The organism is Vibrio superstes (genome assembly GCF_003569005.1).
In the GTDB taxonomy this organism is placed as follows: Bacteria; Pseudomonadota; Gammaproteobacteria; order Enterobacterales; family Vibrionaceae; genus Vibrio; species Vibrio superstes.
On the sequence record NZ_BCUR01000004.1, the window covers coordinates 2736975 to 2794645 of the forward strand.

At 45.2% G+C, this 57671-nt stretch carries 60 protein-coding genes (2 of these 60 cut by a window edge); 22 read left to right on the forward strand and 38 right to left on the reverse strand.

The annotated features are described in order from the left end of the window. A protein-coding gene (lptG, locus tag D5I41_RS20440) for an LPS export ABC transporter permease LptG (protein ID WP_119011379.1) crosses the window boundary here: on the reverse strand, nt 1-587 show its 5' portion. Its footprint begins 484 nt before the window's first position; 587 of the gene's 1071 nt are visible here — the first part of the coding sequence; it begins with the start codon at nt 585-587; its stop codon lies off the left edge, out of view. Beyond that, nucleotides 588-1688: an LPS export ABC transporter permease LptF gene (lptF, locus tag D5I41_RS20445; protein ID WP_119011380.1), complete on the reverse strand. Its 1101-nt coding sequence runs from the start codon at nt 1686-1688 to the stop codon at nt 588-590. A gap of 219 nt (nt 1689-1907) precedes the next feature. Here lptF and pepA point away from each other — a divergent pair, with 219 nt between their 5' ends. From pepA to D5I41_RS20465, 4 genes are all read left to right on the forward strand, one after another. Further along, nucleotides 1908-3416 (forward strand): leucyl aminopeptidase, encoded by a 1509-nt coding sequence (gene pepA / locus D5I41_RS20450; protein ID WP_119011381.1) that lies wholly within the window; start codon nt 1908-1910, stop codon nt 3414-3416. 73 nt (nt 3417-3489) lie between these two features. Continuing rightward, the gene (locus tag D5I41_RS20455) at nt 3490-3945 is read left to right on the forward strand and encodes a DNA polymerase III subunit chi (RefSeq protein WP_119011382.1); all 456 of its coding nucleotides are present in this window, start codon (nt 3490-3492) and stop codon (nt 3943-3945) included. A 95-nt stretch (nt 3946-4040) separates the two neighbouring features. Continuing rightward, nucleotides 4041-6902 carry a valine--tRNA ligase gene (locus D5I41_RS20460; protein ID WP_119011383.1) on the forward strand — a complete coding sequence of 954 codons (2862 nt, stop codon included), beginning with the start codon at nt 4041-4043 and terminating at the stop codon, nt 6900-6902. 265 nt (nt 6903-7167) lie between these two features. Next, nucleotides 7168-7551, forward strand: coding sequence for a DUF2061 domain-containing protein (locus tag D5I41_RS20465; RefSeq protein ID WP_119011384.1), 384 nt, complete (start codon nt 7168-7170; stop codon nt 7549-7551). Between the two features lie 80 nt (nt 7552-7631). Here D5I41_RS20465 and rraB read toward each other — a convergent pair whose 3' ends face one another. Continuing rightward, the gene (rraB, locus tag D5I41_RS20470; RefSeq protein ID WP_017032856.1) at nt 7632-8048 is read right to left on the reverse strand and encodes a ribonuclease E inhibitor RraB; all 417 of its coding nucleotides are present in this window, start codon (nt 8046-8048) and stop codon (nt 7632-7634) included. Nucleotides 8049-8241: 193 nt separating this feature from the next. Between rraB and arcA the strand changes: the two genes are divergently transcribed. From arcA to D5I41_RS20495, 5 genes are all read left to right on the forward strand, one after another. After that, nucleotides 8242-9462 carry an arginine deiminase gene (gene arcA, locus D5I41_RS20475; RefSeq protein ID WP_119011385.1) on the forward strand — a complete coding sequence of 407 codons (1221 nt, stop codon included), beginning with the start codon at nt 8242-8244 and terminating at the stop codon, nt 9460-9462. A 71-nt stretch (nt 9463-9533) separates the two neighbouring features. Further along, nucleotides 9534-10538 carry an ornithine carbamoyltransferase gene (locus D5I41_RS20480; protein ID WP_119011386.1) on the forward strand — a complete coding sequence of 335 codons (1005 nt, stop codon included), beginning with the start codon at nt 9534-9536 and terminating at the stop codon, nt 10536-10538. 204 nt (nt 10539-10742) lie between these two features. Beyond that, nucleotides 10743-11672: an aspartate carbamoyltransferase gene (gene pyrB / locus D5I41_RS20485; RefSeq protein ID WP_119011557.1), complete on the forward strand. Its 930-nt coding sequence runs from the start codon at nt 10743-10745 to the stop codon at nt 11670-11672. 16 nt (nt 11673-11688) lie between these two features. Further along, nucleotides 11689-12150: an aspartate carbamoyltransferase regulatory subunit gene (pyrI, locus tag D5I41_RS20490; protein ID WP_119011387.1), complete on the forward strand. Its 462-nt coding sequence runs from the start codon at nt 11689-11691 to the stop codon at nt 12148-12150. Nucleotides 12151-12187: 37 nt separating this feature from the next. After that, nucleotides 12188-12577: a RidA family protein gene (locus D5I41_RS20495; RefSeq protein ID WP_119011388.1), complete on the forward strand. Its 390-nt coding sequence runs from the start codon at nt 12188-12190 to the stop codon at nt 12575-12577. 171 nt (nt 12578-12748) lie between these two features. On the opposite strand, the gene D5I41_RS20500 is transcribed toward D5I41_RS20495, so the two are convergent. The 8 genes from D5I41_RS20500 to mlaF all read right to left on the reverse strand — a co-directional run bounded on the left by D5I41_RS20500 (nt 12749) and on the right by mlaF (nt 18291). Continuing rightward, on the reverse strand, nt 12749-13492 hold the full coding sequence (locus D5I41_RS20500) for a 1-acylglycerol-3-phosphate O-acyltransferase (protein ID WP_119011389.1): 744 nt from the start codon (nt 13490-13492) through the stop codon (nt 12749-12751). A gap of 224 nt (nt 13493-13716) precedes the next feature. Beyond that, nucleotides 13717-14985 (reverse strand): UDP-N-acetylglucosamine 1-carboxyvinyltransferase, encoded by a 1269-nt coding sequence (gene murA / locus D5I41_RS20505; protein ID WP_119011390.1) that lies wholly within the window; start codon nt 14983-14985, stop codon nt 13717-13719. A gap of 9 nt (nt 14986-14994) precedes the next feature. Continuing rightward, the gene (ibaG, locus tag D5I41_RS20510; protein WP_119011391.1) at nt 14995-15249 is read right to left on the reverse strand and encodes a BolA family iron metabolism protein IbaG; all 255 of its coding nucleotides are present in this window, start codon (nt 15247-15249) and stop codon (nt 14995-14997) included. Beyond that, nucleotides 15230-15574, reverse strand: coding sequence for an STAS domain-containing protein (locus tag D5I41_RS20515; RefSeq protein WP_119011392.1), 345 nt, complete (start codon nt 15572-15574; stop codon nt 15230-15232). Before D5I41_RS20515 ends, ibaG begins: the two co-directional genes overlap by 20 nt. Next, entirely contained in the window at nt 15574-16215 is a 642-nt protein-coding gene (mlaC, locus tag D5I41_RS20520; protein ID WP_119011393.1) for a phospholipid-binding protein MlaC, read from the reverse strand. Before mlaC ends, D5I41_RS20515 begins: the two co-directional genes overlap by 1 nt. A gap of 2 nt (nt 16216-16217) precedes the next feature. Next, nucleotides 16218-16697 carry an outer membrane lipid asymmetry maintenance protein MlaD gene (mlaD, locus tag D5I41_RS20525; RefSeq protein ID WP_119011394.1) on the reverse strand — a complete coding sequence of 160 codons (480 nt, stop codon included), beginning with the start codon at nt 16695-16697 and terminating at the stop codon, nt 16218-16220. 2 nt (nt 16698-16699) lie between these two features. Continuing rightward, a complete protein-coding gene (gene mlaE, locus D5I41_RS20530; protein WP_235868984.1) occupies nt 16700-17488 on the reverse strand; it encodes a lipid asymmetry maintenance ABC transporter permease subunit MlaE in 789 nt (262 codons plus the stop codon). Next, complete coding sequence (gene mlaF / locus D5I41_RS20535) at nt 17488-18291, reverse strand: phospholipid ABC transporter ATP-binding protein MlaF (RefSeq protein WP_102334413.1); 804 nt, start codon at nt 18289-18291, stop codon at nt 17488-17490. Before mlaF ends, mlaE begins: the two co-directional genes overlap by 1 nt. A gap of 189 nt (nt 18292-18480) precedes the next feature. Between mlaF and D5I41_RS20540 the strand changes: the two genes are divergently transcribed. From D5I41_RS20540 to mgtE, 12 genes are all read left to right on the forward strand, one after another. Next, nucleotides 18481-19440, forward strand: a complete 960-nt coding sequence (locus tag D5I41_RS20540) for a calcium/sodium antiporter (RefSeq protein ID WP_017243819.1) — start codon at nt 18481-18483, stop codon at nt 19438-19440. A 24-nt stretch (nt 19441-19464) separates the two neighbouring features. Then, nucleotides 19465-20439: an arabinose-5-phosphate isomerase KdsD gene (kdsD, locus tag D5I41_RS20545; RefSeq protein ID WP_119011396.1), complete on the forward strand. Its 975-nt coding sequence runs from the start codon at nt 19465-19467 to the stop codon at nt 20437-20439. Nucleotides 20440-20442: 3 nt separating this feature from the next. Next, nucleotides 20443-21000 (forward strand): 3-deoxy-manno-octulosonate-8-phosphatase KdsC, encoded by a 558-nt coding sequence (gene kdsC / locus D5I41_RS20550; protein ID WP_119011397.1) that lies wholly within the window; start codon nt 20443-20445, stop codon nt 20998-21000. Beyond that, entirely contained in the window at nt 20997-21560 is a 564-nt protein-coding gene (lptC, locus tag D5I41_RS20555; protein WP_119011398.1) for an LPS export ABC transporter periplasmic protein LptC, read from the forward strand. Before kdsC ends, lptC begins: the two co-directional genes overlap by 4 nt. Next, a complete protein-coding gene (gene lptA, locus D5I41_RS20560; protein ID WP_119011399.1) occupies nt 21541-22047 on the forward strand; it encodes a lipopolysaccharide transport periplasmic protein LptA in 507 nt (168 codons plus the stop codon). The genes lptC and lptA overlap by 20 nt, the downstream gene beginning before the upstream one ends. A 7-nt stretch (nt 22048-22054) precedes the next feature. After that, nucleotides 22055-22780 carry an LPS export ABC transporter ATP-binding protein gene (lptB, locus tag D5I41_RS20565; protein ID WP_017028826.1) on the forward strand — a complete coding sequence of 242 codons (726 nt, stop codon included), beginning with the start codon at nt 22055-22057 and terminating at the stop codon, nt 22778-22780. 27 nt (nt 22781-22807) lie between these two features. Next, the gene (locus D5I41_RS20570) at nt 22808-24259 is read left to right on the forward strand and encodes an RNA polymerase factor sigma-54 (protein WP_119011400.1); all 1452 of its coding nucleotides are present in this window, start codon (nt 22808-22810) and stop codon (nt 24257-24259) included. A 21-nt stretch (nt 24260-24280) separates the two neighbouring features. Beyond that, nucleotides 24281-24568: a ribosome hibernation promoting factor gene (gene hpf, locus D5I41_RS20575; RefSeq protein ID WP_017028828.1), complete on the forward strand. Its 288-nt coding sequence runs from the start codon at nt 24281-24283 to the stop codon at nt 24566-24568. A gap of 2 nt (nt 24569-24570) precedes the next feature. Beyond that, nucleotides 24571-25038 carry a PTS IIA-like nitrogen regulatory protein PtsN gene (gene ptsN, locus D5I41_RS20580; protein WP_017032861.1) on the forward strand — a complete coding sequence of 156 codons (468 nt, stop codon included), beginning with the start codon at nt 24571-24573 and terminating at the stop codon, nt 25036-25038. A 4-nt stretch (nt 25039-25042) separates the two neighbouring features. Next, a complete protein-coding gene (gene rapZ / locus D5I41_RS20585; protein WP_119011401.1) occupies nt 25043-25912 on the forward strand; it encodes an RNase adapter RapZ in 870 nt (289 codons plus the stop codon). Beyond that, nucleotides 25909-26181, forward strand: coding sequence for an HPr family phosphocarrier protein (locus D5I41_RS20590; RefSeq protein ID WP_119011402.1), 273 nt, complete (start codon nt 25909-25911; stop codon nt 26179-26181). The genes rapZ and D5I41_RS20590 overlap by 4 nt, the downstream gene beginning before the upstream one ends. A gap of 122 nt (nt 26182-26303) precedes the next feature. Continuing rightward, nucleotides 26304-27662 carry a magnesium transporter gene (mgtE, locus tag D5I41_RS20595; RefSeq protein WP_119011403.1) on the forward strand — a complete coding sequence of 453 codons (1359 nt, stop codon included), beginning with the start codon at nt 26304-26306 and terminating at the stop codon, nt 27660-27662. Between the two features lie 192 nt (nt 27663-27854). On the opposite strand, the gene pmbA is transcribed toward mgtE, so the two are convergent. Further along, nucleotides 27855-29198: a metalloprotease PmbA gene (gene pmbA, locus D5I41_RS20600; protein ID WP_119011404.1), complete on the reverse strand. Its 1344-nt coding sequence runs from the start codon at nt 29196-29198 to the stop codon at nt 27855-27857. A 130-nt stretch (nt 29199-29328) separates the two neighbouring features. On the opposite strand from pmbA, the gene yjgA reads away from it, so the two are divergent. Next, nucleotides 29329-29853: a ribosome biogenesis factor YjgA gene (yjgA, locus tag D5I41_RS20605; RefSeq protein WP_119011405.1), complete on the forward strand. Its 525-nt coding sequence runs from the start codon at nt 29329-29331 to the stop codon at nt 29851-29853. A 191-nt stretch (nt 29854-30044) separates the two neighbouring features. On the opposite strand, the gene tldD is transcribed toward yjgA, so the two are convergent. The 26 genes from tldD to csrD form a co-directional block, all read right to left on the reverse strand. After that, nucleotides 30045-31490: a metalloprotease TldD gene (tldD, locus tag D5I41_RS20610; protein WP_119011406.1), complete on the reverse strand. Its 1446-nt coding sequence runs from the start codon at nt 31488-31490 to the stop codon at nt 30045-30047. Nucleotides 31491-31493: 3 nt separating this feature from the next. Continuing rightward, nucleotides 31494-32336 (reverse strand): carbon-nitrogen hydrolase family protein, encoded by an 843-nt coding sequence (locus tag D5I41_RS20615; RefSeq protein WP_371860113.1) that lies wholly within the window; start codon nt 32334-32336, stop codon nt 31494-31496. 3 nt (nt 32337-32339) lie between these two features. Next, nucleotides 32340-36227 (reverse strand): YhdP family protein, encoded by a 3888-nt coding sequence (locus tag D5I41_RS20620; RefSeq protein WP_119011407.1) that lies wholly within the window; start codon nt 36225-36227, stop codon nt 32340-32342. Nucleotides 36228-36239: 12 nt separating this feature from the next. After that, nucleotides 36240-37709, reverse strand: coding sequence for a ribonuclease G (gene rng, locus D5I41_RS20625; RefSeq protein WP_119011408.1), 1470 nt, complete (start codon nt 37707-37709; stop codon nt 36240-36242). Between the two features lie 16 nt (nt 37710-37725). Next, the gene (locus D5I41_RS20630; RefSeq protein WP_119011409.1) at nt 37726-38301 is read right to left on the reverse strand and encodes a Maf family protein; all 576 of its coding nucleotides are present in this window, start codon (nt 38299-38301) and stop codon (nt 37726-37728) included. A 3-nt stretch (nt 38302-38304) separates the two neighbouring features. Next, entirely contained in the window at nt 38305-38793 is a 489-nt protein-coding gene (mreD, locus tag D5I41_RS20635) for a rod shape-determining protein MreD (RefSeq protein WP_119011410.1), read from the reverse strand. Beyond that, a complete protein-coding gene (gene mreC / locus D5I41_RS20640) occupies nt 38783-39679 on the reverse strand; it encodes a rod shape-determining protein MreC (RefSeq protein WP_119011411.1) in 897 nt (298 codons plus the stop codon). The genes mreD and mreC overlap by 11 nt, the downstream gene beginning before the upstream one ends. A gap of 48 nt (nt 39680-39727) precedes the next feature. Next, nucleotides 39728-40771 carry a rod shape-determining protein gene (locus tag D5I41_RS20645; protein ID WP_017028842.1) on the reverse strand — a complete coding sequence of 348 codons (1044 nt, stop codon included), beginning with the start codon at nt 40769-40771 and terminating at the stop codon, nt 39728-39730. Nucleotides 40772-40921: 150 nt separating this feature from the next. Beyond that, complete coding sequence (locus D5I41_RS20650) at nt 40922-43762, reverse strand: DUF6701 domain-containing protein (protein WP_119011412.1); 2841 nt, start codon at nt 43760-43762, stop codon at nt 40922-40924. Next, nucleotides 43755-44237 (reverse strand): hypothetical protein, encoded by a 483-nt coding sequence (locus tag D5I41_RS20655; RefSeq protein ID WP_119011413.1) that lies wholly within the window; start codon nt 44235-44237, stop codon nt 43755-43757. Before D5I41_RS20655 ends, D5I41_RS20650 begins: the two co-directional genes overlap by 8 nt. Beyond that, the gene (locus D5I41_RS20660; RefSeq protein WP_119011414.1) at nt 44227-44994 is read right to left on the reverse strand and encodes a PilW family protein; all 768 of its coding nucleotides are present in this window, start codon (nt 44992-44994) and stop codon (nt 44227-44229) included. Before D5I41_RS20660 ends, D5I41_RS20655 begins: the two co-directional genes overlap by 11 nt. Beyond that, nucleotides 44994-45593, reverse strand: a complete 600-nt coding sequence (locus tag D5I41_RS20665) for a type II secretion system protein (protein WP_119011415.1) — start codon at nt 45591-45593, stop codon at nt 44994-44996. Before D5I41_RS20665 ends, D5I41_RS20660 begins: the two co-directional genes overlap by 1 nt. Next, entirely contained in the window at nt 45583-46065 is a 483-nt protein-coding gene (locus tag D5I41_RS20670) for a prepilin-type N-terminal cleavage/methylation domain-containing protein (RefSeq protein WP_119011416.1), read from the reverse strand. The genes D5I41_RS20665 and D5I41_RS20670 overlap by 11 nt, the downstream gene beginning before the upstream one ends. Before the next feature lie 132 nt (nt 46066-46197). Beyond that, nucleotides 46198-46662, reverse strand: a complete 465-nt coding sequence (locus tag D5I41_RS20675) for a type II secretion system protein (protein ID WP_119011417.1) — start codon at nt 46660-46662, stop codon at nt 46198-46200. A gap of 123 nt (nt 46663-46785) precedes the next feature. Continuing rightward, entirely contained in the window at nt 46786-47256 is a 471-nt protein-coding gene (locus tag D5I41_RS20680; RefSeq protein WP_119011418.1) for a type II secretion system protein, read from the reverse strand. Nucleotides 47257-47283: 27 nt separating this feature from the next. Then, a complete protein-coding gene (locus D5I41_RS20685) occupies nt 47284-47847 on the reverse strand; it encodes a prepilin-type N-terminal cleavage/methylation domain-containing protein (protein WP_119011419.1) in 564 nt (187 codons plus the stop codon). 90 nt (nt 47848-47937) lie between these two features. Beyond that, nucleotides 47938-48396, reverse strand: coding sequence for a hypothetical protein (locus tag D5I41_RS20690; protein ID WP_119011420.1), 459 nt, complete (start codon nt 48394-48396; stop codon nt 47938-47940). 2 nt (nt 48397-48398) lie between these two features. Then, a complete protein-coding gene (locus D5I41_RS20695) occupies nt 48399-49619 on the reverse strand; it encodes a type II secretion system F family protein (protein ID WP_119011421.1) in 1221 nt (406 codons plus the stop codon). 6 nt (nt 49620-49625) lie between these two features. Next, complete coding sequence (locus D5I41_RS20700; protein ID WP_119011422.1) at nt 49626-51353, reverse strand: GspE/PulE family protein; 1728 nt, start codon at nt 51351-51353, stop codon at nt 49626-49628. Beyond that, nucleotides 51343-52563 carry a tetratricopeptide repeat protein gene (locus D5I41_RS20705; protein ID WP_119011423.1) on the reverse strand — a complete coding sequence of 407 codons (1221 nt, stop codon included), beginning with the start codon at nt 52561-52563 and terminating at the stop codon, nt 51343-51345. Before D5I41_RS20705 ends, D5I41_RS20700 begins: the two co-directional genes overlap by 11 nt. After that, a complete protein-coding gene (locus tag D5I41_RS20710; RefSeq protein WP_119011424.1) occupies nt 52560-53405 on the reverse strand; it encodes an ExeA family protein in 846 nt (281 codons plus the stop codon). The genes D5I41_RS20705 and D5I41_RS20710 overlap by 4 nt, the downstream gene beginning before the upstream one ends. Next, nucleotides 53405-55039 carry a pilus (MSHA type) biogenesis protein MshL gene (gene mshL, locus D5I41_RS20715; protein ID WP_162892873.1) on the reverse strand — a complete coding sequence of 545 codons (1635 nt, stop codon included), beginning with the start codon at nt 55037-55039 and terminating at the stop codon, nt 53405-53407. The genes D5I41_RS20710 and mshL overlap by 1 nt, the downstream gene beginning before the upstream one ends. A gap of 15 nt (nt 55040-55054) precedes the next feature. Beyond that, nucleotides 55055-55375 (reverse strand): MSHA biogenesis protein MshK, encoded by a 321-nt coding sequence (locus D5I41_RS20720; RefSeq protein ID WP_119011425.1) that lies wholly within the window; start codon nt 55373-55375, stop codon nt 55055-55057. After that, nucleotides 55368-56009 (reverse strand): type 4a pilus biogenesis protein PilO, encoded by a 642-nt coding sequence (locus D5I41_RS20725; RefSeq protein ID WP_119011426.1) that lies wholly within the window; start codon nt 56007-56009, stop codon nt 55368-55370. The genes D5I41_RS20720 and D5I41_RS20725 overlap by 8 nt, the downstream gene beginning before the upstream one ends. After that, the gene (locus D5I41_RS20730; RefSeq protein ID WP_119011427.1) at nt 56009-57448 is read right to left on the reverse strand and encodes a hypothetical protein; all 1440 of its coding nucleotides are present in this window, start codon (nt 57446-57448) and stop codon (nt 56009-56011) included. The genes D5I41_RS20725 and D5I41_RS20730 overlap by 1 nt, the downstream gene beginning before the upstream one ends. Before the next feature lie 50 nt (nt 57449-57498). Then, nucleotides 57499-57671 carry the end of an RNase E specificity factor CsrD gene (gene csrD, locus D5I41_RS20735; RefSeq protein WP_119011428.1) on the reverse strand. It continues 1837 nt past the right edge of the window, so the window shows 173 of its 2010 coding nt (coding positions 1838-2010); its start codon lies off the right edge, out of view — the gene reads right to left on this strand; its stop codon occupies nt 57499-57501.

A 57671-nucleotide genomic window follows, 5' to 3' on the forward strand; every position in this document is an offset into this window, starting at 1 on the left:
CCCTTGTAGTCCGCACTTTTCGCAAACAGACTGCGCATCAGGTCTTTATTTTCGTCATACTCCCAAATGTTTATGGCCGTTAACTCTTCACCATTCACTCGGCCAATATAGATAAAGTCGTTGGCATCTTTTGCCCAAACACCTGCTCGAGTTGATACCATTTGCCCACCAGAAACTGAGATGGTTCTTAGGTCACGCGCCATTTTCTGCGCCTGCGGAGCACCCCACTCACCTAACAGCATGACCATCATCATTAGCGGCAGTGCTGTTTTCAGTACCGACATGCCGATGTTCACTTTGGAGTAGCCCGAAGCCTGCATTACTGTTAACTCTGAGCTTGTCGCCAAGGTTCCCAATGCAATCAATGCACCTAGTAAGGCTGCCATAGGGAAGAACAGTTCGATATCGCGAGGCACACTCAACAATACAAAGTAGAGTGCATGCAACAAGTCATAAGTACCACGTCCAACTTTACGCAGCTGCTCAACATATTTGATGATGCCAGACAAGCCCACCAAGGTAACTAAACAGATAGTGGTGGTACCGATAATGGTTCTGCCAATGTATAAATCTAGAATCTTAAACATCTAGGCAGCCCTCTTTTGGCGAATCTTATCTTTCCAGCGACGTACCGGTAAACTATCCATTGAATTAAGCACTAACCCCACTACCAATAAACCAATATTCATCGGCCACATCCCTACTACTTCGGATATCTTGCCATCTTCAATCGCCGACTTTGCAGCACTGATAGACATAAAGTACGCCAAATAAAACAGAATAGCGGGTCCCATTTTAGCAAAGCGACCTTGTCGAGGGTTTACCGCAGAAAGCGGGATAACCACAAGGGTGAGCAGCGGAATACAAATAATCAAACTGAAACGCCAGTGGAGCTCAGCCTTTGCTCGCTTATCCGGATTGTTCCACAGTTGAATCGTAGGTAGCGCCTCAAAGTCTCGCCCTTTAGGCTTGACCTCACGCAGACCAATTAACGCGTCGTACTCATCAAAGTCCGTTCTCATATAGTCCAGCTGAGTGGGTATCCCCTCCCATCGCGTACCATTAAACAAAGTTAAGATCTGACGACCGTCAGACAACTCTTGTGCTAGCCCAGAATCTGCAAATGCAACGCTTGGGCGAATCGAACCTTCACCAACAGTTTGTGCAATAAAGACGTTAGTCAGTCGTTTATCTTTCAACTCATCGATAAAGACTACTGCAGTACCATCGGGCGTTCGCTGGAACTGACCTTTCTGCAATAGCTCAACGCTAGTGTCAGCCGCCAAATCCTCCATTATCTGCGCTTCTTTATCTTGCGCCCAAGGCGAGAAGTACAAAGAGTTAAACGCAGCAACACCAGAAGTAATAAGTGCCAGATACAAAGCAGCCTGAATCAGGAACTTGTTCCCGATCCCTGTTGCATTCATAACGGTTATCTCACTTTCAGCGTACAAGCGGCCAAAAGTAAGCAAAATACCAATGTATAAACTCAGCGGTAGCATTAACAAGCCCATAGCGGGCATGTTCAAACCAACCACTGTCATGATAAGTCTGGCGGGAATATCGCCATTTGAGGCTTCGGCCAACACACTGATAAATCTTTGGCTTAAAAAGATTAAAAACAGTACGAAAAAGATGGCCAGCTGACTCTTGATTGTCTCGCGGATCAAATATCTAACAATAATCACGCTAAAGTCCCTATAAGCTCGGATGCAAAACTTGTATTTTTACAGGAATCGCTATAATTTCTGATTGAACCTTTTATTTTTCAATTTTTCTGACTAATCGATAATCAATTAACTTGCTTACGCTCATTGAGTAAACATAGCTCTTGACCAAGATTCAACAAGTTAAGCAGTTATTATCTAACATTTATTGTGGTTTGTCTTCAGGATGTAGGAGTAGGCATGGAGTTCAGTGTAAAAAGTGGTAGCCCAGAGAAACAACGTAGCGCATGCATCGTTGTTGGGGTGTTCGAACCACGACGCCTTTCACCAGTTGCAGAACAACTGGATAAAATCAGTGATGGATACCTAAGTTCACTGCTACGCAGAGGCGATCTAGAGGGTAAACCCGGTCAAATGCTGTTATTGCATCAAGTACCAGGCGTGTTATCCGAACGTGTTCTGTTAGTTGGTTGTGGTAAAGAGCGTGAGCTTGGCGAGCGCCAGTACAAAGAAATTATTCAAAAAACCATCAGCACGCTAAACGAAACAGGTTCAATGGAAGCAGTTTGCTTCCTGACAGAGCTTCACGTTAAGGGACGCGATACCTACTGGAAGGTGCGCCAAGCAGTAGAAGCAACACATGATGGTCTTTACACTTTCGATCAGTTTAAAAGCAACAAACCAGAGACACGCCGTCCACTGCGCAAGCTGGTGTTCAACGTGCCAACACGCCGTGAACTCAATATCGGCGAGCGCGCGATTAACCACGGTCTAGCAATAGCATCGGGTGTTGCCGCTTCTAAAGACCTAGGCAATATGCCACCAAACGTGGCCAACCCAGCTTACCTAGCCTCACAAGCACGCCGTCTAGCGGATGACTATGAAACGGTCACCACTAAGATTATTGGCGAGCAAGAAATGGAAAAACTGGGCATGACCTCTTACCTAGCGGTAGGTCGTGGCTCGCACAACGAATCTATGATGTCGGTCATGGAGTACAAGGGTAACCCTGAGTCAACCGCTAAGCCTATCGTGCTGATCGGTAAAGGTTTAACCTTTGACTCAGGCGGTATCTCTCTTAAGCCGGGTGACGGCATGGATGAGATGAAGTATGACATGTGTGGTGCAGCGAGTGTCTTCGGCACAATGAAGGCCCTTGCTCAACTGAACCTACCTATCAATGTGGTTGCCATCCTTGCAGGTTGTGAAAACATGCCAGGCAGCAACGCATACCGTCCAGGTGATATTTTAACGACCATGTCAGGTCAGACAGTTGAAGTATTAAACACGGATGCAGAGGGTCGATTAGTTCTGTGTGACGCGCTAACTTATGTCGAGCGTTTTGAACCAGACTGCGTTGTTGATGTTGCCACCCTAACGGGTGCGTGTGTCATTGCCCTTGGACATCACATTAGTGGCGTTATCTCAAACCACAACCCATTGTCTCATGAGCTAGTGAATGCTTCTGAGCAATCAGGTGACCGAGCTTGGCGTTTGCCGATGGCAGATGAGTATCAAGAGCAGATTGCTAGTCCATTTGCGGATATGGCAAACATCGGTGGCCGCCCAGCCGGCACTATCACTGCGGGTTGCTTCCTTTCTCGCTTCACCAAGAAGTACAACTGGGCTCACCTAGATATCGCTGGTACCGCTTGGAAGTCAGGCGCAGCAAAAGGCTCAACAGGTCGCCCTGTTTCGCTATTGGTTCAGTTCTTACTAAACCGTAGCGGACAAGAAACCGAAGAGTAATAGCCTCAATACTGTGTGCTAACCTAAATTAAGTAACGCCTCCTTCGGGAGGCGCTTTTTATTGAGAAAGAGCATGTCTATAGCCACCTTCTACTTGATTGAACCCAACAGTGTTGCCGACTCAGAGCAAGGCTTTCGTGATTATGTCTGCTACCTAGTTAGACATTTCACCAAGCAAGGCGCACGCATCTATCTGAATACCAAAGATAAACAGCATTCAGACATCTGGGATGACTATCTATTTCAGCTTGATGGTGCAGACTTTATTGCCCACAACTTAACGGGCGAAGGTCCCAGGCAAGGCACTTCAGTCGAGATTGGCAGTGGTTCAACTCAACTTAATCGCAGTCGTAATATTGTCATTAATCTGGCTGAAGATAATACAAACTTTGCGGGAATAGTGTCTCAAGTGGTAGACTTCGTGCCTTGTGATGAAAAAGCGAAGCATGTCGCCCGAGAAAGGTATAAAATTTACCGTCAGGCAGGCTATCAAATGCAGACAATATCCATTGCAGAACTGAACAAATAAACCAAACTTCATAGCTAAAGCATTTATCAACTGGCGGTTGATAAACCCTTAATTTATGCAGTTTGCCATCAACCAACTATCCATGTAAGAGCATTATGGAAAAGACATATAACCCACAATCTATCGAACAAGATCTTTATAAGACTTGGGAAGAAAAAGGCTACTTTAAGCCACACGGCGATACCACCAAAGAATCATACTCAATCATGATCCCACCGCCGAATGTCACGGGTAGCTTGCACATGGGGCATGCATTCCAAGATACCATCATGGATACGCTTATCCGCGCTGAGCGAATGAAGGGCAAAAACACCCTTTGGCAAGTGGGTACCGACCATGCAGGTATTGCTACTCAAATGGTTGTTGAGCGCAAGATTGCGGCAGAAGAAAACAAGACCAAGCACGACTACGGCCGTGAAGCTTTCATTGACAAGATCTGGGAATGGAAAGCTGAGTCTGGCGGCACTATCACCAAGCAGCTTCGTCGCCTTGGGGCTTCTGTAGACTGGGATCGTGAGCGATTCACTATGGATGACGGCCTATCAGCGGCAACTCAAGAAGTCTTCGTTCGTCTATACGAAGAAGATCTTATCTACCGTGGTAAGCGCCTAGTTAACTGGGATCCAAAACTACACACTGCAATTTCAGATCTTGAAGTTGAGAACAAAGACAAAAAAGGCTTCATGTGGCACTTCCGCTACCCGCTAGCAAATGGTGCTACGACGGCAGACGGTAAAGACTACATCGTTGTTGCGACCACTCGTCCAGAAACAATGCTGGGTGATACTGGTGTTGCTGTAAACCCAGAAGATCCTCGTTATAAAGACCTTATTGGTCAACACATTGAACTGCCAATCGTAGGTCGTCTAATTCCAATCGTAGGCGATGAGCATGCGGACATGGAAAAAGGCACAGGTTGTGTGAAGATCACTCCTGCTCACGACTTTAACGATTATGAAGTTGGCAAGCGCAACAGCCTTCCAATGATCAACATCCTAACGTTCAACGCTGATATTCGTGATGCTGCTGAAGTATTCAATACCAACGGTGAAGAAAGTGATGAATACAGCACTGAACTTCCAGCTAAATACCACGGCATGGAGCGTTTTGCAGCTCGTAAGGCTATCGTTGCTGAATTTGAAGAACTTGGCCTTCTTGAGGAGATCAAAGATCACGACCTAACCGTTCCTTACGGTGACCGTGGTGGTGTAGTTATTGAACCAATGCTAACGGACCAATGGTACGTGCGCACTGCTCCTCTAGCTGAACCAGCTGTAAAAGCGGTTGAAGACGGTCAGATTCAATTTGTACCTAAACAGTATGAAAACATGTACTTTGCGTGGATGCGTGATGTGCAAGACTGGTGTATCTCTCGTCAGCTTTGGTGGGGCCATAGAATCCCAGCATGGTACGACAACGATGGTAAGGTTTACGTAGGTCGCACTGAAGAAGAAGTTCGCGAGAAGAACAACCTAGCGCCAGTTGTAGTACTGCGTCAAGACGACGACGTTCTAGATACCTGGTTCTCTTCTGCACTGTGGACTTTCGGCACGCAAGGCTGGCCTGAAGATACTGATGCACTGAAAACATTCCACCCATCTGAAGTTCTAGTATCAGGCTTTGATATTATTTTCTTCTGGGTTGCTCGTATGATCATGATGACCATGCACTTCGTGAAAGACGAAGACGGCAAGCCTCAAGTACCATTCAAAACCGTATACATGACCGGCCTTATCCGTGATGAAAACGGCGACAAGATGTCTAAATCGAAGGGTAACGTACTTGACCCAATCGATATGATTGATGGTATTGGTCTTGAAGAGCTCGTTGAAAAGCGTTGTGGCAACATGATGCAGCCTCAACTAGCGAAGAAGATCGAAAAGAACACTCGCAAGACCTTCGAAGATGGTATTGAACCTTACGGTACTGATGCTCTGCGCTTTACTCTAGCAGCAATGGCCTCAACAGGCCGTGACATCAACTGGGACATGAAGCGCCTAGAGGGTTACCGTAACTTCTGCAACAAACTGTGGAACGCAAGTCGCTATGTTCTGATGAACACAGAAGACCAAGACTGCGGTTTTGCACAAGATGCAGAACTAGAGTACTCAATCGCTGACAAGTGGATTGAATCTCAGTTTGAACTTACTGCGAAAGAGTTTAACGCTCACCTAGACAACTACCGTCTAGACATGGCAGCGAACACGCTTTACGAGTTCATCTGGAACCAATTCTGTGACTGGTACCTAGAGCTTACTAAACCTGTTCTTTGGAAGGGTACAGAAACTCAGCAGCGCGCAACACGTCGCACGCTAATCACGGTTCTTGAGAAGACTCTGCGTCTTGCTCACCCTGTTCTTCCTTACATCACAGAAACAATCTGGCAGAGCGTGAAGCCGCTTGTTGACGGTGTAGAGGGCGATACCATTATGACTCAAGCTCTGCCTCAGTATGACGCAGCTAACTTCAACCAAGAAGCGCTTGATGATATTGAATGGGTTAAAGCCTTCATTACTAGCATCCGTAACCTGCGTGCAGAATACGACATTGCTCCAAGCAAGCCACTAGACGTAATGCTTAAAGCCTCTGATTCAAGCGACGTAGTTCGCCTAGAAGCAAATAAGGCCGTGCTTATGTCTCTAGCCAAGCTTGAGAACATCACTGTTCTAGAAGATGGCGCAGAGACTCCAGCATGTGCAACGTCTCTGGTTGGTAAGTCTGAGCTTATGATCCCAATGGCTGGCTTGATTGACAAAGACGCTGAACTTAACCGTCTAGCGGGCGAAATCAAGAAGACTGAAGGTGAGATCAAGCGTATCGAAGGCAAGCTAAACAACCAAGGCTTTGTTGCGAAAGCACCGGAAGCGGTTGTTGCTAAAGAGCGTGAAAAGCTTGATGGTTACAAAGAAACACTGACTAAACTCGCTGAGCAGCAAGCGACCATCGCTGCGCTGTAATTGCAAGTAGTTGAATAGAAAGGGTTGACGAGAGTCAGCCCTTTTTTTGTGTCTGCTGTGCCTTGCTGGTTGACTGTATCGAGTGTGTAGTGAGTCATTGGTCTAGAGAGGCTTCGTAGTTTCTAAGGTTCTGGATCAAGTCCAGAATGATGGGCTAAATACCTTCATCGTTTTTCCCTATCAAACTAATCAGAAAATAACCATTGACCAAATGAGAATAATTATCAATACTATTCTCAATAAGAAAAACACTATAGGTTCAATCATGAAAAAGACACTTAGCTTTGCAGTATTACACTTCTCAATAGCCTTCACCGTAGCTTACGTTCTTACTGGTGATGTGATTCTAGGTAGTCTAATTGCAATGATTGAGCCTAGCGTTAACACAGTGGCATTTTACTTTCATGAAAAAGTTTGGAACTCAGTGCCTTATCTAAAAGCAAAGCAAGCGTTCTCACAGATTAAAACCACCAGTTTCGCCATTGTTCATTTTAGTGTTGCGTTTACTGTAGTGTACCTAATCTCTGGAGATGCTTTGGCGGGTGGCTTGCTGGCTTTAGTCGAACCCACCATTAACACGGGTGCTTACTACTTTCATGAACGCGTATGGCGCAAATACTTCGCTCAACCAACACTTAGCCACGCTTAATACCAATCGTAGTACTTCTCAATAGACACAAAAAAGCTCGCTAAATAGCGAGCTTTTTCAGTTAGATAAACAAATAACGATTACTCGTCTTCGTCATCTTCTTCGTCATAAACAAGTGCGTCTTCGCCCTCGTAGTATGTACCCCAGCCGTCATAAATAATGTCGTATTTTTCAGCTAGGTTAATCAGCTTCTCAACTTGCTGATCGATCAGCTCAGGATCTAAAGTACAAGTCATTGTAGCATCACAGCACAACAGCTTTTTGCCATCTTCGTCTTCAGTTTCTTCTGCTTCTAGAACCTCAAAACCCATCTTGAAGGCTTCAACAACCGCTTTTTCTAAAGTCTCAAAGTCTTCAGCAAAAAGGTGATGTTCAATTTCATACAAAGCATCAGGTTCACTACCGTCTTCAAGTAAAGCGGCGATAATGTCGCGCGTCTCTTCTTTCTGAAATTCGATAAGTTCTTCGACTGATAGATACTCTTCCACTTGTGACATGGGTGTGCTCCCGAACAGGTAAAAATAATAGGTTTATATACCGACGAAATATGGCACGGTTCGACACGAAATACCATATCTAGGCTCAATCTAGGGGGAGATTTCTCAATTCTATCCCTTGCTTACCTCTGTAACTTGCAACTTCACTCCATCCTTGTCATAAAGGGTGGGTCATAATGAGAAAGGATGCATAATGAGTAAGCTGTACGTCGGTTCAGAAGTGGGACAACTGCGCCGTGTTTTACTTAATCGCCCAGAAAGGGCACTCACCCACTTAACACCTTCAAACTGCCAGGATTTACTGTTCGACGATGTACTAGCGGTCGAAGCTGCTGGTGAAGAACATGATATTTTTGCCCAGGCTTTACGAGACCAAGATGTTGATGTACTCCTGCTACACAATCTTCTAGCCGAAACACTCGCTATTCCCGAAGCCAAGCAATGGCTACTACAAAATCAAATCTCAGATTATCGATACGGCCCCACTTTTGCCAACGAGCTCCGCGAGCACCTAGCAGAAATGGATAATGATCATCTCGCTACGGTACTTACTGGTGGTCTTGCCTATTCAGAGCTATCCATAACCTCTACGTCAATACTGCCGAAGATGCACAAGGCTCTGGACTTTGTTATTGACCCACTGCCAAACCATTTATTCACCCGCGATACCTCGTGCTGGATCTATGGCGGTGTCTCGCTAAACCCAATGATGAAGAAGGCCAGAAAGAGAGAAACCAACCATCTTCGAGCTATTTATCGTTGGCACCCGACTTTCGCTGAGCAAAGCTTTGAGAACTATCTCGGAAATGAGAATGAGCATTACGACAACACCAATATCGAAGGTGGTGATGTATTAGTGATTGGCCGAGGTAGTGTGTTGATCGGTATGTCTGAGCGCACGACCCCACAGGGTGTCGAAAACTTAGCCCATCGACTCTTTGAGACAGGACAAGCAACACAGGTCGTCGCATTGAGGCTACCTAAGACACGTTCATGCATGCACCTAGATACGGTAATGACCCAGCTCAATGTGGATACCTTTTCTATCTACCCAGAAGTCATTAACTCCTCTTTAGAGACTTGGGTTCTAACCCCATCAGAAAAAGGCCGTGTGCACGCAGTTCAAGCTGACTCATACGCTAGCGCCATAAAAGATGCCCTAGGTTTACAAGAGCTTAAGATAGTCACCACAGGAGGCAACAGCTATGAAGCAGAGCGCGAGCAATGGAATGATGCCAACAACGTTTTAACCGTTAAGCCTGGCGTAGTGATTGGTTATGAGCGCAATGTCTATACCAATGAAAAATACGAACAAGCCGGCATCAAAGTGATATCGATTCCTGGAAACGAACTCGGTAGAGGACGTGGTGGCGCTCGTTGTATGAGTTGCCCTATTGAAAGGGATGCCATTTAAGTGAATTTATATTTGATTTAAAAGAATTTATATGCAATAAATCATAAATAACACCGAATGAGAGAACCCGTATGGCCTACAACCTAAGAAACCGTAACTTTCTAAAACTTTTAGATTTTACTCAAAAAGAGATTCAGTTCCTATTAGACCTATCTGCTGATCTGAAAAAAGCTAAGTATGCAGGTACAGAGCAAAAGCGCTTACAGGGAAAAAACATCGCTCTCATTTTTGAGAAGTCTTCTACAAGAACACGCTGTGCGTTTGAGGTAGCGGCCTTTGATCAGGGCGCTCAGGTTTCTTATTTAGGTCCATCAGGCTCTCAAATTGGCCATAAAGAGTCGATGAAAGATACCGCTCGCGTCCTTGGACGCATGTATGACGGCATTGAGTATCGCGGATTCGGTCAAGCTATTGTCGAAGAGTTGGGCGAGTACGCAGGCGTACCTGTTTGGAACGGTCTAACGGACGAGTTCCATCCAACGCAAATCTTGGCGGACTTCTTAACCATGCAAGAGCATGCACGCGGTAAGCAGCTTCATCAAATTAGCTTTGCTTACCTTGGTGATGCGCGCAACAACATGGGTAATTCATTACTGGTGGGCGCAGCCAAAATGGGTATGGATATTCGCTTAGTTGCGCCAAAAGCCTATTGGCCAGAAGAAGAGCTCGTCGCGCAATGTAAGGAAATCGCTCAAAGTAGCGGCGCGACCATCACCCTCACCGAGGATGTTGCCTCTGGAGTAGAAGGCTGTGATTTCTTATACACTGACGTTTGGGTCTCGATGGGTGAGCCTGCTGAAGCTTGGGAAGAGCGCATTGCTGTAATGAAGCCTTATCAAGTGAATATGGATGCCATTAAGGCAACCGGCAATCCACAAGTTAAGTTCATGCACTGCTTACCTGCTTTCCACGATGACCAAACCACTGTGGGTAAAGAAATAGCGGCTAAATATGGCATGCAGGGTCTTGAGGTTACCGATGAAGTCTTTGAGTCTGAGCACTCCATTGTCTTTGATGAAGCGGAAAATCGCATGCACACCATCAAGGCAGTAATGGTTGCTACCTTAGGTCAATAATTCTGACGCAAACGCTTGCGATCGCATACTTAGCGCGTATAATCCCAGACGATAAATAGGAGGGTTGTATGCTACACCGTGGCAATCAAAACGTGACTAAGAAACACTGCCAACGCCGTGTTCCGCTCCTATTCATTCAGAATTGATTCTAGCCTCCCTTTTTAGGGGGGCTTTTTTATGTGCGTACTATCAGGGGAAGAAACCATGCAAAACACGCTTTTCAATAAGCACATCATCTCCATTCCAGAGCTAAACCGCGAAGAGCTTGAGCTTATTGTGCAAACGGCAGGAAAACTCAAATCAGAGCCAATGCCTACACTACTAAAGAACAAGGTTGTCGCTAGTTGCTTTTTTGAGCCTTCTACACGCACACGCCTATCATTTGAAACCGCAATTCAACGTGTTGGCGGCAGTGTCATTGGTTTCGACAACGGCGGAAATACCTCACTGGCGAAGAAAGGCGAGACCCTAGCGGACTCAGTACAGGTAATCTCGACCTACGTTGACGCATTTGTGATGCGCCATCCTCAAGAAGGTGCAGCGCGACTAGCATCTGAATTTTCCAACGGCGTTCCAGTGATCAATGCTGGTGATGGTTCAAACCAACACCCTACGCAAACCTTACTAGACCTGTTCTCAATCTACGAAACTCAAGGTCGCTTGGACAACCTTAACGTTGCTTTCGTTGGAGACCTAAAATACGGCCGCACAGTACACTCTCTTACCCAGGCTCTAGCTAAGTTCAGCAATGTTCGCTTTTACTTTATCGCGCCAGAAGCGCTTGCTATGCCTGACTATATCTGTGAAGAGCTAGATGAATCTGGCATTGAATACAGCCTACATACTGATATGGAAAGCGTCATTCCTGAGTTAGATATTTTGTATATGACTCGAGTTCAAAAAGAACGTTTTGACGAATCTGAATATGCACATATCAAGTCGGCTTATATTTTGAATGCTGCTTTGCTGACAGAGGCACGTGAAAATCTAAAGGTTCTACACCCTCTACCTCGGGTTGATGAAATCACCGTTGATGTCGATAAAACACCGCATGCCTACTACTTTACGCAGGCTGAAAATGGTGTGTATGCACGTGAAGCCCTGTTAGCGCTTGTTCTTAACCAAACCCTGTAATAGAGGAGATTTAACCATGACTAAACCAACTCAATTACAAGTTGAAGCCATTAAAGACGGTACTGTAATCGACCATATTCCTGCACATGTGGGTATCAAGGTACTAAAGCTCTTCTCAATGCAAAAATCGAACGAGCGTGTCACCGTTGGCTTAAATCTGCCTTCATCTGCACTGGGTGCGAAGGATATCCTTAAGATTGAAAATGTCTTCATCAACGAGGAGCAAGCGAGCAAGCTAGCCCTTTACGCTCCTTATGCGACAGTCAATCAGATTGAAGGCTACAAGGTAGTAAGGAAGCTTGAGCTTGAACTGCCAAGCCAAGTTCGTGGTGTGTTTGCTTGCCCGAACAGCAACTGTATTACCCACGGCGAACCAGTAGAAAGCCAGTTCAATGTGGTGGAAAAGAAAGACAGCATTCGTTTGAAATGCAAATACTGTGAAAAAGTGTATTCACGTGAAGTGGTCACTGAGTTATAACTAGTATTCGCTAAAACAAAACAGAAATGGAATGAAAATGACGAAAGTACTGCATACTGACAATGCTCCAGCAGCAATTGGCCCTTACGTTCAAGGTGTTGACCTAGGCGGCATGGTAATGACTTCAGGCCAGATCCCTGTAAACCCAGAAACAGGCGAAGTGTCTTCTGATATTGCAGAGCAAGCGAGACAGTCTCTAGAGAACGTTAAAGCTGTAGTTGAATCATCAGGTCTAACTGTTACTGACATCGTTAAGATGACGGTATTCGTTAAAGACCTAAATGACTTCGGTACAGTCAACGAGGTATACGGTAAGTTCTTCGATGAGCACAAGGTAGCAAACTACCCTGCACGCTCTTGTGTAGAGGTAGCGCGTCTTCCTAAAGATGTAGGTATCGAGATCGAAGCTATTGCGGTTCGCAAATAACCTTATATCTTGATAGACAAGGGAGCTTAGGCTCCCTTTTTTTATTTGTAAAAAATGGGACTACTAAAACTCGTACCGTATAAAAGAGGAGCAGATAAAATAAAACCTCAGGCAGAATTGTATCCACCTGAGGCTATCTCGATATAATTGAACGACTATCCAATCGCTGTCTTAGTTTTTTACACCATCAGCGGAATTTCTCGCATCAACTTCATCATCTAAATCTTTCAGCTTCTCTTTCATTTGATCACGGCAGAGTTCAGCCAATTTTCTTACTTCCGTCTTGCTGTATTCAGAGGTATCAACGCTTGGAAGCATTTCAATAATCACGTGACCATTATTCCAACGGTTAAGCTTAATCTTATCCTGAGTCGTACTACAAACGATTGGAATAATTGGAGTTTCTGCACCTATTGCTGCGTGAAATGCGCCAGTTTTAAACGGCATTAAACCACGACCACGTGAACGGGTTCCCTCTGGAAACATCCATACAGAAAGGTGGCTCTCTTTCATTTTATCGATAACTTGGTCGATAGTGCCCATCGCTTTAGAGCGGTTAGCTCTATCGATAAGAATATTACCCGTCAGCCAATAGATTTGACCAAACAACGGCAACCACAACAGGCTTTTCTTACCCACAGTAACCACTCTAGGGGTCACTGCTGAAGATACAGTAAATAGATCCCAAGAGTTCTGATGGTTTGCGATGTATATCGCCTGGCTACGCTTGTACGCATCCTCAGGTAGTCTTAGTTCCAACTTGATACCAAATACACGGTGCATCGCGCCGAACATGCGTCCAAAGTTAAATACGTGTTTTGGGTTTCTTGGGCTAAATAGGCAGTAACCGCACCCAAACACAAACATCAATACAGCAAAAATTGCGACTAAAATTATGCGCACTAAAGCAATCATCGTTTAATTCCTAGCGATATCCTTCGCTGTTTATTGTTATGCCCGACATATCCAGATCTCGGGAACACTTTTAATGGAGGTCTTTGTAGCCCTATGCATTGTATAGGGCTCAAACTAAGTGCATAAACTTACCGACAGTGGCGTATTTAGCTGCTTACAAGTCTACCAAATAAAAAAGCCGAAACCACACGGTTTCGGCTCTAAATGTCATCTAAATAACGTAATCAGTCGTTAAATCTTTGTATATCTGCACCTAACAAGCTGAGTTTGTGCTCAATACGGTCGTAGCCGCGATCGATGTGGTAGATGCGGTCAACAATGGTTTCACCTTTAGCAATACATCCCGCAATCACAAGACTCGCTGATGCTCGTAAGTCTGTTGCCATAACCTGTGTACCACTAAGGCCTTCGCTATCGCCACAGATAACCGTGTGACCCTCAATCTCTGCTTTTGCACCCATACGTTGCAGTTCAGGGACGTGCATGAAACGGTTTTCAAAGATGGTTTCAGTGATCACACCGCCACCTTTGGCCATCATATTCAACAAGGTAAATTGAGCTTGCATATCGGTTGGAAAACCTGGGTGTGGTGCCGTGCGTATTGTGATTGCCTTTAGCTCACCGCTGGTCATATCCGCAGAGATCCAATCTTCGCCTGTCTCAACCTTAACGCCAGCTTCTTCTAACTTAGCGAGTACCGATTCAAGCAGATTTGCACGAGTATTGCGACAAATCACCTTACCACCAGAAACCGCTGCGGCTACTAGGAAGGTACCTGTTTCGATGCGATCAGGCACAACAGTATGCTCACCACCACCGAGGCGCTCTACACCCTCGATAGTAATAGTATCCGTGCCTGCGCCTGAGATTTTTGCACCTAAGGTATTTAAGAACTCAGCAGTATCGACGATCTCTGGCTCACGAGCAGCGTTGTCTAAAACCGTAGTGCCTTCTGCTAGTGTTGCTGCGCTCATAATGGTGATAGTAGCGCCTACGCTCACTTTATCCATTACGATGTGTGAGCCCTTTAAGCGCCCATCAACCTTAGCTTTAACATAACCATCTTCTAGAGTGATTTCTGCGCCAAGATGCTCAAGACCCTGAATGTGCAAATCCACAGGACGTGCGCCGATAGCACAGCCACCAGGCAGACTCACTTGGCCTTCACCAAATCTTGCCACTAGTGGACCCAATGCCCAAATAGACGCTCGCATGGTTTTTACTAGCTCATAAGGAGCACAGAATTGGTTGATGCCCGATGAGTCTACTTGCAAAGTGGTAGTATCGCCATCGCGTGATGCTTTTGCACCCAACTGCTGCAGTAGTGCCATGCTTGTATCGATGTCACGCAGTTTAGGTACGTTGTGCAACGCTACAGGCTCTTCTGCTAAAATCGCAGAGAATAAAATAGGTAAGGCCGCATTTTTAGCGCCAGAAATCGAAACCTCACCACTGAGTGGTGCCGACGATCCAGTTACTCGAAATTTTTCCATTACTTATCCTTAAAGCGACATTAGTTTTTTATCGCGCTGCCACTCTTCGGGAGTAAAAGCCTTGATAGATACTGCATGAATATCATTTCTTTGGATGTATTCCATCAAAGGTGCATAGATAAGCTGTTGCTTCTTAACACGACTCATACCTTCAAAAGATGCATCAACTGCAACTACTTCGTAGTGGCTACCTTCGCCTTTCACATGAATCTCTTCAAGCTGCAACGCGTCGTCGAGCAACTTCTTAACTTGTGTAATATCCACTTTTACCCTCAATCTCGATTTCTATATGCCCCGCCAGTAATGGCATTGCATTGCTCACTTCAAATAGTGTAAGCAGTTTATTTGGTACAGATCGCAACATTATATGGCAGTTACAATTTTTTGCATGTTCAATTAAGTGCAGAATGAGTGCCATTGCCGCAGAATCGGAATTTAGCACCTCATTTAGGTCGATTTCTAGCCGCCCTACACTTGGGGACCATTGCAAAATCTGCTGCCAAAGCTGCGGAACACTGTTTCTATTCAACACACCTCTAATCTCGGCATGCTGTTCATCAATTACTATCCAAGACGCTGCAGTGTTCATTATTTTGCAGGCTCATAGCGAATTGGGGTCTTAGCAAGCCTTGCTAACTCTTCTGTTACCGCAGGAAGGCCATCACTACGGATCTTTCCGCCCCACTCGGATTGCTTGCTGGATATCAGACTGACACCTTCAGCAACCATATCAAAGGCTTGCCACTCGCCGGTTTTCTTATCTTTGCGCCACTTAAATTCAATCTTAATCGGCGGGCGATCACCCTGCACAATTTCAACCGGAATAGACACGATACGTTGGTCATCTCTTATGGGCTTAGGCTTTGAGTAATTTATCTGTTGGTCTTTGTATTGGGTAAGCACCTGTGCGTATGAGGTTACCAAATACTCACGAAAGACCACCAAGAAGTCAGCCACTTCGGCTTTGTCGGCTTTTTTCAGGTAACTCCCTAATACCTTTAAGCCTGCATAACGGTCATTGACGTACGGCATTAGCTCTTCTTCTACGACAACTTTAAGTTGGTCTGGAGACTCCCTTAATTGCGCCTGTTCATTTTTGAGCCTGTCAAACGTATTGCTCCCTACCTGCTCCATCATCTGATATGGCTGAGTTTTATCAACGTTTGCTCCCCAGACAATCGGTGAACAAAGCATTAAAATCAATGAGATAAATCTAAGAATGCATTTCATACTTATTCTCCTGAGCCATCACCAACGCTATAGAGAAACTGCCCAATCAAATCCTCTAGTACCAGTGCTGATTTTGTATCCTCAATCAGGTCTCCATCTTCGAGTAAATCTACATCCTCATCAATAAAGCCAGGAATCAAGCTAATGTACTGCTCCCCTATTAGACCAGAGGTCAAGATATGTGCACTTGAGGTATCAGGGAAGTGACCATAACTTTCACCAATCGAAAGGGTCACTATGGGAGTATAGTACTCGGTATCCAAGCTAATATCTGATACTCGCCCTACGACTACCCCACCGACCTTGACTGGAGAGCGCACCTTAAGGCTACCTATATTGTCGAAATAAGCTCTTAACTTATAGCTATCTTGACTCCCTATTGACTTTACATCAGCAACCTTAAGCACCATGAATAGCACCGCTATGATGCCAAGGATCATAAAACCGCCGACCCAAAACTCTAACTTCCTTGATTGACTCATACTTAACTTCCAAACATTAATGCGGTAAGCACAAAATCTAGCCCCAATACGGCTAGAGAGGAATGCACTACTGTGCGAGTAGTTGCTTGACTGATGCCCTCTGAAGTAGGCACTGCGTCATAGCCATTGAACAAAGCAATCCACACCACGGTAATAGCAAATACCAAAGACTTAATAAGGCTGTTGCCAATATCTCGGCCTAATTCCACTGAAGACTGCATTGCTGACCAAAAACTTCCGTGGTCAATACCCTTCCAATCAACACCCACAAACTGCCCACCTAAGATGCCAATGGCAATAAAAATCATAGTGAGTAGTGGCATCGAAATCACACCGGCCCAAAATCTTGGATTAATGATGCGCTTTAACGGATCGACGGCCATCATCTCTAGGCTTGATAACTGCTCTGTTGCCTTCATCAAGCCTATCTCAGCGGTCAATGCAGAGCCTGCACGCCCAGCAAACAGTAAAGCGGTTACAACAGGGCCTAACTCTCGCAATAGAGACAAGGCAACCATCTGTCCCAAGCTACCTTCTGCGCCATAATCGACGAGCACTACATAACCTTGAAGGCTCAATACCATGCCAATAAACAGCCCTGACACCATTATGATCGCCAACGATTGTACACCTACCGAATGAAGCTGCTTAATTAGTAGAGGGAAGCTTTTTAACGGTTCAGGCTTACTCAATAAAGCCCCGAGCATCATGAAGGTCGCTCTACCAAAAGAACGGCTCAGCCTCACTCCCGAAGCGCCAAAATCAGCAACCTTGTTGATCACTTTAGACATCATCGTAGAAACAGGTCCTTCTCTAGTTGCTGTGATGGAAATGCAAAGGGTACAGCACCATCTGCGTTTCCTTGCAAGAATTGCTGAACTCTTGGATCCGCGCTTTGCTCGATCTCCAAAGGGTTTCCTTTGGCTATGATCTTTTTATCTGCCATCAAGTAGACATAGTCAGCGATACTCATTACCTCAGGTACATCATGCGAGACCACGATAGAGGTTATTCCCAAGGCTTGGTTGAGCTTTTGAATCAACTCCACCAGTACGCCCATAGTAATAGGGTCTTGCCCCACAAAAGGTTCATCGTACATAACCACTTCAGGATCCAGCGCTATCGCCCGAGCTAGAGCCACTCTTCGCGTCATGCCTCCAGACAGTTCGCTAGGCATTAAGTCTGCAGCACCTCTCAAACCAACCGCTTCCAACTTTAAAAGTACTATGGTGTGAATGAGCGATTCAGGCAAAGTAGTATGCTCACGAATAGGAAAGGCAACGTTGTCAAAAACAGTCAGGTCGGTAAACAGTGCTCCCGACTGAAACAGCATGCTCATTTTCTTTCGGGTTTGGTATAGCTGCCCTCGGCTCAGGGCTGGAATATTGCGATCTTCAAACCATATCTCTCCGCTATCGGGCTGAATCTGCCCACCAATAAGCTTCAATAATGTGGTTTTACCAATGCCCGACGGCCCCATGATTGCTGTAATCTTCCCCTCAGGAATTGACAGACTGATGTCATCAAAAATCACTCTGTTGCCACGCGAGAAGGTGACATTATTAAGAATGATTTTGGGATTTGGTTCAGCCATCGACACTCCTTGTCCAGACTCTATACGCGCAAAATATCAAAAAGGTTGAATAAATCAGTTAGTTGCTCGACTTAATCATAGGAATTTTATTAGACTTATGTGTAAATAATTTGTCTAAAATCTTCCCTTTTTGACAGCTTAACGTCAAAATCACTGTTTAACTCGCATCAATTAATAAAGAGTCCACTAATGATCGTAGCGATTTGCCTTCTTGTCGTCGGCTTAATCATGCTGGTATGGAGTGCCGATAGACTGGTATTCGGTTCCGCTGCCCTCGCCAGAAACTTCGGAATTTCTCCACTAGTCATCGGTATGACCATTCTTGCTATGGGCTCTTCTGCTCCGGAGATGATGGTATCTGCAACAGCAGCTCTAGAAGGTAAAACCGATACTGCGGTGGGTAACGTACTGGGCTCTAACATCGCAAACATCGCCCTTATTCTCGGTATCACTGCGCTAGTTAAACCACTTTCAGTAAGCTCTGGCGTATTACGTCGCGAACTGCCTCTAATGATAGGTGTGACCTTGGTTGCCGGCGGCATCATGTGGAACCACTACCTAGGCTTTATGGAAGGTGTATTGCTGGTCGTGCTGTTTGCCGCATTCATCATCACCATGCTACGTATCTCGCGCGCAGAGAAGCTCAAGGGCGATACTATGATCAGCGAGCAAGAGTCTGAAGTACCCGATGGTGTAGAAAATAAAAAAGCCATTTTCTGGGTCGTTGTTGGTCTTATCGTTTTGCCTATTTCAGCGGATCTACTGGTCAACAATGCTGTCATCATTGCCAAGTACTTTGGCATGAGTGATTTGGTTATCGGCCTGACGATTATCGCAGTGGGTACCAGCCTTCCAGAGCTAGCTGCCTCGCTTGCTGGTGTGATGAAAGGTGAAGATGACATGGCGGTGGGTAACATCATCGGCTCAAATGTATTTAATATTCTTGCTGTAATGGGTATTCCAGGCCTTCTTAATCCATCATTTCTCAACGAAGACGCGATGAATCGTGATTTTTGGGTAATGCTAGGCGTTTCTTTGCTATTGGTGGTCATGGCACTCGGTAAGTCCAGAAGCATCAACCGAATCGAAGGTAGTATTCTGTTTCTGTTATTCATCGCCTATCAAGGCTACTTGATCATGAACGTGTAGAATTGAACATCAAAGGAATCAACCGTGTCTTCAAAATTTGACTATCAAAAAGCTGCACAAGAAGTTCTAGATATAGAAATTGCAGGACTGACTCAGCTGTCTCAATACTTTAATACCGATTTCAGTCGCGCCTGTGATGCCATTTTGGAAAACAAACACGGCAAGGTTGTGGTAATGGGTATGGGCAAATCTGGCCATATTGGCAACAAGATTGCTGCCACATTAGCGAGCACTGGCACCTCCGCCTTTTTTGTTCATCCCGGCGAAGCGGCGCATGGCGACCTTGGCATGATTGCTCAAGGGGATATCGTTATCGCTATCTCCAATTCTGGCGAGTCTTCTGAGATTTTATCGCTGTTTCCAGTATTGAAGCGTCTAAACATTCAGATCATCAGCATGACAGGTAAACCAAACTCAAACATGGCTAAACTGGGTGATATTCACCTGTGTATTGCCGTTCCTCAAGAAGCTTGTCCTAGAGAGTTAGCACCGACTAGCAGCACGACTGCTACCTTGGTGATGGGCGATGCGTTAGCTATGGCTCTGATGCAAGCGAGAGGCTTTACCGCTGAGGACTTTGCACTGTCTCATCCGGGTGGTGCACTGGGTCGCAAGTTATTATTAAAATTAGAAAACATTATGCACACTGGCTCAGCAGTTCCTAAAGTTAAGGCAGATGCTTTAATTAAGGACGCCCTGATTGAAATCAGCCAAAAAGGCTTAGGCATGACGGCTATTGTTGATGATCAGGATAAAATCCAAGGCATATTCACCGATGGTGATTTACGACGTCTGTTAGATAAGCGTATTGACATCCACAGCACAAAAATTGGTGATGTAATGTCAATGAATCCAAGCTTTGCCTCACCTTCTCTATTGGCGGTTGAAGGGTTAAACATGATGCAAGAACGCAGCATCACAGCCTTATTATTATGTGAAGACGACAAACTGGTTGGTGCTCTCAATATGCACGACCTTCTTAAAGCCGGAGTAATGTAATTCATGACTGAAATGGTCAACTCTCTATACGGTCCAGTTTCAAAATCTGTTTTTGCCATAGCAAAAGAGATAAAACTACTCATCTGCGATGTGGATGGCGTCTTTTCCGACGGTCTCGTTTACATGGGCAATGATGGCGAAGAACTAAAAACCTTTCACACCCGAGATGGCTATGGTGTGAAATCGCTGATGAACGCGGGAATTGAAGTAGCCATCGTTACTGGTCGCAAATCGCAAATCGTTGAAAACCGCATGCGCGCTTTAGGTATATCTCTTATCTATCAGGGCCAAGATGACAAAATCAAAGCCTACAACGACATCGTAGATAAGTTAGGTATCCAACCAGAACACACTGGATACATTGGTGATGACCTTATTGACTGGCCAGTAATGGACAAGGTTGCTCTCAAGGTATGTGTCAATGATGGACACCCATTGTTGGTTCAGCGTGCCAACTACGTAACCAAGATTAAGGGCGGACACGGCGCCGTGCGCGAAGTCTGCGATCTCATCCTAGAAGCTAGGGGTGAACTTGAGCAACACAAAGGCTTGAGCATATGACGGGTTCTCGCATTTTTCAGATAGTGCTAATCGGAGTCATCTGTTTTTCCGGTTACTACTTACTGACAAATCAAGAACAAGTGGTAATTCAGGTGGAGCCTAGTGCCGAACTGCCTATGTTTACTGGGCGATTGGTGACGAATACCAATTATGACCTAGAGGGCATTCGTAATTACAAGATCACCTCAGAGAAGCTCGACCATTATGCCGAGAGCGGTGATACCTTATTTGATAACCTCGTGATGTATGTGTATCGTGAGGGGACTGTCGAAGAGTGGCAAGTAGTTTCAGATAAAGCCGTTTTAGATAAAAATCATCACCTGACGCTGGAAGGTAATGTCATTGCGACCAACTTGCTTCCGGACGCCAGCTTTGAAACATTAACTACAGACAAAATGACCATTGAACTGGACACCAAAGACTTCAACTCTGACGTTCAGGTTACTTTAGAAGGGCCACAGTTTGTGAATATTGGCCAAGCACTAGAGGGCAATCTGGATGACAATGAAGCGGTGCTGTTCAATAGTGTACAAGGGATCTATGAAAACTCTCAGCCTTAGTCTTTTACTAGGAATATTGCTGTCTCCTGCTGCTCTCGCGCTATCAACAGATTCAGAGCAACCGGTTTACATCGACTCAGACAGTCAGCACCTCGACATGAAGAGCAACAAAGTGACCTTTATTGGCGATGTAAAAATGCGCCAAGGAAGCATCAATGTTGAGGGCGATAAAGTCATTGTTTACCGCAACCCAGAAGATGGCTCAATCAAAGAAATCGAAGCCTATGGAGAGCTAGCCAAGTTCTCTCAACTTACTGATGAAGGTAAAACCATTCGCGGTCACGCAGAAGAGCTTTACTACAACATGGCTGAAGACCAATTAACTATGGTCAAGCAGGCGATGCTGGCTCAAGATGACAGTACCATCAGCGGTCAGCGCATCAAATACCATATCACCACAGAGAAGATGATCGCCGAAAGTGGCGAGGGCTCTCGAGTTTCAACGGTATTACAGCCACAACCTAAACAGCCAAAAGAGAAGAAATAGTCAACCTATGGCAATACTCAAAGCTGAACACCTAGCGAAAAGCTACAAGAACCGCAAAGTGGTTGCTGACGTGAGTCTGCAAGTAGAATCAGGACAAATCGTGGGTCTATTGGGACCTAACGGTGCGGGTAAAACGACATCGTTCTACATGATTGTAGGCCTAGTGGCTCGCGATGAAGGTCAGATCCTTATTGATGATCAGGACATTAGTATTCTTCCTATGCATAGCCGCTCAAGAATGGGTATCGGCTATTTGCCTCAGGAAGCTTCTATATTCAGAAAGCTTTCTGTTGAAGATAACATCTATGCCGTATTGCAAACTCGCAATGAAATATCCAAGCAAGAGCGAGACGAGAAGCTAGAAGAGCTGCTCGACGAATTTAATATTCAGCACATTCGCAAGAGTAACGGTATGGCACTTTCTGGCGGCGAACGTCGCCGTGTAGAAATCGCTCGAGCGCTAGCCGCAAATCCGCAGTTTATCTTGCTAGATGAACCCTTTGCTGGTGTTGACCCAATCTCCGTTATCGATATCAAAAAGATTATTGAACATTTGCGAGACCGTGGCCTAGGTGTTCTCATCACTGACCACAACGTTCGTGAAACATTAGACGTATGTGAACGCGCCTACATTGTTAGCCAAGGACACCTAATAGCAGAAGGAACCCCTGAGCAAGTCCTGAGCAACGACCAGGTTAAGAAAGTTTACCTTGGTGAACAGTTCCGTCTGTAGACGGTTCGTTTCGGGCGACTCATTATCATGAAAGCGGCATTACAACTCAAATTTGGTCAGCAGCTCGCTATGACCCCTCAGTTGCAGCAAGCGATCAGGCTGTTGCAATTGTCGAGCCTTGAGCTTCAGCAAGAGATTCAGGAAGCCCTAGATTCCAATCCACTTCTACAAGTTGTAGAAGACAACAATCAAACAGAAGAAAAAACAGATTCCTCACAAGACACATCGACAGAAAACGTCACTGAAGCGAGCGCTCAAGATAGTGCAGAACTGATGGCATCCAATTCCATTGGTGAAGACTTGGCGATGGACACTTCATGGGAAGATGTTTATAGCTCTAATTCAGGTAATACGGGTATCGCAGCGGATGATGAATTACCCATTTATCAAGGCGAGACCCAAACAAGCCTGTATGACCATCTGTTATGGCAATTGGAGCTCACTCCCTTTACCGAAACAGACCATGCCATTGCAATATCCATCATCGATGCTATTGATGACAGAGGCTTTCTAACCCTTACCACTGCTGATATTACCGCTAGCTTGTCTCTTCCTGACATCGAAGAAGATGAAACCGTGGCAGTACTTAAACGCGTTCAACAATTTGAACCTTTAGGGGTGGGATCGCGTAACCTACAAGAGTGTTTGTTACTGCAACTTAATGCTCTTCCTGACGATACTCCGCGTAAGCAACAGGCTTGCGAGATCTTAGAAAACTATATCGAACATTTAGCCAATCGCGACTACAAAATGATCGTTAAAGAAACTAAGCTCAAAGAGAGTGATTTGATCGCGGTTTTACAGCTAATTCAGCAACTCGATCCGCGACCAGGAAGCCAAATTGGTGAGAACGACATCGAGTATGTGATACCTGATGTCAATGTGATAAAAGTGAATGGTAAGTGGACGGTATTTCTCAATAACACGAGCACACCTAAACTAGAAGTTAATCAGCATTACGCGACCATTACTGGTGCAAACAGCGATGACAATCAATACATCAAAGATCAGCTTCAAGAAGCAAAGTGGCTAATTAAGAGTTTAGAGAGTCGTAATGATACTCTGCTCAAAGTTGCTCGATGTATAGTCGAGACTCAACAAGAGTTTTTCGACAAGGGCGAAGAAGCCATGCAACCGATGATATTGAACGACGTTGCGCAAGCTATTGATATGCACGAGTCGACTATTTCACGTGTCACAACTCAGAAATATATGCACACACCGCGTGGTATTTTTGAGCTAAAATATTTCTTCTCAAGTCACGTCAGCAATGATGAAGGCGAAGACAAATCCTCGACAGCTATCAGAGCGCTAATCAAAAAATTGGTAGCCGAAGAGAACAGCGCTAAACCATTGAGCGATAACAAAATTGCCACCCTACTCGCTGAACAAGGGGTGAAGGTAGCGAGACGCACCGTGGCAAAATACCGTGAATCACTGGGTATTGCCCCGTCGAGTCAGCGAAAACGCCTAGTTTAGGCATCACTAGAAGGAACGCTTATGCAAATCAATATCAAAGGCCACCATGTAGAGCTTACAGAGTCACTTCAAGAGTACGTTGATACCAAGTTTCAAAAATTAGAGCGTTTCTTCGAGCACATCACCAATGTGCATGTGATCTTAAAACTCGAGAAAGTTAATCATATCGCAGAAGCCACATTACACGTTAGCCAAGGCGATATTCACGCAGCTGCAGAAGAAGACAACATGTACGCTGCTATCGATGCACTAGTTGATAAGCTAGTACGCCAGCTGACCAAGCATAAAGAAAAGTTAAGTAATCACTAACCATGCAAATTAATGAAGTATTGTCGTTGGACTGCACTAAAAGTGCAGTCCATTGTACGAGTAAGAAGCGCGCACTAGAACTCATCAGTCAAATCGCAGCCACACACACAGGTCATGATTCAACCGACCTGTTTGAATGCATGCTGGGCAGAGAAAAGCTAGGTAGTACTGGTATTGGCAATGGTATTGCTATCCCTCACGCGCGTATGAGTAATTCAGACAAGGCGATTGCTGTGCTCCTACAGTGTGATGAAGCCATTGAGTTTGATGCTATCGATAATCGTCCGGTTGATCTGTTGTTTGCGCTACTTGTTCCTGAAGATCAGTGTAAAGAGCACCTTAAAACGCTTTCTTGTATGGCTGAACGCCTCAACGACAAGAAAGTCCTCAAACAGCTTCGTCATGCCAAGTCCGACGAAGAACTATTCGAGATCATGATCTCTGAATCGATTGAGTGTCCAAAGGGATAAATAAATGTCCGAACCACGCCAGCTAGTTGTTGTCAGCGGTAACTCCGGTGGTGGCAAGAGTGTTGCCTTACGTGCTCTAGAAGATATTGGCTACTACTGTGTTGATAACCTTCCAGTAACGCTGCTTAGCGCTTTTGTTGATGGTCTGAATCCACAACAGAGAAGGGTTGCAGTCAGTATTGATATTCGCAACCTACCGACAAATCCAAGTCAAGTTGCTGCCGTACTGACAACCCTTGATGATTCGGTTCAAGTAACAGTGTTGTACCTCGAAGCCAATGAAGACACCTTGGTTAAACGATACAGTGAAACGCGAAGGATTCACCCACTCTCTCTCGTTGAAGACTCACGTTCATTGCAGCAAGCCATAGTGGAAGAGAAGCGACTTCTCTCCGCACTTAAAGAGCAAGCTGACTTAGTGATCGATAGCAGTAAGCTCTCAATTCATGAGCTGAGCGAGATGGTGCGTAAACGCATTTTAGGTCGCGATGGCCAAGAGTTGGTTATGGTGTTCCAATCCTTTGGTTTCAAGCACGGCCTACCCTCAGATGTCGATTATGTGTTTGATGTACGATTCCTACCGAACCCTCACTGGGAACCAGAACTTCGCCCTCTTACGGGTTTAGATAAGCCCATTCAAGACTACTTGTTTGGCTTTGAGGATGTGGTTGAACTCAAGGGTCAGATACAGGCCTTCATCGAGCGTTGGCTACCCTCTTTAGAGAAGAATAATCGCAGTTATCTTACTGTGGCTATAGGCTGCACTGGCGGTAAACATCGTTCCGTTTTTCTAACTCAGCAAATCGGTGAGTACTTCCTAGAACAAGGCCAACATGTACTGATTCGTCACAACGAGCTGGAGAAAGGCCAATGATAGAATCTCGCACCCTGCTTATCGTCAATAAGCTAGGCTTGCATGCGCGCGCTGCCGTTAAACTGGTTGAATTGGCACAAAGTTTCGATGCTAAGGTCAGCGTTCATAACGAAGAAAGCAGCGCTGAAGCAGACAGTGTGATGGCCTTATTGATGCTTGAGTCTGCTCAAGGTGAGCACGTAACTGTCACTGCCGATGGTGCTGAAGCATCGCAAGCTCTGGACGCCATTTGCTCGCTTATCGAAGGGAAATTTGAGGAAGACGAATAGTTTTCGCCCACTCAAGTTAATTTTCTCTTTTAGCTCTAATAACTTATTAACCCCTTGAATAAAATAAGCTAATATCCTTCTATTAAACTATTCAGTGAACAAAAATCTAACGGAGGTAAATAATGGCGGAACAGATCGAGTTTGATCAAGCCCACCAAACGCTCCAAGAGGTTAGTGATGCACTGGATAATGGTCGCTTTGTCTTCGTACGACGCCAACTGCAAAGTATGGAGCCAGAGGATATAGCTCACCTCCTCGAAGCCTCCCCAAGAAAAAGTCGTGAAGTCCTGTGGCAACTCACCGATCCCGAAGATTACGGTGAAATCCTTGATGAACTAAGCGAAGACGTAAAAGATAACCTCGTCTCTAAAATGGCCCCAGGCAAGCTTGCAGAAGCAACCGAGGGCATGGATACCGATGATGTCGCTTACGTACTTCGAAGCCTGCCAGATGACGTCTCACAGCAAGTTCTAGGTCAAATGGATGCGGCAGATCGACTTCGCGTCGAGAAAGCCCTCTCTTACCCAGAAGATACTGCTGGCGGTATCATGAATACCGACGTAACCACTATTCGTGATGATGTCGATATCGACGTAGTTCTTCGCTACATGAGAATGAAGGGTGAACTGCCAGAGGCAACGGATACCTTGTATGTTATTGATAGTGACGACCGACTCATCGGTAATTTATCTCTAACAACACTATTGACGACTCAGCCCGATATTGCGGTCATTGATGTAATGGAAGACGCCGATGAGGCTATTTCAGTAGACCTCAGCGATACCGATGTTGCTAGCCTGTTTGAGCGTCGAAACTGGGTATCGGCCCCTGTTGTTGATGAGAATCAACACCTAGTTGGTCGTATCACCATCGATGACGTCGTTGATATCATTCGTGAGGATGCCGAGCACTCGATGATGAGTTTGGCAGGTCTCGATGACGACGAAGATACCTTTGCTCCGGTAGTGAAATCAGCGCGCCGTCGAAGCGTATGGCTAGGTGCGAATGTTCTAGCGGCACTGGCAGCAGCTTCTGTTTCAAACATGTTTGAGGCAACCCTCGAACAAATGGCCGCGATTGCTATCTTAATGACTATCGTGCCATCAATGGGCGGTGTCGCGGGTAACCAAACCGTGGCATTGGTTATTCGTGGCTTAGCATTGGGTCATATTGGTGACAGTAACCGCAAAGAACTATTGATGAAAGAGGCTGCCATAGGCTTCTTGAACGGTGTTCTATGGGCGTTAATCATCGGTGCGATTGTGGTGTTCTGGAAGGGGGATTGGGTGCTAGGCATGATCATCTCCGCCGCTATGCTAACAAACCTATTTATCGCTGGCGTCGCCGGTGTAACTGTACCTATCGTACTGAAGAAGATGAATATCGACCCTGCGCTAGCCGGTGGTATGGCTTTAACCACTATTACGGATGTTATTGGCCTATCGGTATTCCTTGGGCTAGCGACGGTGTTTTTGCTTTAAGGTTCAATAACCTAGATCCCCTATAAGAGCACTAGGGGATGACGAGCCCCCTTTGCTTTACACACGACTAATTCCAGACACGTCATTACCGAAGTCTTCTAACGGCAATCTATGTTTAATTCATCGCCACGAATATCAGATTGAATAAAAAAACGAGCCAAACGGCTCGTTTTTTGTTGCTGATTAGCCTGTTTAAGCGCCCGCCACCTTCATCGACTCAATAAGCATCGAACCGGTTTGGATTTGAGAGCGGGTCTCCACATCGTTACCTACGGCAACAATTTTCTGGAACATATCTTTTAGGTTACCAGCGATAGTTACCTCGGATACAGGGTATTGAATAACGCCATTTTCTACCCAGAAGCCAGCCGCGCCGCGAGAGTAGTCACCCGTTACGCCGTTAACACCTTGCCCCATCAATTCAGTGACCAAGAAACCTGTGCCGAGCTCTTTAAGCATCGCTTGATAGTCTTGACCTGTAGATTGAACAAACCAGTTGTGAATACCACCAGCATGCCCTGTGGTAGTCATGCCCAGTTTGCGAGCGGAATAGCTGGTTAATAGATAGGTCGCAAGCTTACCATCGGTGATGATATCGTAATCTTTGGTCTGAACGCCTTCGCTATCAAATGGCGTTGATGCCAAGCCGCGTAGTAAATGTGGCTTCTCGTTAACATTGAACCACTCTGGCAATATTTGCTTGCCTAGGTGATCAAGTAAGAATGACGACTTACGATATAGGCTACCACCACTAATTGCTGTAACGAGGTGGCCCATCAATCCTGTTGCTACTTCTGCAGCAAACATAATTGGGTATTCACCAGTTTCAATCTGGCGAGCATCAAGACGGTCTATCGTTCTTTGCGCGGCCTTCAAGCCCACTTCTTTCGCAGACCAAAGGTCTTCAGCACGGCGAGCTACACTGTAGCTATAGTCACGCTCCATATCGCCTGTCGCACCCGCGCCAATCACACAGCAACTCACACTATGGCGACTCGATGGGTAGCTTGCTAATACGCCATGAGAGTTACCATACACTCGTATCCCATAATGGGTATCGTAGCTAGCACCGTCACTTTGCTTTATCTTATCGCTGTAGCTAAGAGCGGCTTCTTCAGCCTCAATCGCGATTTGTGCAATTTGATCAGGGTTGGGTTCGTAAGGATGGAAGAGATCTAGGTCTTTTATCTCTTTGACCATAAGCTCTGCAGGAGCAGGTCCTGCACACGGGTCTTCAGATGTGTACTTTGCAATATCTAGAGCTGCAGCCACGGTTTGTGCAATGGCTTTCTCACTCAGATCAGAAGTAGAGGCACTTCCCTTCTTTTGACCTCGATAAACTGTGATACCCAGAGCACCGTCGCTGTTAAACTCGACGTTCTCCACTTCACACATACGAGTGGAGACACTGAGACCGGTAGATTTGTTGATCGCAACCTCAGCACCATCGGCCTCGGCAGAGGCTAAACTCAATGCTTTTGAGACAGCTTCTTCTAATTCTACTTTTTGTTGGGCAATTTGTTGTCTAGCGTCCATAGTTAAATCATATATTTGCAGGCAATAAAGGTTAGAATAACAAGCTTTTCGCATTCTCCCCAATTTGTTTGTTAAAATAACCGACATTAAGCGAAATACGCATTCAGAATTGAGCAACTAAGAGCAGATTATGGCCAGAAAAAACCAGAAAGCCCCTTGGGAAGAAGAAGAAGAAATCATTTGGGTTAGCAGAACCGAGATGAAACAGGACATGGAAGCCTTGCAGAAACTAGGTGAAGAACTAGTAGAATTGAAACCCTCAGTACTAGAGAAGTTTCCACTTCCAGATACCCTTGCCGAAGCAATTAAAGATGCTCAGCGTTTTAATAAAGAAGCAAAACGTCGCCAGTTGCAGTTTATTGGCAAGCTAATGAGACAAATTGATAGCGAGCCTATTCAAGCGGCGCTGGACAAGTACCATAATAAGCACTCGCAAGCATCATCTGAACTGCACAAGTTAGAAGCCTTGCGTGACCGTGTTGTCGAAAATGGCGACACTGCTATTGAAGAGGTGCTAAACCAGTTCCCATCAGCGGATAGACAGCGCCTGCGCCAATTGTCGCGCCAAGCAAACAAAGAGAAAAAAGCGAGCAAGCCACCTAGGGCTTATCGTGAGATCTTTCAGCTGTTGAAAGAGTTGAACGAAGAAGTTTAACGATTAAAAACCAACGTAATCCTGAACTCAATTCAGGACATTAGGTACAACCTTAGCTTGTATTTTATTGAGAACGAGTAAAGTTTGGCACTATCTAAGATTCTGGATAGCCGCTGCGCGGCTTCCAGAATGACGTTGGTTTTATAGCAATCGTAGTAAAACAATGTGCGCTTTCACAGCGCACACCAATACTACTCAGTGCCACCCACAGTAATACTGTCTAGCTTCAATGTAGGCTGACCAACACCAACAGGGACACTTTGTCCTGCCTTACCACACACGCCAACACCTTTATCAATCTGTAGGTCATTGCCGACCATAGAGACTTGTTGCATCGCTTCAATGCCAGAACCAACCAAAGTTGCGCCTTTCACTGGACGAGTGATCTTGCCGTCTTCAATCAAATAAGCTTCTGAGGTTGAGAACACGAATTTACCCGATGTAATATCAACCTGGCCACCAGCAAAGCTTGGGGCATAAATCCCCTTCTTCACAGTAGAGATGATCTCTTCCGGAGTATGTTGCCCCGGCAGCATGTAGGTATTTGTCATGCGAGGCATTGGAAGGTGAGCAAACGACTCACGACGGCCGTTACCAGTAGGGGCTACACCCATCAGACGAGCGTTAAGCTTATCTTGCATGTACCCTTTAAGAACACCGTTCTCAATCAGGGTATTGTATTGTCCTGCAACGCCTTCATCATCAATGTTCAATGAACCACGGCGGTCTGTCATGGTGCCATCATCAACGATAGTACAAAGATCTGACGTTACCTTCTCTCCCACTTTGCCAGAGAAAACAGACGATTGCTTGCGGTTAAAGTCGCCCTCTAGACCATGCCCAACCGCTTCGTGCAGTAGCACTCCTGGCCAGCCCGCACCCAGTACTACAGGCATAGCCCCTGCTGGTGCAGCATCTGACTCTAGATTCACAAGAGCAAGACGGATTGCCTCATCAGCCATGTGTGTCGCTACGGTCTTGTCACCGTCCATTTCAAGGAATCGCTGATAATCGTAACGACCACCACCACCTGACGAGCCGCGCTCACGACGCTCTCCGCGCTGGGCGAGTACACTGATAGAAAGACGTACTAGTGGACGAATGTCGGTTGCATAGGTGCCATCAGTTGCTGCGACCAGCACCTGTTCGTAGACACCACTAATGCTGATATTCACCTCAGAAACCAACGGCTCTTTAGTACGGATATAAACGTCTAGCTCTTTAAGCAGATCGATCTTCTGTTGCTTTTCAAGACTTTGAAGCGGGTTCACTCCAGAGTAATGCTGGTTAGAGTGATGACGAGAAAATGCCTGCACTTGCGCTGTTTGGCCTTGCTTTGCAATACCACGAGCGGCAATAGCACTTTGTTTTAAGCTATCCGCCTGAATTTGGTCAGAATAAGCAAAACCGGTTTTTTCACCGCTCACTGCTCTAACGCCAACACCTCTATCAATATTAAACGAGCCGTCTTTGATAATGCTGTCTTCTAAGACAAGAGTTTCATGCCAACTGGATTGGAAATAGACATCTGCATAATCGATATCTCGAGTAGCGATCATAGAAAGCGTATTGTTGACGTCCTGCTCAGTAAGGCCTGTAGGGGCCAGCAGTTCTTGTTCTACTTGTTCAATAGTCATAATCTACTCTTTATCCTCATTGTTGATGAGGTTAGAAATTTTCTGATGTGAAGCAACAGGCATCGCCTTGCGAACCTTCTTCACTTGATGTAATTCGATTTCGGCTACTAGGTTGCATGGGGTCGAAGCCCCTTGAGTGACAACTTTACCCCACGGGTCAATCACCATAGAGTGCCCCCACGTTTGCCTGTTTGCTGAGTGGTAGCCACACTGCCCAACACCAACGACCCAAGCTTGATTTTCTATGGCTCTAGCACGAAGTAATATTTCCCAATGCGCCTCTCCTGTAACCGCTGTAAAAGCAGCAGGCACCAGAATAATATCGGCACCTTGCTCACGCAATAGGTTGTAGAGATGTGGAAATCTTAGGTCATAACAAATAGAAAGCCCTAACCTTCCTACCGGAGTATCTATCACTTGGGGCTGTGTGCCATGAGAAAAACAATCAGACTCTCTATAGCTACCATGCTCATCTTCAACTTCAACATCAAATAAATGCATCTTGTTGTAATGAGCCACTAATTCTCCATTGTCATCAAATACTAGGCTCGCAGAATAAAGATGAGTCGCGTTACTTCGTATTGGAAAAGAACCAATCACTAGCCATGTTTGCAACTCTTTTGCTAGTTGCGCCAATTTGGATTGGATTGGGCCAGAGTTCAGCTCTTCTGCGATCACTTGATACGCTAATGCATTATCAAACAGTAAACTATTCTCTGGTGTTACCACCAACTGACAACCTTGTTTGGCTAACTCTCTCAACTGTTGCTCAATGAACTGCAAATTCTCCGTGACATCGTTACCCGATGTCATCTGGATCAAACCTATCCTTGGTGTATCCATCATGAATTATTTTCCCTGTGATTCTGAGCGAAGCTGTTTGGGAACTTCGAAGTCTGCCTTGCGTCGAGATTTCTCTTTGACTTGCGGCGCATTCATTGGGCCTTTTACCTCATAGGTAACCTGAGTAATAACCTCAACAACGGGTGCCACAACCGTAGTTATGGCCAACACATAAAGAGCCGTCTGAGGCGCTACTGCAAAAGCGGTTAGCATAGGTATACCTGAGGTTAAATCAGGCTTAAACGTGACTTCCGCGTCCACCATCTGGGTATTCAAGTTGGCTAGACCGCGGATGGTCATATCCCCAGAAATAGAGTCCATCTTCAAGTCATTAGTGACGAAGATGCCATTTTCTACTTTGCCTGTCCCCTTGATAGAGTCGAAGGCTAAACCGTCGTCAAACACATCGCTAAAGTCTAATTGCATACGTCTAACAAGGGAGTCGAGGCTAAACATACCTAAAAGCTTTGCTGCGCCACCCACATCTGAGATAACACCACGACCAAGCTCTGCTTTGAGCGTGCCATTAATGGTATCGACTTGCATATTCCAAGGCGATCCTTTCCATTCTAACGATGAGTTCATCTCAAAAGAGGCTTTCTGTATGCCTGCGTCGATACCAAAGCGTGCCATGATTTCAGAGTTATCTTCGCCCTTCATGTTAAGACCTAGATGTGTGGTACTGTCATCATCAGTGAGTTCCCACCAACCACTGGCTAATACACTTGATGTACCACTGGTAAAGTTGGCTTTATCCCAAACAATACGTTGGCCATCGTGGTTCATCACCACATCGACTTTACCGACCTTGTAGCCCTGCATCCAAAAATCATCGATCTTAAGATCAAGGTTAGGCATTTTTTCAAAGAACTTCCGGTCAAAATCGGTAATAAGCGGTTGAGTCTCACCTTTACTATCTTTGACCTCTGTTTTAGCGACAGACTCTTCAACCAAACTCTTTGGCTCAGCAAGATACAGTTGCAACAGCGACAGGTTGATGCCTAAATTAGAACCGTCATATTCAGCCTTACCTTTAACTTGCGAGCTGTCTATGTTGTATTGCCACGTATTGGCTCTCTTGCGGGCAACAAAGTCCACTTCATTCCAATCCAAGCCACCCAGTTTAATACTATTGCTTTGCACTTGAATACGCTGTGGCATAGGAATTTCAGGAGCATTAAGCTCGCTAAGAATCGGTTTAGGCCCAACACTTGGTCGTTCTAGCGCTGCTACCCATTCATCAAGATTAAATTCAGGCAAACGCAGCGAGGCATGATGGCCGACTATAGGGCTAACTCTGAAGCTACCCGAGCCAACCACAGTATTGGTCGCCTCAAGTACAGGCCGCCCCTGAGTGATATCAATTTCAGTCTGAAACTTAGCAGAAGGAAGCTGTAGCCTTGCGGAAATCGATTCCTGATTACCAGAGGCCTGCATTCGAGCTTGCCATACGTCCCCCACCTTTTTGTTCATTGGTGCAGGATAAGTACTCGCGATAGAAGTTAGATTGGCCTTTGCATCTATCTGATAGGTAAAGCCAACATCATTAATCTGTAGATCGATCCCCATATTCCAAGGGGTGTGTCCCGAGATTGGCTCTAGCCAAGTTTTGCCCAAATAAGGGATCAGCGGTTCAGCACGCCAATCGCCGATAAGGTCGATTCTGGTGTCGTAACTCGACTCCGCATTTTGCCCAAAGAAGTCCAAGGTAATCGGCTGTTCCAGCAAGTTAGCGCTTATCCCTGACGAGCGCACTACATCATTATCAAACTCAATTCGACCCGAAGCCTTTTTCAGTAGCATAGGGGGGGCCGTGATATTGATGTCATTCTCGCTAAGATCAGCGTAACCCCAAGCTCTAGCTTCTTGCTCTTCGTTGAACGGTATCTTAAGTTGGAACTGCGATTCTACCTGTCCCTTGATATCGACAGTCGTCAGCACCGCCCCCACAGAACCAACCAATGGCGAGGCGCTCATATAATCTCGAACGTCCTTACCTTCCGCTTTCGCTGCTGCGAAGATTTCGATATGTCCATTCCCATACATGCGAGGGATCTGTCCAGAAATACGATCAGCCTGAATATTAAGAAGCTTGGCATCTTTCGAGTCTAGGAACATGGTCTCGTTTTGGAACAGCAAATCTAGCTGCATATCGGTCAACGGTGGCCATGCGGTACTAAAGCTAAACTTGGTATTGCGTAGCGGTACCCATGCTTGGAAAATGCCGCTATTGTCGTTATATGGAAAACTAGACAGTTCACCATACCAAAGCAATTTTGCTGTTTTTACTCGACCGCCTTGAATACCGGCAGACAGGTAATCAGTTAGGCCTCGCCCTAAGGCAAGAGTCGGCAAGTAACGCCAGGTTTGCCCCGCATTCGCTAAGTCGGCTTCAGCGTAGAAAGACAAAAATGCAGGTGCATCCTTTGGAAAGTCGAGTTTGAAGGCTCCCAATACTTGCAAATCTGGAGTCGCTGCAGTGACTTTATCTGACCATAGACTCCAGCCGTTATCATCCGACTGCCAGACAATATCAACTTCTGCTTGGCGTATCTTAAGCGGTGCCTGGAATACCTCACCATAAGGCAGGGTATCATCAAGCATAGTGACGGTGGCTTTGGCGAGATCTGAGCGACCAAATATACGCGCTTCTAAGGTATGAAACCCAGGGATCAGCTCCCAGTAGTTCATACGGCCATCTTTTACCTTGGCCGAGTAGCGAAGTGTATCTATGCCTTTACCCATAGATACACGAATATCTTGGACTGTACCTCCAAGACGAACGGTATCCACCCACTGTTCACTCTTCTCCATATCAGGCAGCAGGTCGAGAATTGGGGTAATACTTTCTAGCTTTATTTGGTTGGCGTTCAATCGCCACTTTTCTGGAGACCACTCAAATGCCAGATTCAGGTCTGGCCAAGAGGTGCCATTTGAACTAAATGCTAAGTCTTGTGCGTTTAATTGCCAGCCTTTCTCTGTGGGATCAAGTTTAACCACGCCGCCCTCAATAGAGATGGCGTTAGGGATATCATCTTTATCACGCCATTCTAGCTCTGATGGCGATATTTCCAGATAAGCATCAACAGGCTGGTTATGCTGCAGTGAAATCCAAGTGTTAAGACTGACTCGGCCCTTATCAATAATTACACCATCAGCAAGATACGGCGATACCCAAGGAGTGATATCAAAGTTATTGCCTTGCAGATAAAAGTCACCGCTGATGTCCGATAGACCATCATGATCATAAAAATCGGCAATGACACTGACGCTATTGAGTTGGACGTCTTTGATGCTCACCACACCATCAGCACGGTGACGGTTACCATCGTTAAGCCAACTCAGCCTTTCGATATCTATCTCACGTACATCACCTGATATGTCGGTAAATACAATGCTTGAGTTTGTAAGTGCAAACTCACTTAGCTGACGAAGTACTAGATTTTCGAGGATCTTCAGTAACTGCTGATCGCCCTTTTCAGGTGGCTCTGATGACTCAGGGTTAGCCTTAAACAAGTCGATATCGCTGATATCAATATGCAAGCCATCGACGGTCAACTCACTGAGCTTAGGCTGAAGATTTAACAATGAGTCGATCAGGTCAAATTCAGCGCGAACCTCACCAACCGAGAAGGCTTTAACACCTTTAGGTATGTCGGCTTCAAGAGCAGAAAGAGAGAGGGATGGGTGAGTATTTTTCCAATAACCATGAACCTCACCAATGGTAAAGTTCAGCCCAGAGACTTGGTTAAACCAACTTTGAACATCGTCTTGGTAGTGATCTAAGCGAGGTAAAGCAACGCGTAAAGCGGTGACCAGCACCGCTAACGAAACAAAGATAAAGACCAGTAGTGATAAAACTAATCGCTCTAGTCGAACTGCGAATGACGCCAATGGAACACTATCCTACATCATAACTACGTCGAACTGCTCTTGTACGTAGAGCGGTTCAGCGGTAATTTTAACTTCTTTGCCAATAAACAGTTCCAGCTCAGCTAGCGCATGAGACTCGTCACCATGCAGTGCGTCTGCCACCGCTATCGAGGCATAAACTAAGAACTTATCTGCATCGTACGCCCGGTTAACTCGAGTGATTTCTCGCAGCACTTCATAACACACCGTTTCCACGGTTTTTACTGAGCCACGACCTTCACAGCTAGGGCAATCAGAACACAATACATGCTCAATGCTCTCTCTTGTGCGCTTACGTGTCATCTCAACCAAACCTAACTGAGTAAAACCATTAATATTGGTTTTCACTCGGTCATGGCTAAGTGCAGCTTCTAACGAAGCGAGCACTCGCTTACGGTGCTCATCACTGGCCATATCGATAAAGTCGATAATAATAATACCGCCAAGGTTACGCAGCCTGAGTTGGCGAGCGATGGCTTCCGTGGCTTCTAGATTGGTATTGAAGATGGTCTCTTCGAGATTGCGTCGACCGACGAATGCACCAGTATTGATATCCACCGTCGTCATGGCTTCAGTTTGATCAATGATCAGGTAGCCACCTGATTTCAATGTAACCTTACGATCTAGTGAGCGTTGGATTTCACTCTCTGCATCGTACAAGTCAAAGATAGGTTTATCGCCATCGTACAGCGCTAACTTCTCCATCAATTCAGGTACAAACTCTTCAGTGAACTCAAGTAAAGAGTCATACACCATACGCGAGTCAACCTGAATCAAAGAAAGCTCGGTGCCGACGAAGTCACGCAAGATACGTGGAGCAAGACCTAATTCACCGTAAAGTGTTGAGCGCGTAATGTACTTAGAGCGACGCTCCATGACCTTAACCCACAAGCGCTCAAGAAAGGCTGCATCTTGCGCCAGCTCTTTCTCGTCTGCACCTTCGGCTGCGGTACGAATGATAAAACCACCCGACTCACTGCAGTAAGGAGCAACGATTTTCTTTAGACGGTTGCGTTCTTGCTCAGATTCAATGCGTTGCGATACGCCAACATGGCTAGCGCCAGGCATGAATACAAGGTAGCGAGATGGAAGCGTAATGTCAGTGGTTAGGCGTGCGCCTTTCGTTCCAAGTGGGTCTTTAACCACTTGAACCACAATGTCTTGACCTTGACGAACTAATTCAGAGATATCGCGAACTTTAAACTGCTGCTTTTCATTTTCCGCAACACATTCGGTATGAGGAACAATATCTGAGGCGTGTAAAAAGGCAGCCTTATCCAGACCAATATCAACAAAAGCCGCTTGCATACCCGGCAGAACGCGACTTACACGGCCCTTGTAGATATTACCTACAATGCCTCGTCTAGCTTCTCTTTCAATATGGACTTCTTGAAGGACACCGCCTTCGATCATTGCAACCCGAGTCTCACTCGGCGTTGAGTTGATCAATAACTCTGCACTCATAGCGCACCTCTAAATCTTATAAAAATTGGTGCAAGAGCTGTTCGGTTTCAAATAAAGGTAGACCTACAACTGAGTGGTAACTGCCCTCAATACGGGTAACAAACTTACCGCCTATCCCCTGAATTCCGTAGCTTCCTGCTTTGTCGCACGGTTCGCCGGTCAGCCAATAATCTTCTATTTCTTGGCGGCTGAGGGGCTTAAACCATACGTCTGTAATACAAATAATGGTTTCTGATTTTTCGGCACTGCAGACACAAACAGCCGTCATCACTTGGTGCTTAGCATTAGACAGTTGACCCAACATATCCATGCTTTCTTGCAGCGAGTTTGGTTTTTCGAATACTTGCTCGCCTTGCGTAACTATGGTGTCGGCACCAATAACAATGGGTTGCGCACTACTCTCTGAGTGAGCCTGTTGCAGAACCGTTTTCGCTTTATTTTCAGCTAATCGCTGTACATACTGAGCAGGGTTTTCTCCCTCGCTACGCACTTCTTCTATATCACTGATTAGTATAGTGAATTCATAGCCGAGCTGAGATAAAAGTTCGCGCCTTCTTGGAGAAGCAGACGCGAGAATTAGAGACTTATGCATGGCTTATCGGACTCTCCAAATGCGACGCACCCGGCGCAATAATAAAAATAGCCATGGCCATAGAATACCGTTAATTAAACCTACCCACAGTGATGCAGGATTAAATACCACATCTTGGATGACAAATTCGCCAAAGAACTCGATTAGGACACTCAACATCGTCAGTAGTGCCATAATCATAGCCTGTTGCCACAACGCCATGTTGCGCAGTACCAAGAAATTGATCGCAACGAGATAGGTAATGATCGCCATCATCATGCCGCGAACGCCCAGCGTCGAGCCGAGCAATAGATCCCATATCAGGCCCAGAATTAAACCGGTTCCTACATTGACTCTATGTGGCGCTGCCATCACCCAATAACAGGTAACGAGTACCAACCAAGATGGACGAAATACGTCCATAGTGCCCGGCCATGGTATGGTTTGTAGAACCAAGGCGATTAAAAACGTCACCCAAATAACGAGTTTGCTACTCAAGATACTATTCGCCATCTTCGACCTCAATGACTGCTTGCTCAGCCTGAACTGGCGCTTGTTCTAAAGTAACATCTTGCTCATCTTGCTGTGGCCACACCAACAGCAAGTAGCGTAAGCGACCAAAATCTACCGCAGGTGATGCGGTAATCGTTGAGAACTCACGGTGGTTATCAATCTGAACCTTGCTTACCGTAGCGACAGGATAACCTTCAGGGTAAATGCCTCCCAAACCAGAAGACACCAATACATCACCTTCTTGAATATCGAAATTACTCGGTATGTGCTGAAGATGTATATTGGTTTGATCACCACTGCCTGCTGCTATCACTCGAATGTCATTACGAATCACCTGAACAGGAATCGCAGAATTAGCATCGGTTAGCAGTAGCACTCGGCTATTATGAGCACCCACTTCGGTGATTTGCCCTACAATACCGTTTTCATTGATGACAGGCTGACCCTGATAAACACCATCGATATGCCCCTTATCAATCACAATCTGCTGATGATAAGACGAGGAATCCACCGCCATTACTTCTGTAACTACCTTCTTTTCATCACGCACAAACGTTGAGCCAAGTAGCTTTCTGAATCTTTGGTTCTCTTCTTTATATTGAGAGAGCAAAGACAGATCGCTCTTCATTTTCAGAAGCTCTTCACGTAGCACTTGGTTTGTAGTCAGCAATTGCTGTCTGCTACTGAAACGCTCATAGACGTTGCCAAACATGCTGCGCGGTAAGTCGGCGAGATACTGAATTGGCGCTACCGTACTATTCAATACGTAGCGTACATTTGAGAAGGCATCTAAACGACTATCAGCCAACATTAAGCTGGCTGATAGTAATACGGCAAAAAAGAGTCTCAATTGCAGAGATGGACCTCTGCCAAAGATTGGATTCATTCTTTGTTACCCGTTCTTATTGCTAATCGGGAAAATCCAATGAAAGAATTATTCTTCACTGAATAGATCACCGCCGTGCACATCAATCATTTCTAAAGCTTTACCGCCGCCACGAGCAACACAAGTTAGTGGCTCATCAGCAACGACAACTGGGATACCAGTTTCTTCAGTGAGTAAGCGATCTAGGTCTTTCAGTAGCGCGCCGCCACCGGTCAATACCATGCCGTTTTCTGAGATATCTGATGCAAGCTCTGGTGGACACTGCTCTAGTGCAACCATTACTGCAGAAACGATACCTGATAAAGGCTCCTGAAGTGCTTCTAGGATCTCGTTTGAGTTTAGACTAAAGCTGCGAGGCACACCTTCTGCAAGGTTGCGACCACGCACTTCTAGTTCTTCAACTTCGTCACCAGGGTATGCTGAACCGATCATGTGTTTGATCTTCTCTGCTGTAGCTTCACCAATCAAGCTGCCGTAATTACGACGAACGTAGTTGATGATCGCTTCATCAAAGCGATCGCCACCGATACGTACAGATGAAGAGTAAACCACACCGTTTAGTGAGATAACTGCAACCTCAGTAGTACCACCACCGATATCAACAACCATAGAACCTGTTGGTTCAGAAACACGCAGGCCAGCACCGATTGCGGCAGCCATTGGCTCGTCAATCAAGTAAACCTCACGGGCACCTGCACCTAGCGCAGATTCACGGATAGCACGACGTTCAACTTGTGTAGAACCACAAGGAACACAGACTAGTACGCGAGGGCTTGGCTTAAGGAAGCTGTTGTCGTGAACTTGCTTAATGAAGTGCTGAAGCATTTTTTCAGTCACGAAGAAGTCAGCGATTACGCCGTCTTTCATTGGACGGATAGCTGAAATATTTCCTGGAGTACGCCCAAGCATTTGCTTCGCATCATGACCTACAGCCGCAACGCTTTTCGCAGAGCCTGCACGATCTTGACGGATAGCCACTACTGATGGCTCATCAAGGACAATACCTTGTCCTTTAACATAAATTAGTGTGTTCGCTGTACCCAAATCGATAGACAGGTCGTTTGAGAACATTCCGCGAATTTTTTTAAACATATCTAAGCGCTCTTCTCACAATCTTTGGAAGACAAAATTGTACTAAATGTACCAATGCCACACTTATTGGGCAAGGCATTGGATTACAAAGATTGATATAAAGTGCCTTTTTCTGACGTTGTCCTGACTTAGGCGCTAAAAATGCCAGTTTTAATTGCCCATTAGCGCCCTTTCGCCTTTGAATATGATTCGATCATTGCCTCGGAAGGTACCAAAGGTGACAACGGCTGATGGGTCTTCATCACCTTCATCTCGCCAGTTGTATTGCAGCCAAGGTTGGTTGGTGAAATTGCCCCCATTGGTATTACAATCAATGCCTGATTCGCTGCGTTGAGGGGATGTTGCCCCTTGACGTAACCACAAGCGTACTTGTTCACGATGGGTTTCCGATTGCTTCGAGTGGGTCGCGTATAACTCTTCACTTCGCCCTTGCTCTACCGTGTCAGAGCCATTTAAACTCGCTCCGCTCGTGCTGCTATCGTTACTCCAAATAACTTGCGTACAAAAACGACCTGCCGACACGTAAGAGCTGCCAACTGGAGTTTCATTATCGATAGAGCCATCATCTGTGTTAACAATAAACGCATCTCCATCCCAATACTCAGTACGAAGTGGTACTCTGATTTCTTGTCCTGAATTACCGCCGACATCATCCATTTTCATTCGACCGTAACGGAAGTCAGGTTGCTTAGGGAATTTGCGACCAACATTCTCTTGAGGATCTTGCCCCTCTTCAGGATTTAGATCTTCTATATCTAGAGTATCGAAATTAACATCGTCAATCATCGTACTGACTTCTAATCCGAAAACTGAATTAGTCGTTGAGTAGGGCCCGTCAGGTTGAGTCACAACATAAGGGTCTATTGTGGAATGAACCTTTTTCATAAACCTAAAGTCCACGATTTCGATGAATAAGGTGGATGGATCATTAGCTAATGATTTTGGCCAACTAGCTCCAGCCCAGGTTTGTAGACCCTCGACTCGCAAAGCATCTTCATCCATAAAATCAACCTCTGGCAGCTCACCTTGGGTTTGAGCCATGTAGTCAATGGTTACTATAAGAGCGTTATTGAACAACCCATAGTTTTCGGTCGGATTACCATCGATGTCTTGTGCTTGCACGTTAAAAGTGTGGGTTATTGCCTGACTCATATAGGCAAAATCATCATGCCCATCTGCATAATCCCACTGAATCCAAGAGTCATCAGGATCATTACCTTCATCTAACATTGCTAAATGATTTGGGGAGAATCGGCCTACAGAGCGATAGCCAGGATTGATAGGCTCAAAAAGATAATCAGCTTGATCTTTTAAACTAGCGGTAACAGTGATGCTTCCCGCCTCTCTCCATAACAGTGACTCGAACAAAACTGGCCCAGAGGTCCTGTTACCATCAATACCGACATTAGGAATACCATTTGTAGGTACCCCTTCTAAACCGCTACCAATAGTACCGTCAGCTTCACTACCTAAGCTCACACTGGGGCTATGTAATTCCGCCTCTAAAGTCACATTTACCGCTGGTGCCGTATCAGGATAAAAGTTTTTCGTTTCAAGGTCTGGGTTCGCTAATCCTCCCCCCTGTTCAAAAGAGGTACAATATCCACTCACATCAACGGCTACATCAGGGTCGAAGGCGCCAGCAACATAACGGATGGGAATTACATCTAACGAAAAGAGTTCACCTGAGCGTTTAAATAAAGCCCCTGATTCAGAATTACCAGTTAAACCATTTTCACTTCCAGAAGGATCGCATAGGGCGAATGTCCATGGGCGAACATTTAGGTTGTGAGTGCCCGTTGTAGTAACACATTCATCAGTAACCTCACCACCATCATCTTTCAAACAAATCTCATCTTCAATTCTGTAGTCGACAATCCCCGCTTCGTCATATCTAACGTTAATGTAAGCCGTTGAATCAGTGCCAAAGTCTAAATTGATAGTCTTCTGGGAATTAAGAGAGTTACTGTTCACTTGAACATACACTTCTCGGTTCAGGTTTGCTGAGCTAGGTGATTTATAGTTTGTTGAAAAGAAATCAACTGCGTGTGTGCCAGTGTAATCATCAGAAACCGCGACATCCCCATCTTCATCACACTCAAGCGGTTGTACTGCTATATTTTGAACCTCTAAGCCAGCGACTAGATTACTTGTATTGTTTACATTTTCTGCAAACCTGAAGAGTCTCGCTACAAACTTATATTGTCCACTATCGTTTTCTGAATTATCTAGAGTTGCAGTAACAACAACATCATTGACTACTGAATCAGACAGAGTTATTGCTAGCTCGCCCTGATTATTTGGATCATAAACCGTTCCACTAGGGTCAGTACCATTGAACAAAGCTGTAGAGTTTGAAGCGGTGACCGTAATCCCCCCAGTGTAATCCTCCTTCGCACTTCCATCGCTATTATAAACTTGGAAGGTAACACCTAAAGGTGCATCACATGTCAAACCAATTTGATTCGAGGTCGGAATATACTCTATATAGTAGTCACCTCCGGAAGGTGGTGGAGATACGGGATCAGCAGAGCAATTTACATCACCAATATCAGTGCCAGTCCAAACTAAATTACCCTCTTTGATCGATTGGACTATATATCTTCCGGTATATACAAACTCATTATCCGTCTCACTTTTTAAATAGTAATAGCTAGTGTCTGAATCAGCATCGTGTTCTATCTTGACACTATATTGTTGAGTATTAACTAACCCTGTTTCATCGAATAGATAGGCGCCATCATTGGGATCAGGTGCACCTTCAGGAAGTGGAGGGGTGTACCATAAAGTTTCTTCTCTTTTATTTCCTTGTGTGAAATACATATCCTGGTAGACACCATCTTGACCTAGCACGTCGAAAGTGACAGTAAAGTCAAACTGTCCCTGACATTTGGCATTGTTATTGTTTTTCCCATTATTAGCTTGAGCAAAAGAGATAGTTAATAGTGCAAACCACAACGTGATTATGAGCTTGTAAGCTAGCCTACTCATTTCTTATCCCTCTCACCCAAACGGTTTCTTCACGCTCTACCTCGAAGACATTACCATCGTTGCAAATCGCTCGGGTTGAAATCTGTATATACTTAAGGTCTTCTGGAAGACTTTCATCCACATCTGGAATGCTGCAAGAAATACTGGGCTTAGCACAGGCAATGCCACTGTTTGAGACCAGTGCATTTGCGGCTTCTGTAGCGCTTGTGCCCAAGGAGCTACAGCGAGCTTCTAATGCATCAAAGTCATCTGCTTCATCAAGTGGGAATAAATGCGTCAACGCCCATTCATTACCCGATTGAGCCAGTAAAGCGGCTTGAGTACCAAGAACCTCTCTGGTCAAGGTATCTTGGTTGGACCAACTAATACGAGTGAGGTTAAGAGCTAACATGCCCATGACTACAATAACAAAGATGGCAATGATATAAACGTTACCTTGTTGAGATGAAATTGAAGTGCGACTGTTACGGTACATTGGCCACCTTCACGTCATGTTTGTATTGGCTCTGTTCATCGCCATTTTGGAACAGCAAGCTGAGATGTATTAATCCACCGCGTTGGAGTGAAGTTTGCTCGTAGTTAAAGCGACTCTCATTGAAAGCGACACCTGTAGCAACAACAGTCCCGCTTAAACTGGAAAGATCTTCAATATCATCTAGGACTCCGTAATAACGAACTACCCTTCCATTGTTACTTGAGGCTATCAGTTGCTCTATGCAATAAACCACCGCTTTATCTTGGTAAATATAATGACGATTGGCGCTGGACTGGCTGGTTAAATTCATTTGTATTGAGAAGTAATCACCATCAGGTTCCTTACTTTCCCCTGCTATATCGATGGACTGCCCATCATTCTGCAGATCCTGAATACGACTCGGATTAATCACTAAATGTGACCCATCCGCAAATGTTTCTGGCTGGTTATTTCCGACTACAAACTCAACATCACCCGCTGGTTCGCGATATTGATAAAAACCAGCATAGTCAATTGGATAAAACGCGAGACACTTGTTATTGCTCGATAAATCAAAGCTATTCGGCACTGCGTGCTGCACTTCTCTGCTCATTTTTTCTATGGCAAAACGAGCCTGATTTTGTAGTCGTTGTCTATCGACGGTTTGGTTGTATCCCTTAGCGCCAAACTCAACAAACCCGGCGATACCAAGGAAGATAATCGCTAGCACCACAATAGTTAAAATCATTTCAATTAGAGTAAAACCACGTTGTTTCATTAGTAGTTTCCTCTATGAGCGACAAACTTAAAGTCACCGTACTGGCTAGCGACGATAGTTACTGTGATTTTCTTAAACAAATCCGTATCTGCAGCCCCCAAACGACTGTCGTTGTCATATACCACGTCAACAATGGCAGCAAAGCCTAGATAATCGCTTGAAATGTCATTACCAAAAATATCATTAAGGTTCCCTGACTTAGATACATTGCCACAATAATCCTCTGATTGAGTTGTGGTGTACCAACAGCCTATATAGTCATCGACATCGTTAAATAACTCCGGTGGTTCGCCATTATCAGGGCCAAAGTTACCAGTGGATGTACATGAAATAGAGTTACCATCAGTATCCAGATACTCATCTTCTCCACAACGATAGAAGCCTCCATTGTGATCGCTATTTTCATCAAAATTTCTAGATAGGATCTCTGTCATCAAACTATTGGCAAGAGCCGATGCTCTTACTTCGTAGAAGGGCTTTGCTGATTGAGCTATTTGCGGAAATAAAAAGCTAGTAAGAGTAATCAGAGCGATGCCCAAAATAACGATAGCAATAATGCTTTCTATTAAGGTAAATCCAGTCTGTTTCTTAGCAGCCATACACATACCCCTGACTGTTAATGCAAATGGCTTCTTGTTCTTGGGTGCTGGCGATTTGAATACGGATAGGATCAGTGCACGTTGACGCGCATATAGGATTTCCTAAGAGGTCAAAATTCACGCTCATTGCAGGGGTAAAATCTAAGTCCTGCTCTTCAATCACAACCTTGTGGCTAAAGGGTTCATTGCTTGTTGAGGTGCATGCTTGTTGAGAGCCTAGACACTTGTCAGACACAACTAGGCGATACCTACTGTGCAAAGTGCTGTCTTCGCTGATATTGGATTGCATCCGGCCCAGTTGGATCTGTCGGATAACGGCAATCCCCTGCTGCTGCGCCGCTTGCGCCGAGAACTGGGAAACGCCAATGAATTTGCTTGAGGCATACAAAGCCATAATAGCCACAACGATGATCACGATGATCAGTTCGATTAAGGTAAAGCCAGCTATGTGCTTTATACGAGGATGATTCACTGCTTGTCCCTAACCAATGAAAACGTAAGTATTTAATATTATATATAATTAGTCTTAATCACGCTGAGAATCATGGTGATTTTTGGAATTAAAAAAGGCCAGCTTAGCTGGCCTTCGAAATCTATTTTTTAATTAGCAATTATCAGCTGTCGATGCAGTGATGACAGGTACTGAAGTTTCATCTTCCGCAGCTTCATAAACTACTACACATGTTGAGGAGTCTTCAGAATCAGCAAAAGAATACACAATACCCGTCGCAGCACTAACATGACCAGTTAGTTCAACCCACTCATTATCGTCATTTAGACCTTGAACTGCATTACCGATACCGGCAGAGGTAGCAGCTGGGTATCCAAATACAACATCGATATTGTCAGCTGTAGTGGCTGATGACTGTGTCTCTATGCCTTCAATCGCAGCCTTACCATAAACGATAGAGCCTGCGCCAGCCATTGCGCCCTTCAAGCCTTGTAGAGAAGACTCACGAGCATCAGATTGTAGATTCAAGAAGCGTGGAGCAGCTGTTACAGCTAGGATACCTAGGATAACGATAACTACTACAAGCTCAATCAGTGTAAAACCGCCTTGCTTTTTCATATTTTTAGTACCTTTTATAAAGTGGGAATATAAATTGTTACCAATTATATTAACCAGTTAAATAATATAAACAAGAGATACGCATTGATTTTTACAACATCTCATCTCATATCAGTAATTTTACTAACAACCTGTTTCTACAACGGTTATTTGAGGAGTAGAGAACTGATCCGCAGCATTTCTATAAATCACCGAACAATCAGTATTGTTGTCACTTGGAGCAGGCCTGTCAGCAAGCGTGACGTAAGCCTGATCTGTACTTTCGACAAGCTGCCATTCGTTCTTATCTTCAAGACCTTGAACTGCATTACCGATTCCTGCAGAGGTTGCTTCTGGATAACCATAAACGGTGATGATGGTTGCTGTGCCATTGGTAATGCTACTTGACGACACAGTTTCCACACCATTTATCGCAGCCTTACCGTAGACAATAGATCCAGCTCCAGCCATTGCTCCCTTCATACCTTGCAATGCCGATACTCGTGCATCAGATTGAAGATTCAAAAATCGAGGTGCTGCTGTGACAGCTAAAATACCCAAGATTACTATCACAACTACTAGTTCGATTAATGTGAAACCATCCTGTTTCTTCATAGTACTACTATCCCTATGTAGGTTCGGTTAGTTAATTTGTACTACGACACTGCCGTTGGCTGCATCATAATCAAAGTAATGAGCTGAGTTGCCTTCAAGTTGCGTGTAACGACAAACCGTCGTTAAACCGTCGTCATTAGCAGGGGCAACTTCTGCAAGGTATTTTGCAGTTGTATCATTGCTGTCACTCGAAACTTGAGGTGGGTTCTGAAGTAGTTCTTCCATTAGAGCTACACAACGTTGCGCACTAACTGCTAGTGGTGACTGTGATCCATCTTCTTTAAGTGCGATCGGATAACCATCACGGAAGTTTGCTGTATCAGCAGTCGTTAACCAAAACTCAGTACCATCGTAATCAACAAAATTTGTTCTAGTGTTACCAGAAGTCTCTTGTGTACGAACGTTAGCTTCCCACTGTGCACGAGCCGATAGTACTGCTGTAGCAAAACCACCAGCAACACCTTCAACACTTGCTTCTTTTGCTTTGTCTGTTACGTCTAAAAATCTTGGTAGTGCTGCCACGGCTAGAAGGCCTAAAACAACGATAACAATCACTAGTTCAACTAGAGAAAAACCTGCATTACGTTTCATAAAAATTCCTCTTGGGTACGACTTTGGACGGCAGATTATATATGGATTGATTAAATAATCTACTGAAATTGTAAAGTTAAGTTACGAAAATCATTGAATGTGTTTTGATATTGATAGGTTCCCTCCAATCATTTTTATAATCAATAGTTCGCTATTCCTAAAGGTAAAGGTGCATGAATAGACGTCACTTTCCTGCAACAAACTGGTTGTGACAGGAGAGTAGTCTTGCTTCGGCACTGGCAGCAATAATTGCTCCCATGCATCGCAGCTTTTCACCCCATCAAGTTCTGGGGCCACCCATCCCTTGTTGTTGAAACGAACCATTGCTCCCTTTATTTCCACATACTCTGGTTTACCGTTGAGCTCCCAGTATTGACGCAGATAATTTGCTTTATCTAATGCCTTTACACTAATCAAAGTCACAGAGGTACTCTCAGCCTCTACTGTGATTCGGTTTAACGATGCAATCAAAATACCAATGAGTATTAACACTACTGCTACCCAAGTAGCCAAGTGAGCTATCTTGGTATTTCGATACGTCGTCTCCACGCTTAGCCCTGCATTGCATCCAACATTCCCCACATAGGTAGGAAAATACCCAGTGCAAGAATTAGAACCATACCTGCCACGACAACCAACAAAATAGGCTCAATTCGAGCAGTCAGTGTTTTCAGGTCGTAGTCCACTTCTCGGTCGTAAAAATCAGCAACCTCGATCAACAGTTCATCAATACGACCGGTTTCTTCACCGACAGAGATCATCTGTTCTACCAATGGAGTGAAGATACCCGTGCTTTTTGCCGCGCTTGAAATAGCAGTACCCGCTTCAATGGCAGACTTCATTTCCAATAGGCGAGCTTCAAGGTATTTGTTGTCCATCGACTCAGCAGAAAGCGCCAACGCATTGTTCAGCGGTACGCCCGACTGCAGCATCAATGAAAAGGTTCGCGAAAAACGAGCCAGTTGAGCTCGATTGACTATGTCACCAACAATCGGAAATCTAAGGCGCATTTTGTCCCACTTCTCTCGCCCTTCCGCTCGGCTAATCCAAGCTTGAAAAGCAAAAAACGCCCCTGCCATCACCGCAATAATCAGGGTCCAATACTCAACAAAGAAGTTCGATGTGCCGATTAATATCCGTGTTGGAAGAGGAAGATCCACCCCAAAGCGGCTGAACATGCTGGCGAACTGAGGGATTACCTTGATGTTGAGTACAAACATGGCGAGGGTAATAAACCCCAGTACCAAAATCGGATAACGCATTGCGGTTTTAATGCGCTTGCGAGTTTCCAGTTCTTGCTCGTAATAATTACTTAGCTGCAGCAGAGCTGTATCAAGACGACCCGTGCTCTCGCCCACAGAGATCATAGAAACAAACAAAGGGCTAAATACGTTTGAATGAAGCTGCATCGAAGCCGATAGGCTACGACCATTAGTCAGCTCGTTACCCACTTCTTCTAAGGCATGTTTCAGCTGTTTATTTGTGGCATCGGTGGTTAAGCCACGGATAGCGCGCAACAGTGGAATACCCGCTTTGGTTAGGCTGTACATTTGACGACAGAAGATAACGTACACTTCTAGCGGCACCGCAGGGATGAACATGGCCTTCCAATCAAAGTTACTATTACTCGCGGATTTACCTGTGCGCAGGGAGATAGGAATGATTCCCTTCTCGATCAAGGCTTCTGCAGCCAACTCTTGAGTTGCCGCATCCACTAAGCCATTCACTTTCTGGCCTTCTAAGTTTCGTCCTTGATATCTAAACGTCGCCATATCGTCCTACAACATATACGCTTCAATCAGGCCAGAGCTATCGCCCTCGCCAAGGGTCATAACTTCTTCTAGGCTGACGGTGCCGTCTAATGCCAATTCCATCGCTGACACCAGCAATGGCTTATATCCTTCGGTATGACGTGCTTGCTTGGTAAAGCCGACTGCATCATTAGAGCGCAAGGCATCCATCAATGGTTGATCGAGTTCAAGTAGCTCAAATACACCCACGCGGCCTTTATAACCGGTTAAGTTACAACTTTGACAACCTCGCCCTTTGGTAAAGGTCGAAGCCACTTGATTAGGAAAGCGAGCTTGTAGCCAAGTTTGTTGGCGCTCACTAACTGAATGCGTTTCACCGCAGTCACTGCACACTCGACGAATTAGACGCTGTGCCAATACCGCGCGAACGGAGCTTGCAACCAGATAACCAGGAGCCCCCATATCCATCATACGAAGAGCACTATCTACTGCATCGTTGGTGTGGAGGGTACTCAATACAAGGTGGCCAGTAAGAGCGGCTCGCAAACCAATCTCTACCGTTTCTTGGTCACGCATCTCACCCACTAAGATAATATCTGGATCTTGTCGCAGGAAGGTTCGAAGTACAGTAGAGAAATCAAGATTGATCTTGGTATTCACCTGCACCTGATTCACTCGAGGCAATCGGTACTCTACAGGGTCTTCCACGGTAATGATCTTCTTACCCGGAGAGTTAAGTTCAGATAAAGCGCCATACAAAGTAGTGGTTTTGCCTGAGCCTGTCGGCCCAGTCACTAAAATCATGCCATGTGGACGTTTTAGCTGATAGCGCACCCGATCTAGTAACTCTGTTGGTAAGCCAGTCTCATCTAACTGACGTACGCCAGCCGTTTGGTTAAGCAGACGCATTACTACCGATTCGCCGTATTCAACTGGCATGGTCGACATACGGATATCAATAGATTGGCCTTTCACCTTAATATGGAAGCGACCATCTTGAGGTAAGCGCTTCTCTGAAATATCAAGGTCAGCCATTAGCTTGAGACGAAGTACCAATGCAGAGGCAATATTAACCTCATTAAGAATGGTTTCATGCAAAATACCATCAATACGCTGTCGCAAACGCAGAACGTTTTCATCGGGCTCGATATGAATATCCGAGGCACCAACCTGAACGGCATCCTCAAATAAGGAGTTAATCAGCTTAACAACCGTCACTTCATCGCTGTCTGCTTCACTACTCGCACTAATATCAAAGCTATCTGTCGGTTGATGTTCAGCGTGCAATTGCTCAGCAAAAGAGGCTATCTCTTTGGTTCGACGATAATAACGGTCAAAGCCTGAAACCAACTGGCGTTCAGCGGCAATCACCAACTCAACATCGTAGCTAGATAGCAAGCGCATTACTGATTCTTGAGCAAACAAGTCCGCTGGGTCACTCATCGCCACGCGAACCGTATAACCGTTTCGATCAATGACCAAGGCTCTCAAGCGACGTGCATGAACCTCAGGTAAGAGTTGTACTGCTTCTATATCAACTTGGGCAAGATTAAGGTCTATAAGCGGCAGGCTTAATTGCTGAGACAAGAACTCTAAAAGCTGCTTTTCGGTAATGAAACCAAGCTGAATAAGTGAGTCACCCAGTTTACGTCCCGTTTGACGTTGTGCCTCAAGAGCCTGCTGAACCTGCTCATCTGAAACAATGTTGTTTTCGACTAGCAGGTCACCCAGACGCTTTAATAGTTTAATTGCCATTAGAGTCACCCTCTAACGATTCAAGAAGCTGCAAACGGTCGCGAATAAAGGACTGAGTTTTTCTTGAAACCCCAACTAGACCAAGGGCCTTGGTATAAGATGCGTGAGCTTCTGAGTATTCCAAGCGGCGCTCTTGTTGAATCGCTAAACCAAGCCACCAGCGGGCATTATTTGGATCTCTCTCGGCCAAACTTTGGTAACTCTCTAACGCTACATCGGTATTTTTTAGCTGTTGTGCAACACCAGCGCGCAATGCTAAATAGTCTTCGCTGGCATTTTCTGGCACATACATTAATGGGCTAAGTGCTGCTTCTGGTTGTTGTTCTTTTATTAACAATTTAGCTAATGCAAAACGAAGCTCTTCGCTTTTATCGTTCAAACGGATGCCATCCTGCAGCAAAGTAGCGGCTTTTCTTGCGTCCTTACGACCGTAATAAAGGGCAGATAACTTTTGACGCACGCTCTCGTCGCTTGGTACTAGACGAAGTGCTCGGCTGTACTCGGTAAAAGCGGTTCTAACATCATTGGAGTCCATGGCTTTTTCAGCGCGAGCAATGGATTTATTGGCAAGCTCTCTGGGTGTTAACTCGACCTGTTCAACCGTCATACTCTCTTTGGCGGGAGTATCAACTTTCGCAATCAGTACAGGCTCTTTTTTTACCACCGCAGATGGAGCAGCAACTGGAACCGAAACTGGCTCAACCTTCACTACCTTCACTGGCACTGTCTTTACTGGCACAGGCGTCGTGGTCACCACAGATTGCACCGTTTTTGTAGTGCTGGTTGGTTTAGCCGTAACGTTTACAGACTTAGGTGTTGAAACTGGCTTAACTTCAGGTTGCTCTTCAAATGATGTAACTGAAGGCTGAACCGTCTGCGTGGTATGTATCACAACAGACTCTTGAACCTTACTATGGGTTGGTGAAGGCAAGCTTGCTTTAGGTGTTTCAGCCACAGCCTTAGGTTGTGAAGCCTGTTGCTTAGCTTGAGTCACAGTCAGGATCTCATTCGAGGATTCCAAGCTTGCTACTGATGTCTGCTGCTGGGAAACGGCCCAACCACCAATAGCCATACTGATCGCAAAACCGCCCACCAACCATACAACCGGTTTAGAGCGTTTGATTTCAGGTATTTCAGCCTTGGTAATGGCTTGCCCTTGTGGTTTCTTTTTTTCAGCCAGCTTTGATAGAGCGTTGTTAACTACACTCATACTTGTTGCCACCCCCATAAACATGGCGTTTTATATTTCGGCTTTTGCATAACGTAAGTATCTTTCATTGCGTCAAATAGATGCCGATTTGCGACGGTTTGTTTGTCTGAAGTAAATGCCAGCAGTAAAGCCTTATGACACAACTGATTAATAATTCTTGGAATTCCTGAGGCTGCTCGCCAAATTGACTTTTTCTGACTCAGGTTAAACAAATCTTTGCTCCCTCCGCATGAGGTAATGCGATGGTCGATATAAGCAGAAGCTTCGGCTAATGTCAGTGGTCGCAACTGAGCACTGAATGTGATTCGCTGGCGAAACTGGCGTAAATGATGTTGAGCTAAACGCTCTTCGAGTTCAGGCTGCCCAATCAATACTATTTGCAGCAGCTTACTGTTTATCGTCTCAAGATTTCCAAATAGGCGTATGGTTTCTAATGCTTCGTCACTCAGGGCCTGTGCTTCATCAATCAAGGCTACGACAGGTTTCCCCGCCTCTCTCAGTTCCACCAACTTACGCTGAACATTGTCAACAATGGCTCTAGAGTCACTGGTTTCCACTTGCAACTCATTAGCAATCGCAAAGCGAATACCATCGCCGTCTAGCACAGGGTTAGGTAAATAAACCAAAGAATAGTCATGCTCAAGTTGTTCTATGAGCATTCGACAAACCATAGTCTTACCCGTACCCACCTCTCCGGTGAGTTTGATCACGCCTTCGCCCATAGTGACTGCAGACATTACGGTATGAATGGCCTCATAATGTGGAGCTAAGCCATGGAAAAGTTCAGTATTAGGCGTCAGCCCGAATGGGGGCTGACTAAAGCCAAATCGCGAAAAGTACATTATTGCCCTTCAGGGAACCACTCATTCAATAAGTTGCGCGAACGCTCAATCTCTTGTTGCCAGGTGTTCACACCTACAACGGTCGGTTTAAGCAGGATAACTAGCTCTGTTTTTTCGGTTGAATTCACTGTATTTCGGAATAAATGCCCAAGAGCAGGGATGTCCCCAAAGAAAGGAACCTTAGAAACAATTTCTTTATTAGCAGACTTCATTAATCCACCAATCACCACTACATCGCCGTCAGTAGCGCGAATGATGGTGTCAGATTCTCGAATCGAGCTTTTTGCTAGTGGCAGCTGAATCACACCAGCTGTATCACCTAAGTCGATGGCTTTTACTTCTGTAGTGACTTCGATAACGGCTGGGTGAACATGCAGTAGTACATTGCCCTTGTCATCAATTTGTGGAGTCACATCCAAAGAGATACCAGAGAAGAATGGTGTTAGCTCAACATCGGGAGCTACATTGGCGTTGTCACCGCTGCCTACTGTGCTAGAGACATCAGTAACGAAGTACTCATCTTCGCCCACTTTGATCAGTGCTTTTTGGTTGTTGGCAGCTGTCACTCTTGGGCTAGATAGAACGTTTAAGTCACCTTGCGTCGCCATGAAACTCAATACAGCTTCAAAGTTGCCATCAGAAACCGTAACGCTGGTTGACCCACCTAACAGATCAGCAATTGGGTCTAAGCCTGATAATGTGGCAGCTGCACGGTTGACCACCACATCAGCACCACCGATTGATGCACTCATATTTGACCACTCGATGCCTTGTTGGTATCCATCGTTCAAGGTCACTTCTAAGATCTTAGTTTCAAGGATAACCTGACGCTGCAAGCGCTCTTGCGATACACCAAGAAAGCGTCGGATCTCACGAATTTCATCAGGGTAAGCACGCACAGTGATGACACTTGCTTGTGGAGAAACGACGACACGGCGTCCATCGCTAGAGCCAATCAATGTTGCAACAGAGGCTTCCAACTGAGTCCAGAAGTCACTTTCACTGAGTGTTTCAATATCTGTCCCCCCCGTTTTCTCTGTTGAAGTAGAGCTAGAAGAGGAGCTTGAATTTGAACTGGAGCTTGAATCAGATGAACTGCTACCCGAGCTATCATCTTTTGATGTGACAGAACCATTGGTAATAGACGTTAGAGAGCGCCCCATTCTTTTCATCTGTAAGTAATCTACAGGGATAGTTTCTGTGCGCAGACCAGCAGGGTAAACCTGAATCACCTTGCCCGACTTAATCACATCGTAACCGTACATATCACGAACGACGTTAAGCACTTCATCCATAGTGACATCAGTGAGGTTAACCGTGATGCGTCCTTCAACATTTGGGTGTATGGCCGCACTAAATTCAGTGCCTTTGACTAAACTGGCAAAGAAGGCCTTTGCTTGTACGCCATTAGCCTGAACTCTAAAGCGCTTAATCGTAGGCTGATCAGACGGAGACAACCCTTCAAGATCCGGCATCAGATCTGCTTGTACCGACTCTGGCAACTCATCCAAACTCTTACTGTTGGCTTGGTTTGCAGCTTCGTTCAAGGCTTGCTTTACTTCAACTGGATCCTTGTGCCCCATAGAGCACCCAGATACAACTGCTATAACCATCCCTAGAAATATAATACGCATGAAATCACTAAAGCCTTATTGTCTAACGTCTGAATTAAAAAGTTCTAATTGCCAGATTTTTCCGGCACGAGCCAAGACGACTCGCTCTGCGGTGATACTTCTAACCTCGTAGCCCGCCACTGATTGCCCATTAGATAAAATCTTATCGTTAAGCATTGCAAAGCACTGTGAGCCATCATCACAAACTATGCTTTGCAATGTCGGTAAAGGGTATGTCCTTACCTTTGTTGTATTGCTTGATTTTTTCTTGTACCAGCCTAAAGGTGCCGTTGGATCTTGGGCAGCATGTAGAGCCGGCGCCATTAATATGGAGAGTACCAATATCAATCTAACCACTGATAAACTCCTGTCTCGTACCTAAGGTGTACACCTCTAATACCAACTCTGCCATTGGGTACTTTTGAACCTTATAATCAAAGCTTCGCCAAAAGTACTTCACCGGCATCTCCTCAAGGGTAGCCAAATAATCCTTGATATCGAAATAACGACCAGAAATAGTAATTCTCACTGGGTGCAGAAAATAGCCTGAGCTATCACTGGTTTTAGTAATGGATTCAGCGGGTAACGTTTGTAGTGACTTCAATTTAAGCTTGCCACTGCTTCCCAAAACCGTTTCTAGAAGCTGTGCCATCTGGCTTGGAGCAATCAAGCTATCCACAACCTCAGATAATTCTTCAGAGAGTTGCTGGTTCATTACGGTTAATTCGGTAAGCTTTTGATCGATCTCGGCATCTGGATCTCGCTTCAGCTTGGCAATCAATACATCAATATCTGCTTGCGTCATCTGAACCGCGTTCATTTCTCGATCAAGGTTTCGTTGTGCTTTCCCTTTCTCTTCGGAAGCGGGATCCAACATAAAGGTTAACGAGATCAGAAGAATACCGACCCAACCGCCAATAGAAACCAACCACTTTTCACGGTCACTAAGATCGGCAAAACGGTCACAGAATAAAAGCCACTGGTCTTTCATTATTTCACCCCAGCCTTAGCTTTTAGCTCAAACGTCACAACGTTGTCTTTATCTCGACCTATGTTCAAAGATTCAAAGGTTCTTCCCACCAAAACTAATTCTTGCTTAAATTGGTTTACCCAACTCGGTATTGCTGCTGGCTCACTGGCTATACCAGAGAGATCTAAACGAGTACTAGTGATCACTATATGTTGTAGAGAAACATCATTTCGAGCTTGCTCAGATAACGCTACCATTATTCCCGAATAGCCTACCTTTTGAGAGTCATCAAATTGCCCAACGGCCTTTAGAGAGCTTCTTTTCGCTTCGATATCTTGCTCAATACGCTTGGCTGCATTAACTTTCGACTGGGTTGGAGTATGACTTGCTAAACGCTGTTGAAGACTCGATTTCTCTCGTTCAAGTAGCTCAGATTGGCTTTTAATACTGACGAGCTTTTGTTGAATATCGGCAGTTTGAGTCTTTTCTAAATAAGTAAGACCGCCGATGGCAACCACTGTAACAAGCCACAAGGCAACGACCTTGTTTAGGTCCAATAGTTCTTGTTTTGGTCTGAGATGCTCAGGGTAGAGGTTAATGCTAAATGACGTTAACCTTGCCACCGTTTTGCATAGTGTTATGCCACAAGGCAGATGCGGTTCAGATAAAGCACTTATCTTGGGGTTAACTGAGTCCTGCAGGCGAGCAACTAACTCTTCTATGTTGTCTTCATCACAACAAACAAAAAGCTGCCTAAATGACGATTGAGGCATTGAAGCAGCCAGGTAATCAGCACTGCGCTGAATATCCAGAGCAAGTGAGTCATACATCAATGGCGTGCCATTTTCTCCAGTAATAGGAGCAACAATACCGCGTAAGCTACGGTTGAATACAGGAGTACCATCAACATAGGCCGCTAACTTGTAGCCATCATTGACACAGCGCCTGAGTAACAGAAAGCTTTGTTGTTCGGTTATTGAATGTCCCCAGACCTCATCTTCCGTGATGACCCTAGTGACTTCAACATCATTGACACTACTAACCTCTATGACCGATTGTAAAGTGCGCTTCGCCATGACATAGGCTTGCACCTTTTGTCCGTCTGGCATCAAACTGCCATCAGCAACAATATCCGTAAATTTTTCGGTGATCAGATCTTTGAGTAAAAATGGTAGAGCAACTGGCCACTCTTCTGTTGGCAGTTGTGGTTTATCTAACTGATAACTTTGATAATGCTGTGCGCCAAGCACAACACAGGCCTTGCCTTTGATGGATTTATTAGACAACGACTCTTTAAGAGCGCTCTCCCAGTTACCATGAGCAATAGGAAAGAGTTCTGGAGCTTTTTCAGGATCTATTGATTCAGACAAATACACAGCATCTGTCTGAATCACAATGATTAATTGAAAGTCATCATCCTTTGATGACGTCAGTTTTTTTAGGCTCGACAACCATGTCATTTTTATTATCTACCACTTACCTATTCATAGGTTCCATTTAAATCTAGCAGTTAGCGGGGCACTTTATTCTTCCATCTATTCCTTCTGCTAGGAATAGTCGATATTATTTTTTTACTTTGTGAAGTCGGTGACGAAATAAAATCACTTTCCTTTGCAAAAAATCGCCCTTGACCACCATCTATACCTAAAGCAACTAATTGATTCCACTCTCGTTTTGTTTCTA

Bases quoted from the DNA above. Each gene is read 5' to 3' on its own strand.
- lptB (WP_017028826.1), top strand. From the start codon at position 22,055: ATGGCAATACTCAAAGCTGAACACCTAGCGAAAAGCTACAAGAACCGC.
- pmbA (WP_119011404.1), bottom strand. From the start codon at position 29,198: ATGGACGCTAGACAACAAATTGCCCAACAAAAAGTAGAATTAGAAGAA.
- D5I41_RS20480 (WP_119011386.1), top strand. From the start codon at position 9,534: ATGGCCTACAACCTAAGAAACCGTAACTTTCTAAAACTTTTAGATTTT.
- D5I41_RS20630 (WP_119011409.1), bottom strand. From the start codon at position 38,301: ATGCATAAGTCTCTAATTCTCGCGTCTGCTTCTCCAAGAAGGCGCGAA.
- D5I41_RS20685 (WP_119011419.1), bottom strand. From the start codon at position 47,847: ATGAAACGTAATGCAGGTTTTTCTCTAGTTGAACTAGTGATTGTTATC.
- D5I41_RS20660 (WP_119011414.1), bottom strand. From the start codon at position 44,994: ATGAAACAACGTGGTTTTACTCTAATTGAAATGATTTTAACTATTGTG.
- mlaE (WP_235868984.1), bottom strand. From the start codon at position 17,488: ATGTCTAAAGTGATCAACAAGGTTGCTGATTTTGGCGCTTCGGGAGTG.
- rng (WP_119011408.1), bottom strand. From the start codon at position 37,709: ATGAGTGCAGAGTTATTGATCAACTCAACGCCGAGTGAGACTCGGGTT.
- D5I41_RS20645 (WP_017028842.1), bottom strand. From the start codon at position 40,771: ATGTTTAAAAAAATTCGCGGAATGTTCTCAAACGACCTGTCTATCGAT.
- D5I41_RS20665 (WP_119011415.1), bottom strand. From the start codon at position 45,593: ATGGCTGCTAAGAAACAGACTGGATTTACCTTAATAGAAAGCATTATT.
- D5I41_RS20500 (WP_119011389.1), bottom strand. From the start codon at position 13,492: ATGATTGCTTTAGTGCGCATAATTTTAGTCGCAATTTTTGCTGTATTG.
- D5I41_RS20730 (WP_119011427.1), bottom strand. From the start codon at position 57,448: ATGACATGGTTGTCGAGCCTAAAAAAACTGACGTCATCAAAGGATGAT.
- kdsC (WP_119011397.1), top strand. From the start codon at position 20,443: ATGACTGAAATGGTCAACTCTCTATACGGTCCAGTTTCAAAATCTGTT.
- D5I41_RS20710 (WP_119011424.1), bottom strand. From the start codon at position 53,405: ATGTACTTTTCGCGATTTGGCTTTAGTCAGCCCCCATTCGGGCTGACG.
- D5I41_RS20695 (WP_119011421.1), bottom strand. From the start codon at position 49,619: ATGGCGACGTTTAGATATCAAGGACGAAACTTAGAAGGCCAGAAAGTG.
- rraB (WP_017032856.1), bottom strand. From the start codon at position 8,048: ATGTCACAAGTGGAAGAGTATCTATCAGTCGAAGAACTTATCGAATTT.
- D5I41_RS20495 (WP_119011388.1), top strand. From the start codon at position 12,188: ATGACGAAAGTACTGCATACTGACAATGCTCCAGCAGCAATTGGCCCT.
- pepA (WP_119011381.1), top strand. From the start codon at position 1,908: ATGGAGTTCAGTGTAAAAAGTGGTAGCCCAGAGAAACAACGTAGCGCA.
- D5I41_RS20655 (WP_119011413.1), bottom strand. From the start codon at position 44,237: ATGTACCGTAACAGTCGCACTTCAATTTCATCTCAACAAGGTAACGTT.
- mshL (WP_162892873.1), bottom strand. From the start codon at position 55,039: ATGCGTATTATATTTCTAGGGATGGTTATAGCAGTTGTATCTGGGTGC.
- murA (WP_119011390.1), bottom strand. From the start codon at position 14,985: ATGGAAAAATTTCGAGTAACTGGATCGTCGGCACCACTCAGTGGTGAG.
- lptC (WP_119011398.1), top strand. From the start codon at position 20,997: ATGACGGGTTCTCGCATTTTTCAGATAGTGCTAATCGGAGTCATCTGT.
- D5I41_RS20570 (WP_119011400.1), top strand. From the start codon at position 22,808: ATGAAAGCGGCATTACAACTCAAATTTGGTCAGCAGCTCGCTATGACC.
- mlaF (WP_102334413.1), bottom strand. From the start codon at position 18,291: ATGGCTGAACCAAATCCCAAAATCATTCTTAATAATGTCACCTTCTCG.
- D5I41_RS20700 (WP_119011422.1), bottom strand. From the start codon at position 51,353: ATGGCAATTAAACTATTAAAGCGTCTGGGTGACCTGCTAGTCGAAAAC.
- D5I41_RS20460 (WP_119011383.1), top strand. From the start codon at position 4,041: ATGGAAAAGACATATAACCCACAATCTATCGAACAAGATCTTTATAAG.
- D5I41_RS20515 (WP_119011392.1), bottom strand. From the start codon at position 15,574: ATGAACACTGCAGCGTCTTGGATAGTAATTGATGAACAGCATGCCGAG.
- pyrI (WP_119011387.1), top strand. From the start codon at position 11,689: ATGACTAAACCAACTCAATTACAAGTTGAAGCCATTAAAGACGGTACT.
- mgtE (WP_119011403.1), top strand. From the start codon at position 26,304: ATGGCGGAACAGATCGAGTTTGATCAAGCCCACCAAACGCTCCAAGAG.
- D5I41_RS20615 (WP_371860113.1), bottom strand. From the start codon at position 32,336: ATGATGGATACACCAAGGATAGGTTTGATCCAGATGACATCGGGTAAC.
- D5I41_RS20455 (WP_119011382.1), top strand. From the start codon at position 3,490: ATGTCTATAGCCACCTTCTACTTGATTGAACCCAACAGTGTTGCCGAC.
- rapZ (WP_119011401.1), top strand. From the start codon at position 25,043: ATGTCCGAACCACGCCAGCTAGTTGTTGTCAGCGGTAACTCCGGTGGT.
- D5I41_RS20465 (WP_119011384.1), top strand. From the start codon at position 7,168: ATGAAAAAGACACTTAGCTTTGCAGTATTACACTTCTCAATAGCCTTC.
- ptsN (WP_017032861.1), top strand. From the start codon at position 24,571: ATGCAAATTAATGAAGTATTGTCGTTGGACTGCACTAAAAGTGCAGTC.
- pyrB (WP_119011557.1), top strand. From the start codon at position 10,743: ATGCAAAACACGCTTTTCAATAAGCACATCATCTCCATTCCAGAGCTA.
- lptA (WP_119011399.1), top strand. From the start codon at position 21,541: ATGAAAACTCTCAGCCTTAGTCTTTTACTAGGAATATTGCTGTCTCCT.
- yjgA (WP_119011405.1), top strand. From the start codon at position 29,329: ATGGCCAGAAAAAACCAGAAAGCCCCTTGGGAAGAAGAAGAAGAAATC.
- arcA (WP_119011385.1), top strand. From the start codon at position 8,242: ATGAGTAAGCTGTACGTCGGTTCAGAAGTGGGACAACTGCGCCGTGTT.
- D5I41_RS20725 (WP_119011426.1), bottom strand. From the start codon at position 56,009: ATGAAAGACCAGTGGCTTTTATTCTGTGACCGTTTTGCCGATCTTAGT.
- D5I41_RS20680 (WP_119011418.1), bottom strand. From the start codon at position 47,256: ATGAAGAAACAGGATGGTTTCACATTAATCGAACTAGTAGTTGTGATA.
- mlaD (WP_119011394.1), bottom strand. From the start codon at position 16,697: ATGAGTCAATCAAGGAAGTTAGAGTTTTGGGTCGGCGGTTTTATGATC.
- mreC (WP_119011411.1), bottom strand. From the start codon at position 39,679: ATGAATCCAATCTTTGGCAGAGGTCCATCTCTGCAATTGAGACTCTTT.
- D5I41_RS20705 (WP_119011423.1), bottom strand. From the start codon at position 52,563: ATGAGTGTAGTTAACAACGCTCTATCAAAGCTGGCTGAAAAAAAGAAA.
- mlaC (WP_119011393.1), bottom strand. From the start codon at position 16,215: ATGAAATGCATTCTTAGATTTATCTCATTGATTTTAATGCTTTGTTCA.
- D5I41_RS20650 (WP_119011412.1), bottom strand. From the start codon at position 43,762: ATGAGTAGGCTAGCTTACAAGCTCATAATCACGTTGTGGTTTGCACTA.
- D5I41_RS20540 (WP_017243819.1), top strand. From the start codon at position 18,481: ATGATCGTAGCGATTTGCCTTCTTGTCGTCGGCTTAATCATGCTGGTA.
- D5I41_RS20590 (WP_119011402.1), top strand. From the start codon at position 25,909: ATGATAGAATCTCGCACCCTGCTTATCGTCAATAAGCTAGGCTTGCAT.
- mreD (WP_119011410.1), bottom strand. From the start codon at position 38,793: ATGGCGAATAGTATCTTGAGTAGCAAACTCGTTATTTGGGTGACGTTT.
- tldD (WP_119011406.1), bottom strand. From the start codon at position 31,490: ATGACTATTGAACAAGTAGAACAAGAACTGCTGGCCCCTACAGGCCTT.
- D5I41_RS20675 (WP_119011417.1), bottom strand. From the start codon at position 46,662: ATGAAAAAGCAAGGCGGTTTTACACTGATTGAGCTTGTAGTAGTTATC.
- hpf (WP_017028828.1), top strand. From the start codon at position 24,281: ATGCAAATCAATATCAAAGGCCACCATGTAGAGCTTACAGAGTCACTT.